This is a genomic window from Nocardioides iriomotensis (assembly GCF_004168035.1).
GTDB lineage: Bacteria > Actinomycetota > Actinomycetes > Propionibacteriales > Nocardioidaceae > Nocardioides_B > Nocardioides_B iriomotensis.
On the sequence record NZ_SDPU01000025.1, the window covers coordinates 1 to 56,152 of the forward strand.

The following is a 56,152-nucleotide window of genomic DNA, read 5'->3' on the forward strand; positions in this document are numbered from 1 at the left end:
CCCGGACACACCGGCGCCGATGATCACGACCTTCGCGTTCGCGACCCCACCGACGCCGCCCATCAGCACCCCACGACCGCCCTGCGCCTTCATCAACGAGTAGGCGCCGACCTGCGGGGCCAGACATCCGGCCACCTCGGACATCGGGTACAACAGCGGCAGCCCACCCGAGGGCAGCTGCACGGTCTCGTAGGCGATCCCGGTGACCTGACGCTTCATCAGCTCCTCGGTCAACGGCTGGTCCGCGGCCAGGTGCAGGTAGGTGAACAGGGTCTGCCCCTCCCGCATCCGGTGGTACTCCTCGGCCACCGGCTCCTTCACCTTCAGCACCATGTCCGCGCTGCCCCACACGTCGTCGGCGCTGCCGAGCATGGTGGCGCCCGCGGCGACGTACTCCTCGTCGGGGATCTGGGAACCGCTACCGGCGCCGGCCTCGATGACGACCTCGTGGCCGTGCTGGACGAGCTCGTGGACGCCGACCGGGGTCAGCGCGACGCGGTACTCGTGGTTCTTGACTTCCTTGGGAACGCCGACCTTCACGGCTATCTGTGTCCTCTCGGTGTGGAGCCGCCACGTCGTCGGGGCGACGCCGTGAGCATAGTGAACGTCAGCGCCCTCGCCGCAGGGCCCAGGCCATCAGGGCGTGCCCCGTCGGACCGTTGGTGATGCGGCGCTCGAGGAACGCGGCCAGGAGATCGTCGAGGGGCACCCACGACGAGGTCATGTCGGCCTCCTCGTGAGCCGGGGTGAAGCCGCCGCGGTCGGGTGCGGCCCGGAGCCCGGTCGCCGCGAAGATCTCGATGCGCTCGCTGGTGATGCCGGGCGAGGTGTACGTCGAGAGCAGGTGCTCCCAGTGGTCGGCCTCGAGCAGCCCCTCCTCGCGCAGCTCGCGCCGGGCGGCCTCCTCGGGGTCCTCGCCGGGCTCGTCGAGCAGCCCGGCCGGCAGCTCCAGCATCCGGCGGCCGACCGGGTGGCGGTACTGGTGCAGCACCAGCACCCGCTCCCGGTCGTCGACGGCGAGGACGACGACCGCGCCGGGGTGCTCCAGGACGACCCGGCCGAACGTCTCCTCCGGGTCGGCCGGCGCCGAGATGGTGTCCTTGCGCACCGAGAACGGCGCGCCGCCGTCCCAGACCGTCTCGGTCGCGTGGACCGGCCAGTGCTCCTCGGGGTCGCCGAGCGTCTCGCTCATCCGCGCGCGCCGTCAGGCGGGGTCGGCGACGGAGGCCTTCTCCTCCGACGCCGCCGCGTCGGTGCGTCGGCGCAGCGCGGCCTCGTCGATCGGGAAGCGCAGCTCCTTCTGCCGCTCGATCGCCGCGCCGACCAGGCCCGCGAACAGCGGGTGCGGGCGGGTCGGGCGGGAGCGCAGCTCGGGGTGGGCCTGCGTCGCGACGTAGTAGGGGTGCACGTCGCGGGGCAGCTCGACGAACTCGACCAGGTTGTTGTCGGGCGACGTGCCCGAGAACACCAGGCCGGCCTGCTCCAGGCGGTCGCGGTAGGCGTTGTTGACCTCGTAGCGGTGGCGGTGCCGCTCCTCGATCTTCGACTCGCCGTACACCTCCGCCACGATCGAGCCGTCCTTGAGCTCGGCCGGGTAGAGACCGAGGCGCATGGTGCCGCCCATGTCGCCGCTGCCGCCCTCGACGAACTCGTGCTGCTCGGCCATGGTCGCGATGACCGGCTCGTCGCAGCCCGGGTGGAACTCGGTGGAGTCGGCGTGCCGGATGCCGGCCTCGTGGCGGGCGTACTCGATCACCATGCACTGCAGGCCGAGGCACAGCCCGAGCGTGGGGATGCCGTGGGTGCGGGTGTACTGCAGGGCGCCGACCTTGCCCTCGATGCCGCGGATGCCGAACCCGCCGGGGACGCAGACGGCGTCCACCTCGGCGAGGTGGCGGGCGGCGCCCTCGGGCGTCTGGCACTCGTCGGACGGCACCCACTGGAGCTTGACCTTGGCGGCGTGGGCGAAGCCGCCCGCGCGCAGAGCCTCGGCCACGGAGAGGTAGGCGTCGGGCAGGTCGATGTACTTGCCGACCAGCGCGACCGTGACCTCCTCGTTGGGGTGGTGCACGCGGCGCAGCAGGTCGTCCCAGGTCGTCCAGTCGACGTCGCGGAACGGCAGGTTGAGCCGGCGTACGACGTAGGCGTCGAGACCCTCGGAGTGCAGCACCTTGGGGATGTCGTAGATCGACGGGGCGTCGACGGCGTTGACCACCGCCTCGTCGTCGACGTCGCACATCAGCGAGATCTTGCGCTTCATCGACTCGGGGATCTCGCGGTCGGAGCGGCAGACCAGCGCGTCGGGCTGGATACCGATCGAGCGGAGCGCGGCGACGGAGTGCTGGGTCGGCTTCGTCTTCAGCTCCCCCGAGGGGCCGATGTAGGGCACCAGCGAGACGTGCAGGAAGAAGCAGTTGTCACGACCGACGTCGTGCCGGACCTGGCGGGCGGCCTCGAGGAACGGCAGCGACTCGATGTCGCCGACGGTGCCGCCGATCTCGGTGATCACCACGTCGACGTCGGGGCCGGCCATCGCGCGGACCCGCTCCTTGATCTCGTTGGTGATGTGCGGGATGACCTGGACGGTCTCGCCGAGGTAGTCGCCGCGCCGCTCCTTGGCGATCACCTGGGAGTAGACCTGCCCGGTGGTCACGTTGGCGATGCCCTGCAGGTCGGTGTCGAGGAACCGCTCGTAGTGACCGATGTCGAGGTCGGTCTCGGCGCCGTCGTTGGTCACGAAGACCTCGCCGTGCTGGAACGGGTTCATCGTCCCGGGGTCGACGTTGAGGTACGGGTCGAGCTTCTGCATCGTGACCCGCAGCCCGCGCGACTTGAGCAGCGAGCCGAGCGACGAGGCGGTGAGGCCCTTGCCGAGCGAGGAGGCGACGCCTCCGGTGACGAAAACGTGCTTGGTCGGCTGCGATGCGGCCAAGTGAATCTCCCGTGGCGTCGAGGTTGGCGCGGTATGAAGGGCGCTGGTCGATCAGTCCTCCACGGGGTTCCACCCTATCAAGGACGGCGACCGGGTGGAGCGTCGACACCCGCTACTCGCTGGCGCCGGCTCCCGGCATCGGGCCGTCGGCGGCGTCGACCCCACCGAAGTGCCCGGTCTGGTCCTGCGCCTGCCCGGCCAGCGCCATCACCGACACGACCCGGGCGGCCGCACGGCCGAGCGAGTCGACGGTCGAGACGTCGCGGGCGGCGACCACGTCGTCGCGGATCGCGCGGACCACGCCGTGCTCGCGTGCCGAGGCCATCGGCCCGGCCACCACGACGCCGTCGGTGTCGGCGTCGATCGCGGTGGCGAGGGTGGTCGTGATCGTGGAGGCCGCGGTCCTCTCCTCCTCGGTCCCGCTGCCGGGGCCGGCGACGACCAGGACCAGGCTGCCGCGCCGGTCGAGCGCGCCGTCGGCGGACATCAGGCCCGCGGTGCTGAGCCCGGCCAGGATGCTGTCGGAGGTCGCGTCGACGCCCTCGCCGCCGGGCTCCTTGTCGGTGCCGATCGCGCGCGCGATCAGCGCGCCCATGGTCTCGTAGCCGCTCGCGTCGGCCGGCACGTTGACGTCGCTCGCGCCGTCGAGCAGCTGGCTGCTGAGCTCGTCGACGAGCTCCTTGTTGGACACGTCGAGCAGGCCGTCGCCGACCCGGAGGGTGCCGCCGAGCGTGCCGCCCGCCGTACCGACCATGTCGCCGATCGCGGTGACCTCGGACTGCTGCGCGCCGGGGAGCGCGACGAGGGTGACCGTGCGGCCCTCGAGGGTCTGGTTGAGCAGCCCCGGGGCGACCGTGTCGGCGAACCCGTCGACGAACCCGTTGCCGCTGCGCGCCTCGGCGATCTGGGCGCGCAGGTCGGCTTTGACGGCCCGGTCGGCCTGGACCTGGTCGACCAGGGTGTTGTCCACCTCGCCCTTGAGCGGCCCGCCGCCCAGCGCGATGCCGACCGCCAGGGCCAGGAAGACCGAGACGATCGAGACGATGTGGTAGCGGAACGAGATCACGAGAACAGTCCTTGGATCCAGTCGATCAGGTCGGAGAACGCCCCCTGCAGCCAGCCCCACCACTCCTCGCCGACCGGCGTGGCGCCGATGGCGACGCCGAGCGCGAGCAGCCCGGTGAGCAGCACGAGCGCGAGGTGCCAGAGGCGGACCCGGCCGGCGTACAGCTGCGGCACTCCCTTCGCGTCGACGAGCTTGGGCCCGACCCGGAGCCGGGTGAGGAAGGTGCTGGCCAGCCCGGCGCGCTGCCGGTCGAGGAACTCGTCGAGGGTCGCGTGCGTGCCGACGGTGACGATCAGCGAGGCGCCGGCGGCATCGGCGAGCAGCAGGGCGACGTCCTCGGTGGTGCCGGAGGCCGCGAGCTGGTGGGCGCGGACCCCGAGGCGTTCGAGCCGGTCGCTGCCGATCGCGCGGCCGCCGCGGTCGGTGTGCAGCACGACCTCGCGGGAGTGCCGCAGGGCCCCGTCGGTGACGGTCTGGCCCTGCTCGGTGGCGTGGGTGCCCTGGCCGAGACCCTGCTCCCCCACCACGACCACGTCGGCGCGGTGGCCGGCCATCTGCAGCGCGTCGGCGCCGGCGTCGACGCCGATCAGCACCGGGCGCTGCTCGCGGATGAACCGCCGGAGCTTGCGGAGGTCCTGCTTGTAGTCGTAGCCGCGGACGACCACGACCACCGGACGGCCCCGCACCTGGGTGTTCAGGGTGGGCGCGCCCTGCCCGTGGAGCAGGAGGTCCTGCTCGCGGCGGAGGAACTCGGTGGTGTTGTGCGTGAACGACTGGAGCTGGGTGGCCAGGCCCCCGCGGGCCTCCTCCATCCGCTCGGCGATCTCGTCGGCCCCGAGCCGGTGCCCCTCGGCGATCAGCTCCTGCTCGTGGCGGCCGCCGCTCTTGTCGGTGCGGACCAGCCGGTCGCCGTCGACGCGGACGTGGGCGCCGTCGGAGATCCGCTTGAACACGTCGGCGCCGACGTCGTCGAGCAGGATGACGCCCGCCTTGGCGAGCAGCTCGGGACCGAGGTTCGGGTAGCGGCCGGAGATGAACGGCGACGCGTTGACCACCGCCACGACGCCGGCGTCGACGAGCTGCTCGGCGTGCGCGCGGTCGAGGTCGAGGTGGTCGATGACCGCGATGTCGCCCGGCCGGAGCCGGCGCACCAGTCCGCTCGTGCGGCGGTCCACGCGGGCCGTGCCGGAGACTCCGGGCAGGCCGTCGACGGGCTGCTGTCGCGAGGAGAACTTCATGGCGCGGCCATGCTCTCATGCAGACCCAGCGCAATCCGGGACATCCGGGCGGGCGTGGGTCACAGTCGCGCGACCGCCGCGCGGACCTGCCGACCCGGCGCGTCTTGCCCTCGCGAGGGGGTCGAGTCGGCGCGTCTTGCCCTCGCGAGGGAGTCGAGTCGGCGCGTCTTGCCCTCGCGTGGGGGTCGAGTCGGCGCGTCCTGCCCCTCGGCGGGCGACGGGGCGGACGCCGTACCTGGTGCTCTTCCCTAGGCGCATGGACGCTTCCCCAGCGGTATGCGCCTTGTGGAGCGTCCATAACCCCGCGTTACAGCTGGTTCTGAGGGCTCAGCGGTCGCGGGTCTTGTGGCGGGGCTTCTTGTCGCGCCGGTCGGGGCGGCCAGCGGGCGGGCGGCGGCCGGGCGGGCCGTCGTCGAGGCGCAGCGCGATGAGCTTGCCGGAGATCCGGGTGCTCGCGAGCGCGGCCTCGGTGCCGGGCGGCAGGTCGGCGGGGAGCTCGACGAGGGAGAAGTCGGGGCGGATCTGGATGTGGCCGAAGTCGCGGCGGTTGAGGCCGCCCTCGTTGGCGAGCGCGCCGACGATCTGGCGGGGCTCGACCTTGTGCCGCTTCCCCACGTCGATCCGGTACGTCGCCAGCGGCGGCCCGTCCGTGCGGCGAGGCGCGCGCTCCGGACGTGGCTTCCCGCCCGCGGCCGCACCGGGGCGTTCCTCGCGCGGGGGCCGGAGGTCGTCCGCCTCGAGCAGCAGCGGCGTGTCGCCCTGGAGGACCACGGCGAGGGCGGCGGCGACGTCGACCTCGGGCACGTCGTGCTCGCGGACGTAGTGGCCGACGACGTCGCGGAAGAACGACACCCGGTCGGCGTCGGAGAGGGCCTCGGTGATCGCGTCGTCGAAGCGCGCGAGGCGGGTGGTGTTGACGTCGTCGACGCTCGGCAGCGACACCTGGGTGAGCGGCTGGCGGGTGGTCTTCTCGATCGCCTTGAGCAGGTAGCGCTCACGCGGCGTGACGAACGAGATCGCGTCGCCGCTGCGGCCGGCGCGGCCGGTGCGGCCGATCCGGTGCACGTAGGACTCCGGGTCGGTCGGGATGTCGTAGTTGACGACGTGGCTGATCCGCTCGACGTCCAGGCCGCGGGCGGCGACGTCGGTGGCGACCAGGATGTCGAGCTTGCCGTCGCGGAGCTGGTTGATCGTGCGCTCGCGCTGCTGCTGGGCGACGTCGCCGTTGATGGCGGCGGCGGAGAAGCCGCGGGCGCGGAGCCGCTCGGCGAGGGTCTCGGTCTCGTTCTTGGTGCGGACGAAGACGATCATCCCCTCGAAGTTCTCGACCTCGAGGAAGCGGGTGAGAGCGTCGACCTTCTGCGGGTACGAGACCGTCAGGTAGCGCTGGGTGATGTTGGTCGCGGTCGCCGTCTTGTTCTTGACGGTGATCTCGGCCGGGTCGTGCAGGTACTTCTTCGACATCCGGCGGATCTGCGCGGGCATCGTCGCCGAGAACAGCGCGACCTGCTTGGTGTCCGGCGTGTCCTTGAGGATCGTCTCGACGTCCTCGGCGAAGCCCATGTTGAGCATCTCGTCGGCCTCGTCGAGGACGAGGTAGCGCAGCTCGGTCAGGTCGAGGGTGCCCTTGTCGAGGTGGTCCATGATCCGTCCGGGCGTGCCGACCACGACGTGCACGCCCCGCCGCAGCGCGCTGAGCTGGACGCCGTACCCCTGGCCGCCGTAGACGGGCAGCACGTGCACGCCCGGGACATGCGCGGCGTAGCGCTCGAACGCCTCGCAGACCTGGAGCGCCAGCTCCCGGGTCGGGGCGAGCACGAGCGCCTGCGGCGTCTTCTGCTTCAGGTCGAGCCGGGACAGGATCGGCAGCGCGAACGCCGCGGTCTTGCCGGTGCCGGTCTGGGCGAGCCCGACGACGTCACGCCCCTCGAGCAGGGTCGGGATGGTGGCGGCCTGGATCGGGGACGGCGTCTCGTAGCCCACCTCCTGCACCGCCTTGAGCACGCGCGGGTCCAGCTCGAGGTCGGCGAAGGTCGTCATGGCACCACCGTATTGGTCCGGTCAGCCCTGGGGCGCCCGCGGGCTCCTCTTGTACGCCGACACGGACGGGTCGCCCTTCACCCAGAAGCGCCACGGCACGTCGTGCGCGAGGGTGACGCCGACCCGCGGGCCGGACGCGATGTGCTCCGGCGGGACCGGTGAGACGGCCAGCGTGACGCGCCGGGAGAGGTCGAGACCGTCCTGGTGGCGCTGGATGCCGAGCGCCTGGGTGAGGTTCGCGGGACCACGTGCCAGCTCGACGTCGGCCCGGCCGCCGCGCCGCTCACGAGCGACCCGCAGTCCGTCGACGACCTCCCCGGCGCGCAGCAGCACCGCCGAGGCGCGGCCGTCCGGGCCGCAGACCACGTTGGCGCACCAGTGCATGCCGTAGGAGAAGTACACGTAGAGCCGGCCGGGCGGACCGAACATCACCGCGTTGCGGGCGGTCAGGCCGCGGTAGGCGTGCGAGGCCGGGTCGTCCGGGCCGTCGTACGCCTCGACCTCGGTGAGCCGGACGGTGACGCCGCCGTGCGTGAGGTGGGCCCCGAGCAGCGCGGGCGCCACCTCGGCGACCGGCTGCAGCAGGACGTCAGGCCAGCCAGGCACGGTGGTCGGCGACGACGTCCCGCAGCTCGGTGAGCTGCTCGCGGACCCGGCCCGGTGCGGTGCCGCCCCGGCCGTTGCGGGAGGCGACCGAGCCCTCGACGGTGAGCACGGAGCGCACCTCGGGGGTCAGGTGCGGCGAGATCGCGGCGAACTGCTCGTCGGTGAGGCCGTCGAGCTCGACCCCGAGCTCCTCGCAGCGCTGCACGCACTCCCCCGCGACCTCGTGGGCGACCCGGAACGGCACGCCCTGGCGGACCAGCCACTCCGCCACGTCGGTGGCGAGCGAGAAGCCCTGCGGGGCGAGGTCGGCCATCCGGGCGGTGTTGAAGGTCAGCGTCGCGACCATCCCGGTGAACGCCGGCAGCAGCACCTCGAGGGTGTCGACGGAGTCGAAGACCGGCTCCTTGTCCTCCTGCAGGTCGCGGTTGTAGGCCAGCGGCAGCGCCTTCAGCGTCGCGAGCAGACCGGTGAGGTTGCCGATCACACGGCCGGCCTTGCCGCGGGCGAGCTCGGCGATGTCCGGGTTCTTCTTCTGCGGCATGATGCTCGACCCGGTGGAGTAGCCGTCGTGCAGCCGCACGAAGTCGAACTCCTTGGTCGCCCAGAGGATGACCTCCTCCGCGAGCCGGGAGACGTCGACGCCGACCATCGCCGTGACGAAGGCGAACTCCGCGACGAAGTCCCGCGCCGCCGTGCCGTCGATCGAGTTGGCGCTGGACCCCGTGAAGCCGAGGTCGCGTGCGACCTCCTCGGGGTCGAGGCCGAGGCTGGACCCGGCCAGGGCCCCACTGCCGTACGGAGAGTCGGCGGCGACCCGCGCGTCCCAGTCCCGGAGCCGCGCGAGGTCACGCACCAGCGGCCAGGCGTGCGCCATCAGGTGGTGGCTGAGCAGCACCGGCTGGGCGTGCTGGAGGTGGGTGCGGCCGGGCATCACCGCGCCGAGGTGGGCCTCGGCCTGGTCGGTCAGCGCGTCGACGAGGTCGAGCACGTGCCCGGCGACGACCCGGGCGTGGTCGCGCAGGAACACCTTGAACAGCGTCGCGATCTGGTCGTTGCGCGACCGGCCCGCGCGCAGCCGCCCGCCCAGCTCGGCACCGACCTCGTCGAGCAGCAGCCGCTCCAGCGCGCCGTGCACGTCCTCGTCGGACTCGTCGGCGACCACCTCCCCGGAGGCGACCTTCGCGGTCAGCGCGTCGAGGCCGGCCAGCAGCCCGGCGACGTCGTCGTCGGTGAGGAGGCCGGCCCGGTGCAGCACGCGGGCGTGCGCCTTCGACCCGGCGAGGTCGTACGGCGCCAGCCGCCAGTCGAAGTGCGTCGACCGCGACAGCGCGGCCAGCGCCGGACTCGGCCCGTCCGCGAAGCGGCCGCCCCACAGGGCCCCGGTGTTGGTGGCCATCAGTCGGTGCCCACCTCCATCGCGGCGTGGTCCAGCGCCTCGTCGTCCAGCCGGTCGTCGCCGTTGCGGCGCGCGATCCGGTCGTAGCCGCCGGCCTCGATCGCGCCCAGCAGGTTGCCGTGCTCGACCAGCACGTGACCCTGGTCGTCCGGCTGCAGGGCGTAGAGCTCCAGCTTGGCCCGCGAGTCCGCGATGTCGAGGTTGCGCATGGTGAGCTGGCCGATCCGGTCGGTCGGCCCGAACACCGCGTTGTCGGTGCGCTCCATCGAGAGCCGGTCCGGGTGGTAGGAGAACGCCGGGCCCTCGGTGCGCAGGATCGTGTAGTCCTCGCCGCGCCGCAGCCGCAGCGTCACCTCACCGGTGACCAGCGACGCGATCCACCGCTGGATCGCCTCGCGCAGCATCAGCGCCTGCGGGTCGAGCCAGCGGCCCTCGTAGAGCAGCCGGCCGAGGCGACGGCCCTCCAGGTGGTAGTTGGCGATGGTGTCCTCGTTGTGGACCGCGTTGAGCAGCCGCTCGTACGCCGCCCACAGCAGCGCCATGCCGGGCGCCTCGTAGATGCCGCGCGACTTGGCCTCGATGATCCGGTTCTCGATCTGGTCGGACATGCCCAGGCCGTGCCGGCCACCGATCGTGTTCGCCTCGTGCACCAGCTCCACCGGGTCGTCGTAGTCCTTGCCGTTGATCGCGACCGGGCGGCCGGCCTCGAACCGGACGGTGACGTCCTCCGGCTCGATGTCGACGGTCGGGTCCCAGAACTTCACGCCCATGATCGGCTCGACCGACTCCAGGGACACGTCGAGGTGCTCGAGGGTCTTGGCCTCGTGGGTGGCGCCCCAGATGTTGGCATCGGTGGAGTACGCCTTCTCCTGGCTGTCGCGGTAGGGCAGGTCACGCTCGGTGAGCCAGGCGCTCATCTCGTGCCGGCCGCCGAGCTCCTCGACGAACTGCGCGTCGAGCCACGGCTTGTAGATGCGCAGCGACGGGTTGGCGAGCAGGCCGTAGCGGTAGAACCGCTCGATGTCGTTGCCCTTGAACGTCGAGCCGTCGCCCCAGATGTCGACACCATCCTCGTGCATGGCGCGGACCAGCATCGTGCCGGTCACCGCGCGGCCGAGCGGCGTGGTGTTGAAGTAGGCGCGGCCGCCGGAGCGGATGTGGAAGGCGCCGCACGCCATCGCGGCCAGCCCCTCCTCCACGAGCATCCCGCGGCAGTCGACGGCGCGGGAGAGCTCGGCGCCGTACTGCAGCGCGCGGTCGGGCACGCCGGAGATGTCGGGCTCGTCGTACTGGCCGATGTCGGCGGTGTAGGTGCAGGGCACGGCGCCCTTCTCCCGCATCCAGGCGACGGCGACCGAGGTGTCCAGGCCGCCGGAGAACGCGATGCCGACCCGCTCGCCGGTGGGCAGGCTGGTGAGGACCTTGCTCAAGGTGATTCCTTCGAGGTGGGGGTTCGGGGGGTCAGCTGGTCCCGTGCGCGCCGCTGGCGAGCGCGAGGAACCGGGCGGCCAGCGCGTGGCCGCCGTCGGGTCGTCGGCTGATCACCAGCACGGTGTCGTCGCCGGCGACGGTGCCGAGGATGTCGTCGTTCTCGGCCTTGTCGAACGCCGACGCGAGGTACTGCGCGGCCCCGGGGGGCGTGCGCAGCAGCGCCAGGTTGGCCGAGGCGTCGGCGGAGACGAGCAGCTCGCCGAGGAGCCGGGTGAGCCGTGCCTCGGCGGCCGCGGTGTCGGCGACCATGGGCGTGCGGTCGCCGCCCTCCGCGGGTACGGCGTACACGAGCTGCCCGGAGGGGATCCGCACCTTGACCGCGTCGAGCTCGACGAGGTCGCGCGACAGGGTGGCCTGCGTGACCTGCACGCCGGCCTCCTTGAGCAGCTCGGACAGCTCGGTCTGCGAGCGCACGGACTGCCGGCCGAGGAGGTCGACGATCTTCTGCTGCCGGGCGCTCTTGGTGAGCGGGATGGTCGCGGTCATGGTCATGCCTCCCTCACGGTCGGTCCCTGGTGGGCGAGGAGCCAGGTGAGCAGGGCCTTCTGGGCGTGCAGCCGGTTCTCGGCCTCGTCCCACACGACGCTCTGCGGGCCGTCGATGACGTCCGCGGCGATCTCCTTGCCGCGGTAGGCGGGCAGGCAGTGCAGGACGATCGCGTCGTCCGCGGCCTTCGCGAGCAGGTCGGCGGTGAGGGCGTAGGGCACGAACGGCCTCGACCGCTCGTCGGCCTCACCCTCCTTGCCCATCGACACCCAGGTGTCGGTCGCGACCACGTCCGCGCCGGCGACCGCCGCGGCCGGGTCGACCACGAACGCCACGGACCCACCGGTCCCGGCGGCGATCTCCTCCGCCCTCGTGAGGATCGCGGCGTCGGGCGCGAACTCCTCCGGGCCGCTGACGCGCACGTGCATGCCGGCGGTGGCGCCGGCGAGCAGGTAGGAGTGGCTCATGTTGCTGGCCGTGTCGCCCAGGAACACCATCGTCCGGCCCGCCGGGCTGCCCTTGTGCTCCTCGACCGTCTGCAGGTCGGCGAGCAGCTGGCAGGGGTGGAACTGGTCGGTGAGCGCGTTGACGACCGGGACACCGGCGTGCTCCGCCATCTCGTCGATGCGGGACTGGTCGAAGGTCCGCCAGACGATCGCGGCGGTCTGGGGACCGAGCACGCGCGCGACGTCGGCGACGGACTCGCGGGTGCCGATCTTGGCGAGGTTGCCGTCGACCACCATCGGGTAGCCGCCGAGCTCGCTGATCCCGGTCGCGAACGACAGCTGCGTGCGCAGCGTCGGCTTGTCGAAGACGACGGCCACGGTGCGCGGACCGGCGAGCGGCCGCTCGGCGAAGCGCTCCTTCTTGAGCCGCTTGGCCAGCGCGAGCACCTCGGCCTGCTCGGCCGGGGTGAGGTCGTCGTCGCGGAGGAAGTGCCGGGTCACGACGCCGCTGCCTTCGCGAGGATCGCCGGCCACGCCTCGACGAGCTCGGCGGCCTGCTCGCGGGTGAGCACGAGCGGCGGGGCGAGCCGGATGGTGCGGGGGCCGGTGGCGTTGAGGATGAAGCCGGCCTCCTGGGCGGCCTCGACGACCTGCGGGGCGATCTCGGCGTCGAGGTCGATCCCGATCAGCAGGCCGCTCCCCCGGACCGCCGTGACGTGCTCGTGGGCGAGACCGGTGCGCAGCTGCTCGCCGACGCGGGTGGCGTTGCCGAGCAGGTCGTCCTTCTCGATGGTCTCGATGACGGCGAGCGCGGCCGCGGTGGCGACGGGGTTGCCGCCGAAGGTGGTGCCGTGGTGGCCGGGCTGGAGCAGGTCGGAGGCGTCCCCGAGCGCGATGCAGGCGCCGATCGGGATGCCGCCGCCCAGGCCCTTGGCCACGGTGACGACGTCCGGGGTCACGCCCTCCGGCAGCTGCGCGGTGTGCGCGAACCAAGTGCCGGTGCGGCCCATGCCGGTCTGCACCTCGTCGACCCACATCAGTGCGCCGTGCTCGGCGGTGATCCGGCGCACCGCCTCGAGGTAGCCCGCGGGCGGCTCGACCACGCCGGCCTCGCCCTGGACCGGCTCGACCACGACGGCCGCGGTCTCGTCGGTGACCGCCGCGGCCAGGGCGTCGACGTCGCCGTACGGCACGAACTGGACGCCACCGGGCAGCGGCTCGAACGGCTCCCGGTAGGCGGCCTTGGAGGTGAGCGCGAGCGCGCCCATGGTGCGGCCGTGGAAGCCGCCCTCCATCGCGACGACGTGGGTGCGACCGGTGCGGCGGGTCAGCTTGAGCGCGGCCTCGTTGGCCTCGGTGCCGGAGTTGGCGAAGAAGACCTTGCCGCCGGTGCCGGCCGCGACGAGGTCGAGCAGCCGCTCGGCGAGCGCGACCTGGGGCTCGGTGGCGAAGAAGTTCGAGACGTGGCCGAGCGTCGAGAGCTGCTGGGTCACCGCGCTCACCAGGGCCGGGTGGCCGTGGCCGAGAGCGTTGACGGCGATGCCGCCGAGGAAGTCGAGGTAGCGGTTGCCGTCGGTGTCCCAGACCTCCGAGCCCTCGCCGCGCACGAGCGCGAGCTTCGGCGGGCCGAAGGTGTTCATGAGGGAGGCGGCGTACCGCTTCTTCAGGACGTCGTTCATGCAAGGTCCTCGCTCTTGGTGCGGGCCGGCCGGATCTTGGTCTCGGCGCCGGGAAGCACCTGGGTGCCGATGCCGTCGTCGGTGAAGATCTCCAGCAGCACGGAGTGCGGCTCGCGGCCGTCGACGACGGTGGCGCGGGGCACGCCGCCGCGGACGGCGTTGAGGCAGGCCTTCATCTTCGGGACCATGCCGCTGGCCAGCGTCGGCATCAGCTCCTCGAGCCCCTCGGGGCTGATGTGACCGATCACGTCGTCGCTGTCGGGCCAGTCGCGGTAGAGGCCCTCCACGTCGGTGAGCACGAGCAGCTTCTCGGCGTCGAGCGCGACGGCCAGCGCGGCCGCGGCGGTGTCGGCGTTGACGTTGTGCACGCGGCCCAGCTCGTCGGGGGCGACCGAGGAGATCACCGGGATGCGGCCGGCCTCGACCAGGTCGCGCACCGCCTCCGGGCGGACCTTGGCGACCTCGCCGACGAGGCCGAGGTCGACCTCCTCGCCGTCGACGATGGTGTTGGTCGGCTCGGCGGTGAACAGCCCGGCGTCCTCGCCGCTGAGACCGACGGCGAGCGGGCCGTGGGAGTTGATCAGGCCGACGAGCTCGCGGCCGACCTGGCCCACGAGCACCATCCGGACGACGTCCATCGCCTCGGGCGTGGTGACGCGCAGCCCGCCGCGGAACTCCGACTCGATCTGCAGCCGGTCGAGCATCGTGCTGATCTGCGGGCCGCCGCCGTGCACGACGACCGGGTGGAAGCCGGCGTAGCGCAGGAACACGATGTCCTCGGCGAACGCCCGCTTGAGGGTGTCGTCGGTCATCGCGTTGCCGCCGTACTTCACCACGATCGTCTTGCCGTGGTACGCCTTCAGCCAGGGCAGCGCCTCGGCCAGCGTGGCGGCCTTGGCGGTGGCCTTCTTCCACTCCTCGGGGCTCTTGGCGTGGGTGAGCTCGAGGTCCTGGTCGCTCAGGTCGGTCATGGGTGTGATCACTCTTCAGCTCGAGTAGGCGGAGTTCTCGTGCACGTAGGCGTGCGTGAGGTCGTTGGTCCAGACGGTCGCGCGGGCGTCGCCGGCCTTGAGGTCGATGGTCACGTTCACCTCGCGGGCGGTCAGGTCGACCTTCGCCGGGTCCTCGGAGGGCTCGGAGCCGCGGCAGACCCACACGCCGTTCATCGCGACGTCGAGGTCCGCGGGGTCGAACGCCGCGTCGGTGGTGCCGATCGAGGCGAGCACGCGGCCCCAGTTGGGGTCCTTGCCGAACACCGCCGCCTTGAACAGGTTGCTCCGGGCCACGGAGCGGCCGACCTGCACCGCCTCGTCCTCGGACGCGGCGTTGAGCACGGTGATCGCGATCTCGTGGTCGGCGCCCTCGGCGTCGGCGAGCAGCTGCATCGCGAGGTCGGTGCAGACCCGGGTGAGCGCCTCGGTGAAGTCCTGCTCGGTCGGCGTGATGCCGGATGCGCCGTTGGCGAGCACGGTGACCGTGTCGTTGGTCGACATGCAGCCGTCGGAGTCGAGCCGGTCGAAGCTGACCCTGGTGGCGGCCCGCAGCGCCCGGTCGGCCGTTGCGGCGTCGACCTTGGCGTCGGTGGTGATCACGACCAGCATCGTGGCGAGCTGCGGGGCGAGCATGCCGGCGCCCTTGGCCATCCCGCCGATGCTCCAGCCGCTGGCCTCGACCACCACCTGCTTGCTGACCGAGTCGGTGGTCATGATCGCGTGGGCGGCGTCGTCGCCGCCGTCGGCCGCGAGCGCGCCGACCGCCTCGTCGACGCCGGCGAGGAGCTTGTCGCGGGGGTTCTTCAGGCCGATGAGGCCGGTCGAGCAGACCACCACGTCGACGGCGCCGATGCCGAGACCCTGGGCGACCTGCTCGGCGACGGCGTGCGTGGTCTGGAAGCCCTCGGCGCCGGTGTAGCAGTTGGCGCCGCCCGAGTTGAGCACGACTGCGCGGACGACGCCGTCCTTGACGACCTCCTGGCTCCACAGGACGGGGTTGGCCTTGCAGCGGTTGGCGGTGAAGACGGTGGCCGAGGCGTACTCCGGGCCGTCGCTCACGACCAGGGCGAGGTCCTTGCCGCCGGAGTCCTTGAGACCGGCGGTGACGCCGGAGGCGCGGAAGCCCTTCGGGGCGGTGATGCTCATGCGTCGGCGCCTTCCTGCGCGTCGGGGGTGGTGACCGTGTGGCCGGCCGCCGTCCAGGCCTGGACCGCCGCCTCGGCGGCGTCGGCCTTGATGAGGATCCAGTCGGTGTCGTACGTCGAGATCGTGAACACGCTGACCCCGGCGTCGGCGAGCGGCACGACGAGCGCGCTGAGCACGCCGGTCAACGCGAAGTCGAGCGGACCGGCGACCTCGAAGGCCACGAACGGCCCCTCGCGCCGGGCCTTGGCCGGCACGGTGCTGGCGTGGCACACGATCGAGGTCTCGGTCTTGGTCGCGGTGACGGAGAACAGCGTCGAGGCGGTGGCCCAGGACGGGATGTCGGAGCCGGGCCCGAGCCGCACGACCGCCAGGGCGTCGTCGTACTGCGTGAGCGTGTGGCTCACGGGGCGATCCCGACGGTGGAGAGGCCGGCGGTCTCGTCGAGGCCGAGCGCGAGGTTCATGCACTGCACGGCCGCGCCGCCGGTCCCCTTGGCGAGGTTGTCGACGGCGGCGACGGCGACCAGGCGGCCGGCGTCCTCGTCGACGGTGACCTGCACGTGGATCGCGTTGGAGCCGATGACGGACTTGGTCTGCGGCCACACGCCGGCGGGCAGCAGGTGCACGAACGGCTCGTCGGCGAACGCCTTCTCGTACGTGGCGTAGGCCTCCTCGGCGGTGACCGTGGTCGGCGCCGAGCAGGTGGCCAGGATGCCGCGGGGCATCGGCACGAGCAGCGGAGTGAACGACAGCCGCACCTCGGCGTCGGTGAGGCCGGAGAGGTTCTGCACGATCTCGGGGGTGTGCCGGTGGGTGCCGCCGACGCCGTACGCGCTGGCGGAGCCCATCACCTCGGAGCCGAGCAGGTGCGGCTTGGGCGCCTTGCCGGCGCCGGACGTGCCGGACGCCGCGACGACGACGATGCCGGTCGCGTCGATGATCCCGGCCGCGACCGCGGGCGCGAGGGCGAGCGTCGAGACGGTCGGGTAGCAGCCGGGCACGGCGATCCGGGTGGCGTGCGCGAGCTTGTCGCGCTGGCCGTCGAGCTCGGGCAGGCCGTAGGGCCAGGACCCGGCGTGCTCGCCGCCGTAGAACTTCTCCCAGGCGGCCGAGTCGGTGAGCCGGAAGTCGGCGCCGCAGTCGATGACCACGGTCTCCTCGGGCAGCGCGTTGGCGATGACGGCGGACTGGCCGTGCGGGAGGCCGAGGAAGACCACGTCGTGGCCGGCCAGGGTCTCCGGGGTGGTGTCCTCCAGGACTCGGTCGGCCAGCGGCACGAGGTGGGGCTGGAGCACGCCCAGCCGCTCGCCGGCGTTGGAGCCGGCGGTCACCGCGCCGATCTCGACGTCGGGGTGGCTGAGCAGCAGGCGCAGCACCTCACCCCCGGCGTACCCACTGGCTCCGGCGACGGCGGCTCTGCGCTTCGACATGTGCATGACCATACAGAGGACTGCATGGATCCGCGAACCTCATCCCACGGAGGGAGACGTGAGGTCCGTCTCTTCCCGGGCGCCGGAGTCCCAGAGACGGCCGCCGGTGAAGCGCACGAAGGTGCCTTCGTCGTCGGCGAGCACCCCGAGAGCCTTCCCCACCTCGGCGTCGGTCAACCGCCGGGCCAGGCTCAGGTGCGGCACCCAGCGGCCGGTGGCGTAGCGGCTGTCCGCCGGTACGCCGAGGACGAGCGCCGCCTCGGCGTGCAGGGCGAGCAGCGAGCCGTCGGGCACGAGCGACCGGGCGAGCACGCGCGGCCGCGGGCCTGGGCCGAGCACGAGGGGCGGGCCGAGCCGGACCTCGACGGGCAGCGACCTCGCGAGGAGCGAGGCGAGCCGTGGTTCGGCGCCGTCGGGCAGGCGCACGACGGACGCGACCGTGACGTGCGGCCGGTTGCTCGGTGACTGGTGGCGTGAGAGCGCCTCCAGCCCGGCGGCGTCGAGGGCGGCCCACTGCGCTCGGATCAGCCGGTCGGACGCTTCGTCCGGCAGCAGCTCCAGGCTGTGGCTCACCTTCGTCCGGCCGTCAGGCGCGCTGGACCGCGCCGTGCCGCTCGGCGGCGAGCTTGACCGCGGCGTCGCGCGCGGCGCCGGTCTCGGCCTCGGTCAGCGTGCGGTCGGCGGCGCGGAAGCGCAGCGCGAACGCGAGCGACTTCTTGCCGGCGGGGACCTGGTCGCCGGTGTAGACGTCGAAGAGCCGGACCGACTCGCACAGCACCCCGGCGCCCTCGCGGAGGGTCTCCGCCAGGTCGCCGGCCGGGAGGTCGGCGTCGACGACGAGGGCGACGTCCTCCTTGGCCACCGGGTAGGTCGAGAACCGCGGCGCCGGCACGATCAGCGTCGCCCGCTGCAGCAGCTGGTCGAGGTCGACCTCGGCGACGGCCGTGCGGGCCGGGACGCCGTACGCCGTGCAGACCCGGGGGTGCAGCTCGCCGGCGAACCCGATCGACACGTCGCCGACGAGCAGCTCGGCGCAGCGGCCGGGGTGCCACGGGGCGCGCGTCGCGGAGCGGACGGTGAGTTCGACGCCCAGGGCGGTGGCGACCACGCGGACGGCCTCGATGGCGTCGGCCCAGCTCGCGGCGCGGCCGTCGCCCCACCACCCGGAGGGCTCGCGGTTGCCGGAGACGCCGAGGGCGAGGTGGAGCGGCTGGTCGGGAAGCGCCTTCTGCAGGTCGTCCCACTCCCCCTCGGTGGGGCGGCGGTCGACGGGCAGGATCGGCGCGGCGACCGTGCCGCGCGGCAGCGTGACGGTGGCGGTCTCGAACAGCGCGGCGTCGCCGATGCCGCGGCCGGCGTTGCGGGCCAGCGCCTTGAGCAGGCCCGGCAGCAGCGTCGTGGTCATCAGCGGCTCTTCGGAGCTGATCGGGTTGGCGATCCGCATCGTCTGCCGGCGCTCGTCGTCGGCCTCGAGACCCAGCCGATCGAGGTCGGCGCCGCCGACGAACGGGAAGTTCACCACCTCGACGTAGCCGGCGCCGGCGAGCGTGCGGCCGACCCGGCGGCGCAGCGACTGGGCCGGGCTGAGCCCCCGGCCGGCCGGCGCGTCGGGCAGCACGGACGGGATGTCCTCGTAGCCGACGACGCGGGCGACCTCCTCGACCAGGTCGAACGGGTCGGTGAGGTCCGGACGCCACGGGGGCACCACCGCCGTGAGGCGGTCGCCGTCGACGGTGACCTCGCAGCCGACCGCCCGCAGGTGGGCGACGCTGGTGTCGGCCGGGATGTCCATGCCCATGATGTCCGCGGGCAGGGTCGCCGGAATGGTGATCGTGGCGGGCTCGGGCGGCGTGCCGACGACGGTGACGGACGGCGACGCCGTGCCCCCGCCGTACCGGACGAGCAGCTCGGCGACCCGGTCGGCCGCGGCCTCGCAGATCGTCGGGTCGACGCCGCGCTCGTTGCGCCGGCCCGCCTCGGAGGTGATCTTGTGCCGCTTGCCGGTGCGGAACATCGACACGGCGTCCCAGTGCGCCGACTCGATCAGCACGCGGGTGGTGGTCTCCGACATCTCGGTGGCCTCGCCGCCCATCACGCCGCCGAGGCCGATGATGCCCGAGTCGTCGGTGACGACGAGGTCCTCGGCCGAGAGCGCGCGGTCGGTGCCGTCGAGCGTGGTGAGCCGCTCCCCCGCGCGGGCGCGGCGCACGCCGACGGTGCCCTGCAGCTTGTCGGCGTCGTAGCCGTGGATCGGCCGGCCGAGCTCGAGCATCACGTAGTTGGTCACGTCGACGGCCAGCGAGATCGGACGCATGCCGGCGAGCTGGATGCGGCGGGCCAGCCAGTCCGGCGTCGGCGCGGTGGGGTCGAAGCCGCTGACCTCGCGGGCGACGAACACCGGGCAGCCGACCGGGTCGTCGATCGCGATCGGGTAGCCGTGGCCGTCGGGCGCGGGAGTCTCGCGCTGCGCCGGGTCGTGGTACGGCGCGTCGAAGGCGAGCGCGGCCTCGCGTGCGACGCCGCGCAGGGAGAGGGCGTAGGCGCGGTCGGGGTTGATCTCGAACTCGATCACCTCGTCGCGCAGCGGCAGCACGGCGAACGCGTCGTCGCCCGGCTGACCGGCGTCGGGCGGCAGCACGATGATCCCGGCGTGGTCCTCGCCGAGGCCGAGCTCCTTGGCGGAGCAGATCATGCCGGCGGACACGTGGCCATAGGTCTTCCGCGCGCTGATCTCGAAGCCTCCCGGCAGCACGCCGCCGGGCAGCACGACCACGACGAGGTCGCCGGGCCGGAAGTTGTGCGCGCCGCAGACTATGCCCTGGGGGTCGCCGCTGCCGTTGGCGCCGCCGACGTCGACGGTGCACCAGTTGATCGTCTTGCCGTTCTTCTGCGGCTCCGGCTCGACCGTGAGCACGCGGCCGACGACCAACGGGCCGGTGACGTCGTGGCCGGGCTTGTCCAGCGCCTCGAGCTTCAGGCCGAGCGCGGTGAGCCGCGCCGCGATCTCCTCGGTCGTGAGGTCCTCGGGCAGGTCGACGTACTCCCGGATCCAGGAGACGGGGGCCTTCATCTGGTCAGATCTCCGATCCGAATGCGGTGGTGAAGCGGACGTCGCCCTCGAACATGTCGCGCATGTCCTCGGCGCCGTGGCGGAACATGAGCGTGCGGTCGATGCCCATGCCGAACGCGAAGCCGGTGTAGCGGTCGGGGTCCACGCCGCACGCGACCAGCACGCGCGGGTTCACCACGCCGCAGCCGCCCCACTCGATCCAGCCCTCGCCGCGGCAGGTCCGGCAGGACTGCACGGCGGGCTCCTGCCCCCGGCACACGAAGCAGCGCAGGTCGACCTCGGCGCTCGGCTCGGTGAACGGGAAGTACGACGGGCGGAACCGGGTGGTGATCCCGTCGCCGAACATCGACGCGGCGAAGTGGTCGAGGGTGCCCTTGAGGTGGGCCATCGTGATGCCCTCGTCGATGACCAGCCCCTCCACCTGGTGGAAGACCGGGCTGTGCGTGGCGTCGAACTCGTCGGTGCGGAAGACCCGGCCCGGGCAGACCACGTAGATCGGGGGCTCGCGGGTGAGCATGGTGCGCGCCTGGACGGGCGAGGTGTGGGTGCGCAGCACGATCGCGTTGTCGGCCGGTTCCATCCAGAACGTGTCCTGCATGGTGCGCGCCGGGTGGTCCGGGCCCAGGTTGAGCGCGTCGAAGTTCAGCCACTCGGCCTCGACGACCGGGCCCTCGGCGACCTCCCAGCCCATCCCGACGAACACGTCGCCGATCCGCTCGGACAGCGTCGTGAGCGGGTGCCGGGCGCCGACCGGGGTGCGGTCCCACGGCAGCGTGACGTCGACGGTCTCCTCGACGAGCATCCGCTCCTCGTGCTCGGCCTCGAGCACCTCCTGCCGGGCCGCCAGCGCCTGGTTGACCGCGCTGCGGGCCTGGCCGATCCGCATGCCGGCCTCCTTGCGCGCCTGCGGTGGCAGCGCCCCGATCTCGCGGTTGGCCAGGGCGAGCGGGGACCGGTCCCCGGCGTGCTCGGTGCGCGCGTGCTTGAGCGCGTCGAGGTCGGGAGCCGTGGCGATCGCCGCGAGGGCGGCCTCGCGCATGGCGTCGACCTCCTCCGCCTTGAGCGGGGTCACCTCGACGGGGTCGTAGTCGGAGTTGGGGCCGGACATGGGGTGAAGTCTAGGAACCGCGGCGCTGGGTCCTCGACCGGGTTTCACCGCCGAGGCGTCGGTCGTGCCGCGACAGGCCACCTACGAGGCCGAAGAACTGACTCCTCACGCCCTTCACACGTGGTTGGCGGCGGGCCAGAGGATCGTGATGCGGGCGCCGCCGCTGGGGGCGTCGTCGATCTCCACCGTGCCGCCGTGGGCGCGGACGAGGCCGTGGATGATGTACATGCCCAGGCCGGAGCCGCCGCGGGTGCCGTGCTTCCAGAACTTCGTGAACACCCGGCTGCGGATGTCGGGGCTGATCCCGCCGCCCTCGTCGTCCACGTGCAGCACGACGCCGGAGAACGGCTCCTCGACCGGCGCCATCGTGAGCGCGACCTTGCCGTCGCCGTGGCGGATGGCGTTGTCGACGAGGTTGTGCACGACCTGGGCGAGCTTGTCGGGGTCGGCCTGCACCTGCGGCAGCTCGCCGTCGACGTCCAGGCTGATCTCCCGCCCGGTGCCGGCCCGGACGGACTCGAGCACCCGCTCGATGCCGGTCTGGAAGTCCATCGGGCGCGGGTACAGCGACAGCCGGCCGGTGTCGATCCGGGCGACGTCGAGCAGCTCGGCGATGAGCCGGGTGAGCCGGTCGGCGTCGACGTTCACCGTCTCGAGCATCATCTGCTTCTGCGCGTCGTTGAGCTTGTCCCACTTGGACAGCAGCGTGGCGACGAAGCCCTTGACGCCGGTGAGCGGCGAGCGGAGCTCGTGGGCGACGGTGGCGACCAGGTCGGAGCGTTCGCGGTCGAGCCGGGCGCGGGCCTTCGCCGAACGCAGCGACAGCGCCACCTGTCGCACCGCCTCGCTGGCCGACGGCCGGATGATCCGGACGGTGACGAGCAGCTCGGTGCCGTCGGAGAGGAACCAGGCCTGCTCGGAGAGGCTGGTGCGGGTGTTCAGGCCGTCGTACGGCGCGGCGTTGGCGAACCAGTCGTTGCCGTCCTGGTCCTGCAGCGCGACCACGTCGGCGAGGTGCTTGCCGATTCCGTCGGACCTGCCGAGCAGGTCCGCGGCGGCGGCGTTCATCACCGTGACGGTGCCGGACCCGTCGGCGATCACCACACCGTCGGGCAGCGCGTCCAGCAGCATCTGGTCGGCGTCCCCGGCGGTCGACATGGCAGCAACCTATCCCCTATCGGCGCGCCGGTGGACCCTCGCGGACGAGTAGAGACAGACCGCGGCGGCCGTCGCCAGGTTGAGGCTCTCCGCGCGACCGTGGATGGGGATCGAGACCCTGTGGTCCGCAAGTGCCGCCAGGTCGTCGGGCAGGCCCCACGCCTCGTTGCCGAACAGCCACGCCGTCGGGCGCTGGAGCAGGCCCCGCTCCTCGGCCGCGTCGAGGTCGGTCTCCCCCACGCCGTCGGCGGCCAGGACGGTGAGCCCGGCCTCCTTCAGGCGTCGTACGGCGTCCCGCGGGTCGCCCCCGAGGGCGAGCGGCAGGTGGAACAGCGAGCCGACGGTCGCGCGGACGGTCTTGCCGTTGTAGGGGTCGACCGAGCTGCCGGCGAGCACGACGCCGTCGGCCCCGGCCGCATCGGCGCAGCGGATCACCGTGCCGGCGTTGCCCGGGTCGCGCACGTCGGCGCAGACCGCCAGGAGCCTCGGGGCCGTGCCGGCCGGCGAGAGCAGCTCGTCGAGGGGGCGGTCGACGAAGCGGCAGACCGCGACGAGGCCCTGGGGGTGCACGGTCTCGGCCAGCGAGGCGAGCGCGCCGTCGTCGACCAGGTGCCACGGGAGGTCGGCGGCCGCGGCCCGGATGTCGGGGTGCTCGTCGGCGGCACCGGCCACGGCGAACACCTCGCGGACGCAGCCGGGGACGGTGAGGGCCTCGCGGACCGCCTGGGGTCCCTCGGCCAGGAACAGGCCGAGCTCGGCCCGGGACGCACGACGGGCGAGCCTCCGGGCGGCTTTCACGCGGCCACTGCTCTTGCCGAGCAGCGGCGCGTCCGCCGGGAGACCCGCCACGTGCGTGGTGGTGCTTCGGTTCTTCGAGGGCGAGTCGCCGGTCAGGCGGTCGCCTCGGCCTGCTCGCGAGGCGCGTTGACGTCCTCGGGCAGGGCGGCCTTGGCGGTCGCGACGAGCGACGCGAACGTCGCGGCGTCGTTGACGGCCAGGTCGGCCAGGATCTTGCGGTCGACCTCGACACCGGCGGCCTTGAGGCCCTGGATGAACCGGTTGTAGGTCATCCCCTCGGCGCGGGCCGCGGCGTTGATCCGCTGGATCCAGAGCTTGCGGAAGTCGCCCTTCTTCGCCTTGCGGTCCCGGTAGCTGTAGACCAGCGAGTGGGTGACCTGCTCCTTGGCCTTGCGGTAGAGCCGCGAACGCTGACCCCGGTAGCCGGACGCCCGCTCGAGGGTCACCCGACGCTTCTTGGCGGCGTTGACCGCCCGCTTCACGCGTGCCACGTGTTACTCCTAAGTGCTTGGTGCTGCTGGTGGATCGTTGTCAGGGGTTCGGCGCTCAGCGACCGAGGAGCTTCTTGACGCGCTTCACGTCGGCAGCGTCGACATCGACCATGCCGGCGTTGCGGCGGTGCTTCTTGCGGCTCCCGGTGGTGGGGGCGGACGCGAACGCAGCGCCGGACTTGCGGCCGGCCTGCATCCGGCGAACCTTGCCGGATCCGGTCAGCTTGAAGCGCTTGCTCGTGCCCGAGTGGGTCTTGTTCTTCGGCATCGTCGTTCCTTCGTCGTTCTGTGCGGGCGGCCTGCTGTCGCGGGCCGTCGTGTCTGTCCTGGTCTCAGGCGTCCATGTCCGGGTCGAGGCTCTCCGACCGGCGTCGGGGCTTCTTGTCCTCGGCGGGCGTCGCGGCGGCGCGCTGCGCCACCCGCTCCGCGTGCTCGGCGTCCTGCTCGGCCTGCCGCTCGGCGGCGCGCTCGGCCTTGGCAGCCTGCACCTCCGCCTTGGCCTCGGCCTTCTTCTTGTGCGGGCCGAGAACCATGATCATGTTGCGGCCGTCCTGCTTGGGGGCCGACTCGACGAAGCCCAGCTCGTCGACGTCCTCGGCCAGCCGCTGCAGGAGACGGAAGCCCAGCTCCGGGCGGTGCTGCTCACGACCACGGAACATGATCGTGATCTTCACCTTGTCGCCCTGCTTCAGGAACCGCACGACGTGACCCTTCTTGGTCTCGTAGTCGTGCGCGTCGATCTTCGGCCGGAGCTTCATCTCCTTGATGATCACGTTGGTCTGGTTACGGCGAGCCTCGCGCGCCTTCTGGGCGGCTTCGTACTTGAACTTGCCGTAGTCCATGAGCTTGCAGACCGGCGGGCGTGCGGTCGGAGCCACCTCGACGAGGTCGAGGTCGGCTTCCTGCGCGAGCCGCAGGGCGTCGTCGATGCGGACGATGCCGACGGTCTCGCCGTTGGGGCCAACGAGACGGACCTCGGGTACCCGGATCCGGTCGTTGATTCGCAGCTCAGTGCTGATGGGTCCTCCTGGGTCGAGTGCTGTGGTGGTGACCCGTCGGCGGCGACCCGGTCGAACCCCCTCGGGAACGACGAAGGCCTCCGCTGACTGACAAGCGGAGGCCGGAAACCCACGGAGCAGGTGCTCCATGACGCGACGCGGGCTGCTGCACCCCCACCTTGTGACTGCGGTGGTGCGTCGGCTCGCGCCTCGTGACCGGACCCGACGACCTGGTGCGGTCGTGCGGGTGGGGACGTGTGCCGTGGCGCCAGATCCCGCTTGTCGGATCTGCTGGACTCAACCGGCGGCACGCTCGGGATATTCCACCCCGGGCGCACTGACGGCCGACCCATCAGATCGGTCCCGCACAGGATAGCCCGACGGACCCTCCGGATGCACATCGGCGGCGCCGTGACACGCTGGCGCCATGCCCGACCAGCCCACCGAGAACCAGGTCGCCGACCTGCCCGACCTGGGGACCGCGTCCGCGCGCGACATCGCCGACGTGCCGGCCCTCGAGATCGTCTCGACCGCCGCCTTGCACCTGATGAGCGCCGCGGCGGTGAACCTCGGCCTCGCCGAGGACCTGCCCGAGCACAAGGATCTCGACGAGGCCCGCACGCTGATCGAGGCGCTGGCCGGCCTGGTCACCGCCGGCGCCCCGCGCCTCGGTCACCACCACGCCGCGCCGCTGCGCGACGGGCTGCGCAGCCTCCAGCTGGCGTTCCGCGAGGCCTCGGAGATCCCGGACGCACCGGGCGACGGCCCGGGCGAGAAGCTCACTGGTCCGGTCTCACCCACCCCCACGCGCCGGTCCTGACCTCCGCGAGGGTCCAGCCCTCCGCCAGCGCCTCGAGGTCCTCGCCCTCGACGACGAACATCACGGGCCCCGCGACGTCGACCAGCAGCGCCTCGGCGCCGTCCTGACGTGCCGCCCGGGCCGCGTCACGCGCGCTCACCGGGACCGGACGGGCCTGCGGGTCCCAGCGCGCCATCGCCTGCGAGCCGGTGAACGCCAGCAGGGCGTTCCGGCCGTCGCGACCCCGCATCAGCACCGCGGCCATGTCGGAGGTCTTGTCGTGGGCCAGTCCCTGCTCGTCCACCTCGACCTCCCCCAGCACCGCGACGACCGGCACCAGCAGGCGGGCCCCCTGCAGCACGGCGAGCGTGGCCGAGTGCCGGGCGTCGGGATCTGCGTCGTACGACGCCAGGGCGGACGCGACGTCGGGCGAGACCGCACCGTCGTCGCCGGCGAAGCCGGGGTCGGGCAGCGAGCGCATGCCTCGATCCTCGCAAATCCCAATAGTCGAGTGTCATGATCGACTAACAGCAGCATCGTGGCATCATGGGCGGATGCTCCTCGACACCCTCCTGGCGGCCGCGGCCCACGTCTCCGGCCGGCTGCTGCCCGGCCTGGCCCTGGGCGTCGCGGTCGGCGCGGCGCTCGCCGTGCTCGCCGCCCGGACCCGGCCGGGGCTGACCTGGCTCGCGGTCGTGCCCGAGATCGTGCTGGTGACCGCCTGGTTCGCGCCCGGCGTGGCGCTGGCCGCCGTCTGCGCCGGCGTGCCGGTGCTCGTGCTGACCTCCACCGCACTCCGGCACCCGGACGTGGCGCTGGCCGAGGCGATGGGCACGCTGCCCCTCTCCCGGCGGCAGGTGCTGCGGCACGTCGTGCTGCCGGCCGCCCTGCCCCGGCTCTTCCTCGGTGTGCGGATCGGGGCGGCCGCCGCCGTGCTCGGTCTGCTGGCCGTCGAGACGTTCGGTGCCGCAGACGCGCTCGTCCTCGCGACCGTGGCGCTGCTCGGCGCGCTGACCCTGGTCCTCGTGCGCGGCCTGGAGAAGCGGGTGCTGGCGTGGCGATGAGCGTGCCGACGACCCTCGAGCCACGCCGGGCCCACCGCGGGCGGCGGCGCGGCAAGCGGCGGCTGCGCCGGCGTCCGGTCTGGCACCCGGAGATCCCCGAGGGGTCGGTCGCGGTCGTCACCGACGTCACCCGCCGGTTCGGCACCGACCTGACGGTGGGCCACGGCGAGCTCGTCGTGCTGCTCGGACGGTCCGGCACCGCCGGCACGGACCTGCTCCGCTGCCTCGGCGGCCTCGACCGTCCGGTCCCCGGCACGGTGCAGGTCACGGGCAGCGTGGCCACGGTCTTCCGCGAGCCCCGCCTGCTCCCCTGGCGCAGCGTGCAGGACAACGTCGCCCTGGCCCTGCTGGGCACCCGCCTGCAGGCCGTCCGGCGGGAGAAGGCGCGCCGCGTCCTCGAGGACGTCGGCCTCGGCGACCGCCGCGCCGCGTGGCCGGCCGGGCTCACCCCGGACGAGGCCGCCCGCGCCGCGCTCGCCCGCGGCCTCGTGTCCCGGCCCGACCTGCTGTTGGTCGACGACCCGTTCGCCCCGCTCGCCGCCGGGGACCGTCGCCGCCTCGCTCGCACCGTCCGCCGGCTCTGGGAGCGCGAGCGGCCGGCCGTCCTCGTCACCACCGACGACCCCGCCGTGGCCCGGGCCCTCGGAGGCCGGGTCGTCCCGCTGGACCCCACGCTCGCCCCCACACCCGAAGCGCCCGAAGCACCCGCACCCGACGCACCCGAGAAGGAGCACCCTGCATGTCCCTGAAGCTGCACTGGTTCCTGCCCACCACCGGCGACTCCCGCGGCCTGGGCGCCGGCGGTCACGGCGTCAGCAAGGGCCTCGGCAGCGACGGCCGGCCCGGCCTGCGTGAGCCCTCCATCGACAACCTCGCCGCCGTCGCGCGGGCGGCCGACCAGCTCGGCTTCGAGGGCGCGCTGACGCCGACCGGCACCTGGTGCGAGGACGCCTGGCTGGTCACGTCGGCGCTGATCCGCGAGACGCGGCGGCTGAAGTTCCTGGTCGCGTTCCGGCCCGGGCTCACCAGCCCGACGCTGGCCGCGCAGATGGCGGCGACCTTCCAGCGCATCTCCGGCGGCCGACTGATGCTCAACGTCGTCACCGGCGGCGACCCCGTCGAGCAGCGGCGGTTCGGCGACCACCTCTCGCACGACCAGCGCTACGCGCGCACCGACGAGTTCCTCGACGTCGTGCGCGGGGCGTGGACGCGGGCGCCGTACGACTTCACCGGCGAGCACTACCAGGTCGAGAACGCCGAGGTGCGCCGGCCGCTCGACCCGGTCCCGCCGATCTACTTCGGCGGCTCGTCCGACGCCGCGCTGCCCGTCGCCGCCCGGCACGCCGACGTCTACCTCACCTGGGGCGAGCCGCCCGCCCAGGTCGCGGAGAAGATCGCCCGGGTCCGCGCGCTCGCCGAGGACCAGGGCCGCGACCTCCGCTTCGGGCTGCGGGTGCACACGCTCAGCCGCGACACCAGTGCGGCGGCGTGGGAGCACGCCCAGTGGATGCTCGACGGGCTGTCCGCCTCGGACATCGAGAACGCCCAGGCCGTGCTGGCCCGGATGGACTCGGTCGGGCAGTCCCGGATGCGCACGCTGCACGGCGGCCGGACGACGTTCGCCTCGGCCCACGAGCTGGAGATCCACCCCGGGCTCTGGGCCGGCGTCGGGCTGGTGCGCGGCGGGGCCGGCACCTCGCTCGTCGGGTCGCACGAGGAGGTGGCCGACCTGATCGAGGAGTACGTCGCCGCCGGCGTCGACGAGCTCGTGCTGTCCGGCTACCCGCACGTGGAGGAGGCGTACTGGTTCGCCGAGGGCGTCATGCCCGTCCTCCGCTCCCGCGGACTTCTCGGCGAGGAGTCGCTTCTTCAGGCTCCTCGGCGGCGTGTCGTCGCATAAGTGACACCTGGGTCGGCTCCGCGGGGCCCGTAGGCTGGGCGCGTGGGCGAGTACGACGCGACGACCTGGCAGGCAATCGGCATCACGCTGACCGTGGTCGGGGTGGTGCTGAGCTTCCTGGCCTGGCGCTCCCGCGGAGCCGCTGCCGGCCTGCGCGGCCTGGCCTGGTCGCTGATCCCCCTGGCGGCGGCGATGACCGGGCTGCTGCGCGTCGTCTTCGAGGTCACCGAGTCGGTGTCGTCGTGGGCGGTCCGGCTGGTGTTCAGCCCGGTCGTCTGGAGCGGCATCGTCGTCGGCGGCGTCTCGGTGGCGTTGTTCGTGGTGTCCGGCCTGCTCCGTCGCCGCGGCGGCGGGCGGCCCACCCGCAAGGAGCGCAAGGCGCAGAAGGCCGCGGCCGCCGGCTCCTCCCCCGCCGCCGTCACGTCGACCGGGACGACGCCGGCCCGGCAGCAGGGCACGCCGGCCACGCAGGACGACGACATGGCCGACATCGAGGCGATCCTGAAGAAGCACGGCATCTCGTGACCGCCGAGCTGGACGGGCTCGTCGCCCGGCACCGGCTCGCGACCCGCCTCACTGCGGCGGTGGCCGCGCTCGACCCGGCTCCGTCGACCCCGACGTACGTCGTGGACCTCGACGCGTTCGACGCCAACGCCGCGGACCTCGCCCGCCGGGCCGCCGGCACGCCGGTCCGGGTCGCCACCAAGTCGCTGCGCGTCCCCGCACTGGTGAGCCGGGCTCTGGAGCAGCCCGGCTTCCACGGCGTCCTCGCCTACGCGTTGCGCGAGGCGCTGTGGCTGCACGAGCAGGGGCTCGGCGACGACATCGTGCTGGGCTACCCGACCGTCGACCGGGCGGCCCTGGGCCGGTTGACCGGCGACGCGGCCGCGGCCGCCGCGGTCACGCTGATGGTCGACGACGTGGCGCAGCTCGATGCCGTCGACGCCGCCCGCACCTCCGACGTCCCGGTGCGGGTCGCCCTGGACGTCGACGCCGGGCTGCGCGTCGGCTCGACCCACGTCGGCCCCAAGCGGTCCCCGCTGCACGACGTGGGCCAGGTGCTCGACGTCGCCCGCGCCGTGGTCGAGCGGCCGGGCTTCGCGCTGGTCGGCGCGATGACCTACGAGGGGCAGGTCGCCGGTGTCCCGGACGACGTCCCCGACCAGCGCGCGCGGTCCCTCGTCGTACGGCGGATCAAGCACGCGTCGGTCTCCCAGCTCGCCCGCCGCCGCGCCGAGGTGGTCGCCGCCCTGCGCGACCTCGCGGACCTGGAGTTCCTCAACGCCGGCGGCTCCGGCAGCATCGAGACGTCGACGGGCGACCCCTCCGTCACCGAGGTGACCGCCGGGTCGGGCCTGCTCGTGCCGGCCTTGTTCGACCACTACCGCAGCTTCACCCCGCGTCCCGCGGCGTACTTCGCCGTCCCCGTCGTACGGCGTCCCGCGGAGGACTGCGTGACGGTAGCCGGCGGCGGGCTGGTCGCCTCGGGCCCGAGCGGCAGGGACCGGTCGCCGCTGCCCTGGGCGCCGCCCGGGCTGCACCTGACCGGCCTCGAGGGCGCCGGCGAGGTGCAGACCCCGCTCGTCGGCCCGGGCGCGGGGACGCTGCGCATCGGCGACCTGGTGTGGTTCCGGCACGCGAAGTCCGGCGAGGTCGCGGAGCACGTCCGGCACGCCCACCTGGTGCGCGGGGACGAGGTCGTCGACGTGGTGCCGACCTACCGCGGCACCGGCCACGCCTGGTGAACGACGACGACCCGGCGGCCGAGGTCGTCCGGCGCACGCTGGCCGCGCCACCCTCGCTGGGAACGCGTCGGCTGGTGTGCCTGGACGGCCCCGCCGGCTCGGGCAAGACCACGCTCGCGGCCCGGGTCCGCCGGGCGGTGCCGGCCGAGGTCCCGTGCCGCGTCGTGCACCTCGACGACCTGTACCCGGGCTGGGACGGCCTGCGCGCCGGGGTCGAGCACGTCGTGGAGACCGTCGTGCGGCCGTTCGCCGAGGGACGGCCCGGCCGCTACCGGCGCTGGGACTGGCACGCCTCGGCGCCGGGCCCCTGGGTGGACGTGCCGCTCGTCGACCTGCTCGTGCTGGAGGGCGTCGGCGCCGGCTCGCTGCTCGTTGACGACCTGGTCACGACGCTGGTGTGGGTCGAGGCGGACCACGACGTCCGGCTGGCCCGCGGCGTGCAGCGCGAGGGGGTCGCCTCGCGCGACGACTTCGTGGCGTGGATGGCGAGCGAGGCGCCGTACCTCGACGAGCAGCGCACCCGCGCCCGCGCGGACCTCGTCGTGCGCACCTGACCGACCTACCCTGGGATGGTGCCCATGGTCGCCCTGGGGCGGGTGCGGCTCCACTACGAGGAGCGGGGCGCCGGGACGCCGGTCCTCGGCGTCCACGGCAGCCCGGGCTCGGCTGCCCTGTGGCAGGACGCCGCCCGCGACCTGGGCCGGCACGGGCGCTGCATCACGTACGACCGGCGCGGGTTCGGCCGCAGCCCGCTGCCCGACGGCACCTCGGCGCTCGACCTCGACGACCACGTCGACGACGCCCTGGCCCTGCTGGACGCGCTGGCCGCGCGGCCCGCTGTGGTCGTCGGCCGGAGCACCGGCGGGCTCGTCGCCCTCGCGCTCGCCCTGCGTGAACCGGAGGCGGTGCTGGGCCTGGCGCTGCTGGAGCCCACGGTCGTCACGCTCGACCGGGTCGCGAGCGCCTGGACGACCAGGCAGCGCGAGCGCGTCTTCGCCGCCGAGGCCGCCGAGCCCGGCTCGGCCGCTCGGGCCGTCGTGGTCGACGCGCTGGGTGAGGGGGTGTGGGAGGCCTGGCCGTCGCAGGTGCGCGACGTGCTGACGCGAAGCTCGGCGGCGGTGCTCGCCGAGGCCCGTGGTGAGGGGCTGGACCTGAGCCCGAAGCCGCTGGTCGTCGACCCTGACGCCCTCGCCGCGCTCCCGATGCCGGTGCTCCTGGTGTCCGGTGAGGACTCCCCCACCCCGCTGCGGGCGGTCGTGGCCCGACTGGCGACGGCGATGCCCGACGCGATGTCCTTCGTCGTCCCGGGCGGGCACCTGATCGACCCGGCGCACCCCGAGATCCTGGCTTTCGTGGACCGGCTGACGGTGTAGCCGGTCTACCGCAGCCGGCGCAGCGCCCGGCGCCACAGGCTGGGCGGCGGGGCCGGCCGGCGCGGCCGCCTCTTGCGGCGACGGCGCTCCCGGCGCGGCTGCACGAGCATCGTCGCCATCGCCTTCGCGGCGGCCGCCGCGACGTCGGCGTCGGTGACCGTCTGCGCGTCGTCGGTGTACGACGCCGGCACCGGCACGAGGTCGTCGAGCGTGCCGACCACGTCGTACCCGCCCGAGCGGAGCGCGGCGAGGTGCTCGTCGGTAACGCCGCGGGCCCAGCCGTCGAGCCGGCGCGGCATCAGTGCCGGAGTGCCGCCCTGCGCGGAGAGGATCCGCTTTCCGAGGTACATCTTCCCGGCGGCGCGGTAGGCCTGCCGCTTGCGCAGCCGGCCGCCGAGCTCGACGTTCACCCGGCGCAGCAGCTCGGTCTGCACCAGCCCGAGCGAGACGTTCCGCCGCGGCACGCGGGTGTCGAGCGCGGCCGGGTCGACCTCCAGCACCTGGCAGAACCGCGACAGCAGCACCGCCGGGTCGGTGCCGGACGGCGGGACGGTGACCACGTGCACCCGCTCCGGGGGTACGGCGGCCGTCCAGCGCTCGAGCACGGCGGGGACGTCCTGGGACGCCCAGAAGTCGCGCGAGCGGCGGCGCCGCCCGACGACGACGTCGAGGTACTGCTCGTAGGTGTAGCGGCGTCGCGCGGTCACCTTCTGCTGCCACACCGACGGCACCTGGCGGGCGAGGTCGCGAACCGTGAGCACCACGTGCACCTCGGTGCCGGCGAGGTGCTCGACCAGCCGCCGTACCTGCTCCCCGGTCGCCGGCGCCAGCGACTCCTCGGTGAGCAGGTAGCGGGTCGGCGCGCCCGGTTGACCCGCGGCGGCGAGCAGGCTCGCGAGGCGGGTGTCCAGGGCGGCCAGGCCCCCGGCCTCCCGCTCGCGCACGTCAAGCATCACCCGGAAGGTCGCTCGTTTGCTGCCGGGGAGCATCGCCAGGCCCTGCGAGGCGAGCGCGTCGCGGGACTTCCAGAAGACCGACTGGAGGTAGGACGTGCCCGTCTTCTGCAGGCCGATGTGGACGTACGTGCGGGGCAAGGGGTGCTCGGGCACCCGGTCATCCAAGCACGGGGTCCCGGTGCAGCGCGTAGTTGGTCCAGCGGCTCTCGACCTCGAACCCGGAGCGCTCGTAGATGCCCAGCGCGCCGGTCGGGTTCTCGGAGTCCACGTCGAGCGAGGACTCGTCGAAGCCGGCCTCGCGGTAGCGGACCAGCGCGTGCCGGAGCATGGTGCCGGCCACGCCGCGACCGCGGTGCTCGCGGCGGGTGCCGACCTTCGCGACGTACGCCTCCCTCCGGCCGGTGGCCTCGAAGTAGGCGTCGAACTCGTTGGACTGGATGTAGGCGACGACCACGTCGGGCGCGGACTCCTCGACCACCAGCAGGCTCAGCTCGGGGCGGAAGTTGCGGCTGTCGCTGACCCACTGCTTCCACATCACGTCGGTCCACGGCGTGAAGTTGGGGTGGTCGACGAAGGCCGCGTTGTGCGCCTCGAGCATGGCCCGGTCCAGCTCCGGCGTGTAGGTCCGCATCCGGAGACCCGCGGGCAGCTCCGGCAGGTCGGCGCCCGCGTCGAGCCGGGACAGGTCGGCGCGCATCACGAAGTTCCAGCGCTCCGCCTCGAAGCCGTGCGCGGCGAGCAGCGCGGCCTGGGCCTCGTTGCTGGTGAGGCCGGAGAGGGAGTACTTCGCGGGCAGGTCGGGGTGCTTCTCGTGGTGCACCTCGTCGGCCCGGGCGACCATCGCCCCGACGAGCCGGTCCCCGATCCCCTCGCCGCGCCGGGCCGGGTTGACCGAGCCCTCGACGTGCACCTTCTGGTGGGTGTCGTCGGTGGAGCGGGGGTAGATCGCGAAGTAGCCGACGAGGTCGCCGGCGTCGTACGCGCCGACGATGTCCTTGCCGACCTCGATGTCGGGGTTGGCGAACTCCTCCTCGAGGTCGGCCTCGTTGTAGTGCTCACCGGTCGCGTCGACCGCCTCCACGGCGGCCAGGTGCCGGGCGAGGGCCGGGATGTCGTCGGTGAGCAGCGGGCGCAGGGTGAGGTCCACGCCAGGAGACTAGGAGCCGGGCCGCGGGTCCGCACCCGACTTTCGAGGCCTGGCTAGGTTGCCTGGATGGACTCCCCTTCGGTGTCGGAGCCGGTGCTGCGGGTGCGCGGCCTGACCCAGCGGTACGGCGACCTCACGGTGATCGACGGCCTCGACCTCGACGTGCCGCCCGGCACCGCGGTGGCGCTGGTCGGGCCGAACGGCTCGGGCAAGTCGACCCTGCTGCGCTGCCTCACCGGGCTCGACTCGGCCGCCGCCGGCACGGTCGAGCTGGACGGGCGGCCGCTCGACGAGCGCGCCGTCGCCACCCGCCGCGCCCTGGCGGTGGTCACCGACGACCTGGACTTCTTCCCCGACCTCAGCGTCGTGGAGCACCTCGACCTGGTCGCGTCGGCGCACGGTGTCGACGACGTGCACGCCGCGGTCGACGAGGTGCTCTCCGCGATCGGGCTCTCCGCGCAGGCGGGCCAGCTACCCGGGACGCTGTCGTCCGGCCAGCGGCGGCGGCTCGCCCTGGCCACGGTGTTCGTGCGGCCGCGCCGGCTGATGGTGCTCGACGAGCCGGAGCAGCGGCTCGACACCGACGGCGTCGCCTGGCTCGGCGACCGGCTGCGCGCCGACGTGGACGCGGGCGCGGCCCTCGTGTTCGCCAGCCACGACCCGGACCTCGTCGAGCGGGTCGCCGACACGGTGCTCGACCTGGGTGCCTCGTGACCGCCGTCCCCGACCTCGTCGGACCAGTCGCGGGCGACCCGGCCGGAGCGCGCGAGCTGCGCGCGGACATCCGGCACTGGCGGCGGGGGCGTGTGAGCACCTCGTGGCTCGAGGCGGCGCAGGACGCGTACGTCGCGGTGTTCGCGACCCTGATGATCGGCGCGATGGCCGGGAACGTCGTGCTCCACCTGCGACGGATGGCCGTGGACGAGTGCGTCGCGGCCGCCTGCCGGACGGGGCGGGCGACGGCGCCGTGGCTGGCGGTCCCGGTCGTGCTGGCGCTCGTCGTGGCGGCGGCGCGGCTCGTCGGCCCGGTGTCGGTGACGCCGGCCGTCGCGTCCTGGGTGCTCCCGGCACCCACCGACCGGGCGGCCGTGCTTCGCCCGCGACTCGTCACGGCGGTCGCCGCCGCGACGGTCTCCGCCGCGCTCGTCTCCGGGCTGGCCGCGGCCGTCGCGGGGGTGCCTGTGGCGGTGACCGCCTCCCTCGCCGTGGGGACGGCCGCGCTCGCGGGCGGCGCGGTCGGGTTCTGCGCGTGGGCGCAGGCGCGGCATGAAGGCGTCTCCCGAGCGGCGGGGGGCTCGCTGGCCGGTCTCGCCTGGCTCGTGCTGGTCTTCCTCGCGGTCGGGCGGGTCCCGCCGCCGCCGTCGCCCTCGACCGGCGTGTGGACCGCCGCCCTCGTGGCGGTCACGGCCGCGTCGATCCTGGCTCTGGTCGGGGGCTGGCGGGCGCTCGCCGTGGTGCCCGGGCGCAGCGTCGCCACCGCCGGCGCGCTGGCGCCGAGCCTCTCCGGCGCGCTCGCGGCGATGGACCTGGCGCTGATCTGGGACGTGCTGCACGCCCGGCGCTGGCGCTCGCGCGGCTGGGTGCGCCCGCTGCGCGGCCGGTGGCGCGGCCCGCTCGCCCTCGCCGAGCGCGACCTCGCCCGGCTGCGCCGCAAGCCCTCCCTGCTCGTCACGCCGGCCGCCGCGCTGGTGGTCCCGTACGTCGGCGCGACGCTCGGCGGCCAGCGCGTCGTGGTGTTCCTGGCCGCCATGACGGGCTTCGTCGCCTGCCTCGGGCTGTTCTCGGGCATCCGGGTGCTCCGCCGTACCTCCATCCTGGAGCGGTGCCTGCCGCTCCAGCCCGCGGAGGCGGGGCTGGCCGCGATCGCCGTACCGATGCTGGTCGTGCTGGCCTGGGGCCTCGCCGTCGCGCCGGCGCTGCACGGCGTCCCGTCCGGGTTGGCGGGACTGGTGGCGGGCCTGGCGGCGACGACGGCGTGCGTGCGGTGGATGGTGGCGCGGCCGCCGGACTACCGGATGCCGCTGGTGTCGTCGCCGGGCGGCGCGATCCCGCCGGCGCTGATCGGTGCGCTCTTCCGCGGGCTCGACGTCATCCTGCTGACCACCGGTCCGCTGCTGCTGGTGCCGACGGAGAACGGTGCGCTGGTGTCGCTCCTCGTCGGCGGGCTCACGTTGTCGGTGCTGCTGTCGCGGCGGCCTTAGGCTGACGAGCATGGCGGACGTGTTCCCGAGTGGCGACCAGCACGAGATCAGCGCGGCCGGCTACCGGGCCGTCGTCACCGAGTGCGGTGCCGGGCTGCGTGAGCTGTCGCACGACGGTCATCCGCTCCTGGTCGGCTTCGCCGAGGACGAGCAGTGCTCGTGGGGGCGCGGCCAGCTCCTGCTGCCGTGGCCGAACCGGATCCGCGACGGGCGCTACGCGTTCGACGGCGCCGAGCACCAGCTGCCGCTGACCGAGGTGGCGCGCGGGCACGCGAGCCACGGGCTGACCCGCTGGGAGTCGTGGACGCTGCGCGAGCGCGCGGCCGGGTCGGTCACGCTCGGCTACCGGCTGATGAGCCGGGGCGGCTACCCGTGGACGCTCGACCTCATGGCGGCGTACTCCCTCTCGGAGGCGGGCCTGGCGGTCGCGGTCACCGCCGTGAACCACGGCACCACCCCGGCGCCGTACGCCGCCGGCGCGCACCCGTACTTCACCGCCGGCCCCGGCGACCTCGACACGTGGGAGCTGTGGCTGCCCGGCGCGACGGCGCTGGTCACCGACGAGCGGCTGATCCCGACCGGCGAGGTCGAGGTCGCCGGGACGGACCTGGACTTCGGGACCGGGCGGGTGATCGGCGAGCAGGCGCTCGACACGGCGTTCGGCGGGCTGACCCGCGACGACGATGGCTGGGCCGAGGTGCGGTTGCGCGGCGACCGCGAGGTCGTGCTGCGGATGGACGGCCACCACAAGTGGGTGCAGGCCTTCACCGGCCCGCCCGGGCGGCGCGACGGTCTCGCGCTGGAGCCGATGACCTCGCCGCCCAACGCCTTCGCGAGCGGCGACGACCTGCTGGTGCTGCAGCCCGGCGTGCCGCTGACCGTGCGCTGGACCGTCGGCATCGGCTGACGTCAGGCGATCCCGCCGCCCGACCGATCGAGGGCAACGGACTCGGTTGCTGTAACGCGGGGTTATGGACGCTCAACACGGGGAATGCGCCTAGGGAACCGTCCACCTGCCTAGGGAAGTCGCGGTCTCGCCCGCCCCTCGCACGATCGCGCGGTACGACGGCCGCCGGTGCCGATCGCGAACGAAGCCCGGCCGGCGCCACGAGCCACTTCCCCAGGGCTGTGGACGCTTCCCCAGCGGTATGCGCCTTGTGAAGCGTCCATAACCCCGCGTTACAGCTGGCCGCCGGCCTCAGCTGGCCGCCGGCCTCAGCCCGCCGGCGGGACGTACCCGGTCGGGTCGTCGCCGAGGTCGACGATCGCGGCGACCGGGCCGCCGCCGTCGGGGCCCTGGTGAGCGGCCGAGACGGACACGAACACCGCGGGGTCGCCGGTCACGGCCGCGGTCACGCCCCCGACGGCGGACTTGATCTGGCGGTGCCAGTGCACGTCGGAGTCGTCGAGCATCGCGTTGCGGCGGCCGGCGACCTGGCCGTCCTGGCTGGCCTCGCACTTGAGGAACACGTTCACCAGACGCCCGCCCAGGTCGTCGCGGTGCGGCCGCTCGGGCAGGTCCAGCCCGGCGTCGCGGATGGCGGCCCAGATGCCGTCCTGGTCGAGCGCGTCCTTCATGACCGAGTGGCCGATCCGGAACCGGCCGCCGACGCCGCGGGCGTTGCCGACCACGACGACCTGCGCCTGGTCGAGCTCGACGCCGCTGGAGCAGGAGGCGACCGAGGAGAACAGCGACCGGTCGTGCATGACGTCGGCGTCGGTCGGCATCTCGATCTCGCCGAGGGCGACGGCGATGCCGAGCGCCGTGCAGCCGTTGGAGAGGTCCATCGACTCATGCGTGTGCTCGGTCCACACGGTCTTGCCGCGGCTCTTGGCGTCGCGGATCGTGTGGATCGTCAGCAGCGGGGTCTTGGTCTGCACGTAGTGCACGTCGGCGGGGTCGGTGATGCCGGCGCGCTCCATGGCGACCTTCACGGCGTCGGCCACCTTCGACACCATGGCGACGCGGCCGATGTCCTCGGGCGCCAGCACCTCGCTCATCGCGAACCCGACGGTCAGCCGCGGCTCGTCGGTCTGCTCCGCCTTGTCCGCGGGCATCGTAGCGAAGATCGTGGCGTGCGGGCTGATGATGCCGTCGGTGCCGCCCGACCAGACGATCGGGACCTGCTTGACCTCCTCGGCGCTGCGGCTGCCCTTCGCGACGAGCACCTCGCGGAAGGCACGGTCGGCGATGATCCGGGTGTAGTCGTTGACGCCGCCGTTGCCCTCGGTCTTCCCGATCACGGCGATCACCCGGTCGGCGTCGAGCGTCCCGTCGTCGATCAGGTCGGCGAGGCCGCTCGCGTCGGACACGGTCAGGATCGGCACCTTGCGCACGTCGATGGGCTCAGGCATCGGGATCTCCCTCAGGGTTGTTGTCGGGTACGACGACGGTGCCGGAGCGACCGTCGGGCTCGGTGACGGCGGCGACGATGGAGTCGAGGTCGGTGATCACGGCACACCGGCCGCCCTGCTCGACGAACCGGCAGGCGGCGTCGACCTTCGGCCCCATCGACCCGCTGGCGAAGTGGCCCTCCCCGGCCAGCTCGCGCATCCGGCTCACGGTGACGCGGCCGACGTCCTCGGCGTCGGGCTCGCCGTACCGCAGCACCGCGTGGGGTACGTCGGTCGCCACCACGAGCACGTCGGCGGCGACGGTCCGGGCGAGGAGGGCCGCGCCGAGGTCCTTGTCGATGACCGCCTCGACGCCGCGGTGGGACTCGCCCTCGCGCACGACCGGGATGCCGCCGCCGCCGTTGGCGACCACGACGAACCCGGCGTCGACGAGCGCGAGGGTCGCGGCGGCGTCGAGGATCTCGCGCGGCTCCGGCGAGGCGACCATGCGCCGCCAGCCCTTGGCGCCGCGGTCCTCCCAGGTCTCGCCGTGCTCCACGAGCAGGGCGGCCTCGTCGGCGGGCAGGAACCGGCCGATCGGCTTGGTGGGCCGCTCGAAGCCCGGGTCGTCGGCGTCGACCAGGGTCCGCGTCACGACGGTCGCGCTCGGCCGGCGGACGCCGCGACGGGCGAGCGCGTCGTCCAGGGCGTTCATCAGGATCAGGCCGAGGGTGGCCTGGGTCTGGGCACCGCACCAGTCGAGCGGCACGGGCGGCACGACGGCCGCTGCGAGCTCGTTCTTGACCAGCAGGTTGCCGACTTGCGGCCCGTTGCCGTGGGTGAGGACGACGTCGACGCCCTCGGCCACGAGGTCGGCCACCGACTCCATCGCGACCTTGGCGGCGGCGACCTGGTCCTCCGGCCGGGCCCGACCGTCGGGACCGGTCATCGCGTTGCCACCCAGGGCGAGCAGGACCCTCATCAGCGACCTCCTGCCACGCGCAGCACGGCGCCGGTGGCGTACGGGCAGGCGTCGCCCAGCAGCCACACGATCGCCTCGGCGACCTCCTCGGGCTCGCCGACGCGGCCCAACGGCACGTGCGGGGCGACGCGCTCCATCCGGCCCGGCTCGCCGGCGGCCTCGTGGATGCCGGTGCGCACGATGCCGGGGGCGACGGCGTTGACCCGGACTCCGTATGGCGCCGCCTCGACGGCGAGGCCCTGGGTGAGCGCGTCGACGCCGGCCTTGGCGGCGGCGTAGTGGACGTACTCCCCCGGTGCCCCGAGCGTCGCGGCGCTGGATGAGACGTTGACGATCGTGCCGCCGTCGTTGGCGGCCAGGTCCCGCAGCGCGCGCCGCGCGCAGTAGACGGCGGCGGTGAGGTTGACGTCGATGACCCGCTGGATCACGTCCGTCGGGGTGTCGACCATGGGGCCGATGTGCAGGGTCGCGCCGGCGTTGTTGACCAGCCCGGTCAGCGTCCCGGCCTCGGCGGCGGCGTCGAACAGCGCGTCGACCTGGTCGGGGTCGGTGACGTCGGCCTTGACCGTGCGGCAGGTGGCACCGGCCTCCTCGACGTGCTTGCGCGTCGTCTTCGCCGCGGTGTCGTCGCCGGCGTAGCCGAGCACCAGGTCGTGGCCGTCGCGCGCCAGGCGTCGGGCGGTCGCGGCCCCGATGCCCCGGGTGCCGCCGGTGATCACGGTGAGCGGTCTGGTCATCGCAGGAAGTCCACCTCCGCCGACGTCGCACCGGCCGCGAGGGTGGCGTAGCCGGGGCCGCGGTCGAAGAACGGCTCGTCGCCGGTGCGCGCGCCGCGCAGCTCCTCGCGCAGGGCGTCGCTGGCGGGCTCGTCGGCGACAGGCGCGTCGGCCGACCCGGTCACGACCACGCCGTAGTCGTCGCGGGCGCCGTCGCGCGACACCTTGCCCCACAGCACGTCGCGGAGGACCTCGTCGTACGGACGCTCGAGGGGGTCTCCCCAGCCCCCGCCGCCGGTGGTCCGGATCCGGATCACCTCGCCGGCGGCGACCGGCTCGGCGTCGGCCAGCGCGTCGACCTCGCGCTCGCGCGGCCCGCCGGGGTCGATCGTGACCTGGAACGGCCGTCCCGCCTTGCCGCCCTTGACGCCCCAGCAGGCCAGGATCGAGCGGTCGGCGATCGACATGAAGTGCGCGTCCTTCAGCATCCGGATGTGCTTCTCGTAGCCGAGGCCGCCGCGGTACCGCCCGGCGCCGCCACTGTCGACGGCCAGCCCGAGCCGCTCGACGACGAACGGGAAGCGTGCCTCGGAGAACTCGCTCGGCAGGTTCCGGGAGTCGGGCACGACGTGGATGGTGTCCTCGCCGTCGGCGTAGTAGCGGCCGCCGGAGCCGCCGCCGAGCACTTCGCGCATGAGGTACGGCGCGCCCTCGAGGTCGGTGCCGTAGACGCCGGTGTAGCGGATCGTCTCCTGGTCGGCGGGCATCCGGCCGTCGACCGCCTTGGCCAGCACGCCGGCGAGCACGCCGAGCAGCCGCAGGATCACGAACGTGCGCGCGTTGGTCGGCGCCGGGAACTCCGGGGTCAGCAGCGTGCCCTTGGGCGGGAAGCGCATCTCGATCAGGGGTACGACGCCCTCGTTGACGTCGAGCTCGGCCATCCGCTCCGGGGTGTCGGCGAGGTTGCGCAGGATCGGCGCCAGCCACTTCTTGAGGAAGTTGCCGTCGGCGTAGTCGCCGCAGTGGTTGATCGGGCCCTTCGCCTGCGGGCTGGTGCCGTGGAAGTCGAAGACCAGCCGCTCGCCGTCCGGGTCGTCGGCCGGCGTCCGGGTCAGCGTGATCCGCTGGGTGTGCAGCCTGGGCTCGTCGACGCCGTCGTGCTCGGCGTAGTCCTCCCACACGTACGTGCCGACCGGGATCTTGGCGAGGATCTCGCGGCGGAACGTCGCCGTGGTCTTGTCGAGCACCGCGTCGAAGCAGGCCTCGACCGTCGTACGGCCGTAGCGCGCGAACAGCTCGGCCATCCGGCGCGCGCCCATCAGGCACGCGGAGCACTCGGCGTCGAGGTCGGCGGCCAGCGACTCGGGCATCCGGGAGTTGCGGGTCATGATCTTCAGCGCCGCCTCGTTGGGCACGCCCTGGTCCCACAGCCGGATCGGCGGGACCATCAGGCCCTCCTCGAAGACCGAGGTGGCCTGGCTGGGCATCGACCCCGGTACGGCGCCGCCGATGTCGTCGTGGTGGCCGAACGCCTGCACGAACGCCACCACCTGCGGCCCCTGCCCGTCGCCCTCGTCGTGGAAGACCGGGGCGGTGACGCAGAGGTCGGGGAGGTGGCCGATGCCGCCCTCGGAGAGGTAGACGTCGTTGTGGAAGAACACGTCACCCGGCCTCATCGTCTCGAGCGGGTAGTCCCGGACGACCGGGTGCACGAGCGCGGAGTACGACCGACCGGTGAGCTTGCGCAGCCGGCGGTCGTGGATGCCGGCACGGTAGTCGTGGGCGTCGCGGATCATCGGGCTGCGCGACGTCCGGCCGATGGCGGTCTCCACCTCCATCTCGACCGAGGCCAGGTAGCCCTCGACGATCTCGACGAGCACGGGATCCACCCCCGGGTGGTCGAGGGTGCGCCGTCCTGAGCCTGTCGAAGGGTCGAGGCCACTCATGTCGCCCTCCCGATCACCAGGTTGCCGTAGCCGTCCACCCGCGCGGAGAAACCGGGGTGCAGCGGGACCGTCGAGCTGAACTCCTCGAACACCGCCGGACCGGTCACCTCGTCGCCGGCGCCGAGCCGCGCGCGGTCGTAGGTCGGCGTCTCGACCCAGTCGTCGTCGAACCAGACCTTGCGGCTGCCGGTGCGGGCGGCCTCGGCACCCTTGCCGGCGGTGATCTCGCGCAGCTCGGGCTTGCGGATCGGGCCGATGCCGGTGACCCGGAGGTTCACCCACTCGACCTCCTGGCGTGCGTCTCCGCGGAAGTCGTAGTCGTAGAGCGCCTTGTGCTCGTCGTGGAACCGGTCGGCGACGGCGGCGACGAGCTCGTCGGTGACCGGACCGTCCGGCACGTCGACCCGCACCTCGTAGGCCTGGCCGTAGTAGCGCAGGTCGGCGGTGCGGACGAACTGCCGGTCGGCCGGGTCGAACCCCTCGCGGGCCAGCGCGGCGTCGGCCTTGGCGGTCAGGTCGTCGAGCACGCACTGGACTTGAGCCGGGTCGAGCGCGGACTGCCGGCTGACGGCGGTCTGCACGTAGTCGTTGCGCACGTCGACGGTGAGCAGGCCGTACGCCGACAGGTTGCCGGGGTTGAGCGGCACCAGCACGCCCTGGAGACCGAGGATGTCGACCAGCCGGCAGGCCAGCAGCGAGCCGGAGCCGCCGAACGTGACGAGCGTGAAGTCGCGGACGTCGAGGCCGCGGTTGACGGTGACCTGCCGGAGCGCGTTGGCCTGGTTCCACGCGGAGATCTCGAGCACGCCGGTCGCGCAGGCCTCGAAGCCGAGCCCGAGCCGGCCGGCCAGGTCGCGGATGCCGCGGTCGGCCAGGTCGACCTCGAGCGGAACCTCACCGCCGAGCAGGTGCGGCGGGATCCGACCGAGCACGGCGTGCGCGTCGGTGATCGTCGGATCCTCGCCCCCCTTGCCGTAGCAGATCGGGCCGGGGTCGGCGCCGGCCGACTGCGGGCCGACCTTCAACGTCCCCTCGGGCGAGATCCAGGCGATGGAGCCGCCGCCGGCGCCGACGGTGACGACGTCGATCATCGGGATCTTGCTCGGGTAGGCACCGACGTGGCCCTCGGTCGTCAGCGCGGGATGGCCGTCGATCACGACGGTCACGTCGGTCGACGTACCGCCGCCGTCGCACGTGACCACCTGGGCGAAGCCGGCCCTCTCGGCGACCACCGCGGCACCGAGCGCGCCGGCCGCCGGTCCGGACAGCACGGTGGTGATCGGCTGGTGCACGACCTCGTCGGCCGAGAGCACGCCGCCGTTGGACTTCATCACGTAGAACGGGACCGCCCGGGCCGCGTCGAGCGTGCGGAGGTGCCCGGCGATGTTCTCGACGTACCGGCGGATGTTCGGCTTCACCGCGGCGTCGACGAGGGTGGTGACGGAGCGTTCGTACTCGCGGTACTCGCGCAGCACCTCGCTGCTGATCGACACGATCGCCGCGGGGTGCTCGCGGGCGAGCACGTCGCGCATCCGGAGCTCGTGGGAGTCGTCGGTGTAGGAGTGCAGGAAGCAGACACCCAGCGTGTTGATTCCCTGGTCGCGGAACCAGCGCGCGACGGCGACGGCGGCGTCCTCGTCGAACGGCCGGATCTCGCTGCCGTCGACGGCGAGCCGTCCGGGGACGGTCTTCACCCGGTGGGCGGGGACGATCCGGTCGGGCTTCACCCAGAAGTAGGAGTTGCCGTAGCCGTCGGGCACGGACTGCCGGGCGATCTCGAGCATGAACTCGTAGCCCTCGGTGGTGACGAAGCCGAGGTTCTCGACCTTGCCCTCGAGCAGCTTGTTGGTCGCGACGGTCGTGCCGTGGCTGACCGCGGTGACCGCGTCGCCGGCCAGCCCGAGGTCGCCGAGCACCTTGTGCACGCCGGTCATGAACCCGACCGCGGGGTCGTGCGGCGTCGACGGCGTCTTGGTGACGGCGAGCTCGCCGGTCTGCTCGTCGACGGCGACCACGTCGGTGAACGTGCCGCCGGTGTCGATGCCGATCCGGATCCGGCTCATGAGGACGGCTCCTGGTCGAGGTCCGGGCGCCGCTCGCCGACGCGGGTGAGCTGCTCGAAGGCGTGCGCGACCTCCAGCAGCCGGCGCTCGGCCTTGGGCGGGGCGACGATCTGGACGCCGACCGGCCAGCCCTCGCTGGTGAACCCGGCCGGCACGCTGATCGAGGGGCAGCCGGTGACGGTGATGAGGAAGTTGGAGCGCATCCAGTCGAGGTAGGTCTCCTGGGCGCGTCCGTTGATGGCGTGCGGGTACTCCTCGTCGGCGTCGAACGGCGGCACCTGGCTGACCGGCAGCAGGAGCACGTCGTACCGCTCGAAGAACCGCCGCGCCCGTTCGCCGAGGCTGGTCATCCGCTGCTGGGCGGTCCAGACGTCGGCGCCGGTCAGGTGCTCACCGGCCCGGATGTTGTCGGCGAGGGAGGCCTTGAACCCGTCGGGTCGCTTGGCCAGCATCTGGCCGTACGTCGCCTGGAACAGCCACGCCCGCAGCGTGCGGAACGCCTGCTCGGCACCGGTCACGTCGAGGTGGGCGTGCTCGACGTGGGCGCCGGCGGACTCGAAGACCGCGGCCTGCTGCTCGACGACGTGCGCCACCTGGCGGTCCACCTCGAAGGCGCCGCCGAGGTCCGTCGACAGCGCCACGCGCAGCCCGGCCAGCCGGCCCTCCAGCGGGGGCGCGAACGTCGCGCCCGGGTCGTCGAGCGACATCACGTTGCGCCGGGACGGGCCGGCGACCACCGACAGCAGCAGGGCGAGGTCCTCCACCGTGCGCGCCATCGGGCCGCTGACCGAGGTGAGCTCCCAGTAGTTGGTGGCCGGCCACTTCGGCACCCGTCCGACGCTGGGCCGCAGCCCGACGACGTTGCAGAAGGAGGCGGGGTTGCGGAGCGAGCCGCCCATGTCGCTGCCGTCGGCGAGCGGCACCATGCCGGAGGCGAGCGCGGCCGCCGCTCCCCCGCTGGACCCGCCCGCGGACCGGGTCAGGTCGTAGGGGTTGCGGGTGGTGCCGAAGATCGGGTTGAACGTGTGCGACCCGGCGGCCCACTCGGGCACGTTGGTCTTGCCGATGGTGACGGCCCCGGCCCGCCGGATCCGCTCGACGACCAGGTCGTCCCGGCGGGAGACGTAGTCGTGCCGCAGCGGCGACCCGAACGTGGTCGGCCAGCCTGCGGCCTCGTGGGTGTCCTTGAAGGCGTGCGGCAGACCGTGCAGCGGTCCGACGCGCTCCCCCTGTGCGAGCGCCTCGTCGGCCGCGGCCGCGCCGTCGCGGGCCCGCTCCTCGTCGAGCGACACGATCGCGTTGACCCGCGGGTTGACCGCGCGGATCCGGTCGAGGTGCAGGTCGAGCAGCTCGCGGGCGGAGATCTGCTTGGTCGCGACCGCCGCGGCCATCGCCCGGGCGGACGACCAGATGGTCAGGTCGGTGGTGGTGGGGGTCAACGGCGACGCCCCGCGATCCAGCCCCCGACGACCGCGCCGGCCAGCGCGATCGCGCCGCCGACGAGCAGTCCCTTGACGAAGTCGTTGCTGGCCGACGGTGCGGCGGCCGGTGCGGTGAACACCGCGCCACGGGTGGTCGAGCCCGTCGAGACCGCAGCCTCGGGCTCGGCCGCCCGCTCGCCGGCGAGGTAGCGGTCGATGTTGCCGAAGAACTCGGTCGCCATCTTCTTCGAGACGCCGGTGAGCATCCGCTGGCCCACACCGCCGATCATCCCGCCGACGACCGCGTCGGCGTCGTAGCTGAGCAGGGTGCCGCCGTTGTCGTCCTCGGCCTCCTGCAGGCGTACGGCGACCGTGGCGTCGATCGTGCCGGCGGCGCCGGAGCCGCGGGCCCGCATCAGGTAGGTGCCGGGCTCGGCCTGGTCGGCGATGGAGTACTGCCCGTCGTACACGCCCTTGATCGAGCCGACGCCGGCGGCGACGGTCATCGCGAACGTGTCGCCGCCGAGCGCCTCGAGCCGCTGGCAGCCGGGGATCGTCGCGACCAGCACGGCGGGGTCGTTGAGCGCCTTCCAGAGCGTGTCGGGATCGGCCTTGAGGGTGCTGGTGCCGCTGACCTTCATGACCCTGCCTCCTGGTTCTCGAGCCTCAGGTGGAACAGCTCGCTCGGCGAGATCGGCATCCGCCGGATGGTGATGCCCTCAGCATCCTCGATCGCGGCCGCGATGGCAGCCGCCCCGGGGATGACCCCGGCCTCACCGGCGCCCTTGACGCCGAGCGGGTTGAGCGGCGACGGGGTGACGAGGTGGTCGATCTCGACCTCCGGCACCTCCGATGCGTAGGGCATCAGGAAGTCCATGAACGACGCGTTGAGGAGCTGCCCGTCGGGGGCGTACTCCATCCGCTCGTAGAGCGCTCCCCCGACGCCCTGCGCCACGCCGCCGTGGATCTGGCCCTCGACGATCATCGGGTTGATCAGGGTGCCGCAGTCGTGGACCACGCAGTAGCGCAGGACCTTGATGTCGGCGGTGTCCGGGTCGGTCTCGACGACGACGGCGTGCATGCCGTTGGCGAACGTCGACCGTGGCGGCGAGTAGAACTGCGACGCCTCCAGGCCAGGCGACTCGCCCTCGGCGACGGGCGGTTTGTCCGGGTCTGCCGGTGCGGCGAACTGGGTGGCGCGCTTGGCGGCCTCGTCGAAGGCGTAGCGCAGCGGGTTGGACAGCACGGCCACCGCGCCGAGGTCGACCGACGCGCCGTTCTCACCGGTGCCCTTGACCCGGACGTTCCCGTCGACGATCTCGAGGTCCTCCACGGCGGCCTCGAGCGCGTCGGAGGCGATCCGCAGCGCCTTCTCGCGTACGGCGCGCGCGGTGACGGCGACGGCGGAGCCGGACATGACGGCGGTGCGCGAGGCGAACGTGCCGACGGCGTACTTGAAGCGGCGGGTGTCGCCGGTGGTCACCCGGATCCGCTCGAACGGCACGCCGAGCTCGTCGGCGACGATCTGCGCGAGCATCGTCTGGTGGCCCTGGCCCTGGGTGGTGAGACCGGTCGACACGACGACGGTGCCGTCGGTCTCGACCCGGATGTGGCCGCCCTCGTAGGGACCGACGCCGGTGCCCTCGACGTAGCAGGCCATCCCGATCCCGACCCGGCGTCCCTCGGCGCGCGCCTGCTCGCGGTAGGCCGCGAAGTCGTCCCAGCCGACGAGCTCCTTGAGCTTGGCGAGCGAGCCCGGGAAGTCGCCGGAGTCGTAGAGCAGCTGGCGGCCGTCCTGGAAGATCAGCCCCTGGTCGTAGGGCATCTCGTCGGGCTGGATGAAGTTGCGCTCCCGCACCAGCGCCCGGTCGAGGCCGAGGTCGGCGGCGATCGCGTCCATCGTGCGCTCCATGACGAAGCAGCCCTGCGGCCGGCCGGCGCCGCGGTACGGCGTGACGATGACGGTGTTGGTGTAGAGGCTCTCGAACTCGACGCGGTAGGCGCCGGGCTTGTACGGCCCGAGCAGCTGCGTCGAGGTGATGATCGGGACGATCAGGCCGTACGGGATGTACGCGCCGTGGTCGTGCCAGAACTTCACCGACAGGCCGAGCAACCGGCCCTCGTCGTCGTACCCGACGCGCACGTGGTGGAGCTGGCCGCGCTCGTGGGCGGAGGAGACGAAGTGCTCGCGGCGATCCTCGGTCCACTTGACCGGGCGGCCGAGCCGGAGCGCCGCCCACGGGACGAGCACCTCCTCGGGCCAGGGGTGCACGATCTTGACGCCGAAGCCGCCGCCGACGTCGGGCGTGACCACCTCCACCCGGTCGACCGGCAGGTTGAGCTTGGCCGCGACCGCCTGCCGGACGCTCGTGGAGGTCTGGGTGCTGGTGTGCACGGTGAGCGACTCGTCGTCGGCGTCCCAGCGGGCGTGGACGCCCTTGCCCTCCATCGGCATCGACGCGCTGCGCTCGATGGCGAGGTCGAGCTCGAGCCGGTGGGGTGCGGCGTCGATGGCGGCGTCGGCGTCGCCGGTCTCCTGGACCATCCGGGCCGCGACGTTGCCGGGTACGTCGTCGTGCACGAGGTGCTCGGCGGCCCGGGCGGCCTCGACGCCGACGATGGGGGTCAGGAACTCGTAGTCGACCCGGATCCGTTCGACGGCGTCCTCGGCGGCGTACCGGTCGCTGGCCACGACCATGACGATCGCCTCGCCGACGTGGTTCACCTCGCCGTTCGCCAGGGCGTGCTGGGTGCGGCCGTGGGTCAGCGTGGGGTGCGGGATGAGCAGCGGCAGCGCCTGCGCGACGCGGGTGCCGTGCTCCTCCTCGTCGGCGACGAGGTCCTCGTAGGTGTAGATCGCCACCAGTCCCTCGACGTCGAGCGCGTCGGTCACGTCGACGTCGACCACCCGGGCGTGCGCGTGCGGGCTGCGCACGAACGCGACCTCGAAAGCGTCGTGGCCGAGGTCGTCGAGGTACCGGCCGTTACCGGTGACCAGGCGTGGGTCCTCGACCCGCTTGACGGGCTCGCCGACCATGCGCGTCGTCATGGCGTCGGCTCCCGTCGGAGCTCGGCCGCGCGCTCGACGGCGGAGACGATGTTGACGTAGCCGGTGCAGCGGCACAGGTTGCCGCTCACCGCCTCGCGCGCCTCGTCCCGCGTCGGCGCGGGGTTGTCGTCGAGGAACGCCGTGATCGTGGTGATGAACCCGGGCGTGCAGAAGCCGCACTGCAGCGCGTGGCACTCGTGGAACGCCTGCTGGACCGGTCCCATCCCGCCGTCGGCGGACCGGCAGCCCTCAACGGTGGTGATCTCGGCGCCGTCGAGGCTCACCGCGAACAGCAGGCAGGAGCGCATCGGTGCGCCGTCGACCAGGACGGTGCAGGCGCCGCAGACGCCGTGCTCGCAGCCGACGTGGGTGCCGGTGAGCCGCAGGTCGTGGCGCAGCGCGTCGGACAGCAGCCGTCGGGCCGGGAGGTCGAGGTCGTGGCGGACGCCGTTGACCGTGAGCGAGACCCGGGTGGTCGAGCCGGTCGAGACCACGTCACTCATGCCGCGCTCCTCCGGGTGCCACGCGCCGCTTCGTGCGCCTGGGCGACGGCGCGCTCGGTGAGGACGTGGGCGAGGTGCCGCCGGTACGTCGCGGTGGCGTGGATGTCGTCCTCGGGATCGATGGCGGCGTCGACGAGCTCGCGGGCGCGGGGCGTGTCGACGCCGCCGCCGGAGCCGCTCACCGCGGGACCGAGGTCGACGACGACGGGGCCGGCGCCGACGGAGATGAGCCCGACGCGCGCGCCGGTGACGGCCAGGTCGGCGTCGACGGTGACGAGGGCGGCGACGCCGCACATGGCGTAGTCGCCGTGCCGGCGGGCGAGCTCGACGAAGGCGGAGCCGGTGCCGGCGGGCGGCCGGCGGAAGGTGGCGGCCACCGCGACCTCGGCGTCGGCGTGCTCGGTCTCCATCGGACCGACGAAGAAGTCGGCGGCCCCGACGGAACGGCTGCCGTGCGGGCCGACCAGTTCGACCTCGCCGTCGAGGACCGCGAGCACGGCGGTCATCTCCGCGGCCGGGTCGCCGTGGACCAGGCTGCCGACCGTCGTACCGCGGTTGCGGATGGTGGGGTGTGCGACCTGGCCGAGGGCCTGGCGCAGCAGCGGCAGCGCGGCGAAGGCCGCGGCGTCGTGCTCGACCCGGGAGTGCCGGGCCAGGGCGCCGACCCGGACACCGGTGGAGGTGACCTCCACGGTGTCCAGGCCGGCCACATGGTTGATGTCGACCAGGTGCCCGGGTGCGGCCAGCCGCATCGACATCAGTGGGACGAGGCTCTGACCGCCCGCGAGCACCTTCGCACCCTCGCCGGCGTGCGCGTCGAGGAGCTGCACGGCCTCCTGGACGGTGGCCGGTCGGTGGTAGGTGAACGCGGGCGGTTTCACGAGCCTCCTTCGCCCTGGACGGGCCTGCTCACGGCATGGTCCGAGCACGAGACGGGCAGGCTACGCCTTCAGTGGGCGCGGTGCGACCCGTCTTCGTGACCCGGCACGTCCTCGTCGTGGTGAACCCCCGTGTGACCCACCGCGAGCATCGTGCCGTCGTCCTTGAGCTCGGCCGGGGCGACCGCGCGGGCCAGGTGGTACATGACGAGGCAGACGATGGTGCCGAGCGCGATGCCGGCGAGGGAGAAGTCGTTCGTGATCTTGAGCGTGGTGTCGCCGATCGCGATGATGATGCCGGCGGCGACGGGGACGAGGTTCACGGGGTTGGCGAAGTCGACCCCGTTCTCCTTCCAGATCTTCGCGCCGAGCAGGCCGATCATGCCGTAGAGGACGACCGTGATGCCGCCGAGCACGCCGCCGGGGGTGGCGGAGACGATCGCGCCGAACTTGGGGCTGAGGCCGAACAGGATCGCGACCAGCGCCGCCACGTAGTACGCCGCGGTCGAGTAGACGCGGGTCGCGGCCATGACGCCGATGTTCTCGGCGTACGTCGTCGTCGGCGAGCCACCGACCGACGAGGTGAGCACGGTGGCGAAGCCGTCGGCGGCGATGGCGCGGCCCATGACCGGGTCGAGGTCGCGCTTGGTCATCTCCGCGACGGCCTTGACGTGGCCGGTGTTCTCGGCGACGAGGGCGATCACGGCCGGCAGCATCAGCAGGATGAACGCGACGTTGAAGGCCGGCGCGTGGATGCCGACGACGCCGTTGGCGAGGTCGCTCACCGGCGGGAAGCCGACCCAGTCAGCCGCCTTCACACCGTCCCAGTTGACCCGCCAGTGGGTGGTGACCTTGCCGGCGGCGGGGTCGAACGAGGTGATCGGGCCGAAGATCCGGTCGAAGAGCCACGACAGCACGTAGCCGAAGATCAGGCCGAGGAAGACTGCGATGCGGCCGAGGAACCCCCGGAACCCGACCGCCATCAGGATGACCGCGGTCATCGTGAGCAGCGCGACCCACTGGTCCTGCGGCCAGTAGATGTCGGCGACGACGGGAGCGAGGTTGAAGCCGATCAGCATGACCACGGCACCGGTGACCACCGGGGGCAGCACCCGGTGCAGGACGGCGGACCCGAGGAAGTGGATCAGCACACCGATGATCCCGAGCACGATGCCGGCGACGAGGACCGAGCCGGTGACGTCCGCGGCGTTGCCGCCTTGGGCGTAGATCGCCGCCGCACCACCGACGAACGACGCCGACGTGCCGAGGTAGCTCGGGACCTTGCCCTGCACGATCAGCAGGAAGCAGATCGTGGCGATGCCGCTCATCATGATCGCGAGCTGGGCGTTCAGGCCCATGATCAGCGGGAACACGAACGTGGCGCCGAACATCGCGACCACGTGCTGGGCGCCGAGCCCGACCGTCCGTCCCCAGGACAGCCGCTCGTCCGGTGCCACTGCCGCACCGAGAGGCGGCGTCTTTCCGTCGTAGACGACCTTCCAACCAAACGCCATGGCAGGCCTCCCTGCTCACAAGCTCCGGCCCGAGACCCGACCTCACGTCGAGGTCGGCCGCCGGCGCACCCGTCACCCGGGTCGGTCGACCCGGTTCAGGGTCACTGTGCACCCGGGCCCGTGGTTCGGCCAGCACCGAAAGGATCGACACGCTGCGTAATCTGGCGCCATGGGAGCGTTCCTGCCCTGCGCCGCGTCGTCGCTCGTGTCCGGTGTGCTGGGTTCCGCCGACCGGTGGGTCGAGGCGGCGCGCACCCGGGTGAGCGTGCATCTCGAGACCGGTTCCCCGGATGTCCCGATTGTCTGTGTCGGACTGCCCGAGGCGATCCGGCTGCCGTACGGCGTGGTGGTGGAGGCGCTCCCCGACGGGCCGGTGTCGCTGGCTCCCCGCCGCTGGTGGCGGCCCGACCGGCCGGCCGGCCTGGCTCCCCCGGCGCCGGCGCGGATCGCCCGCTGGACGCGCCCGCTGCCGCCGCCGGACCCCGCGCGGCTGCTCGGCCGGGGCGCCGGCCTGACCCCGGACGGTGACGACGTGCTCGCCGGTCTCCTGGTCGCGGCGGCGGCGGTCGACGACCCCCGGCTGGGCGAGTGGCGCGCCGCGACCCGGTCGGCGCTGGCGGCCCGCCGTACGACGGCTGTGTCGGTGGGCATGCTGCACGCCGCCCTCGACGGGTGGTCCGCTCCACCGCTGGCCGGCGCCGTCCGGGCGCTGTGCGGACCGGACGACCCGACGCCGGCCGTCGACGCCCTGCTCGCCGTCGGGCAGTCGTCGGGCCGGTCGCTGCTCGACGGGGTGCTGTACGTTCTCGCGTCCCAGCCCTGGGAAGGAGCCGCATGAAGCAGGTGGACGTCCGGAAGGCGTACGTCGACTCCGTGACCCTGATGCAGGTGAGCCGGCGGGTCGCGGACCTCGACGGGGTCGCCGCCGCGCTGGTCGCGATGGCGACCGACCTCAACCTCGAGCTGGCCGCCGGGATGGGCTTCGACGTCCCGGCGACGGTCTCGGGCAACGACATGCTGGTCGCGCTCGACGTCGCCTCCGACGACGTGCTGGCCGCGGCACGGACCGAGGTCGACGCCGCGCTCGCCGCGGCGTCCCGGCCGGCCGCGGGCGGCTTCGGGGACGCGCCGCCCCCGCCGACGATGCGGGCCGCGACCCGTGACGCCGACCCCGAGACGGCCGTGGCGCTGGTGTCGACGCCCGGGCAGTACGCCTTCGCCGACGCGCTCGACGCGGTCGACGCCGGACTGCTGACGATGGTGTTCAGCGACAACGTGTCCGTCGCCCAGGAGGTCGCGCTCAAGCGGCGCGCGGGCGAGACGGGCGCCCTGGTGATGGGCCCCGACTGCGGTACGGCGGTCGTCGGAGGCGTCGGGCTCGGGTTCGCCAACGTCGTCCGGCCGGGACCCGTCGGGATCGTCGCCGCCTCGGGCACGGGCGCCCAGCACCTGCTCGCCCTGCTCGACGGGGCCGGCGTCGGGGTGTCGCACTGCCTCGGGGTCGGCGGGCGCGACCTGTCGGCCGACGTCGGCGGGCTGTCGACGCTGCGCGCGCTCGACCTGCTCGACGCCGACGAGGCCACCGAGCTGGTCGTGGTGATCTCCAAGCCACCGGCGCCGGAGGTCGCCGAGAAGGTGCGCGCGCACGCCGCCTCGCTGGGCACTCCCGTCGTGTTCGGGCTGCTCGGCCCCGGGCAGCCCGACCTGACCGCCACGGCCGCGGCCGTCGTGGAGGCGGCCGGCGGCACCTGGACCGCGCCGGAGAGCTGGGGCGGAGCCGTGTCCTCACGGCGCGGTCAGGGCGTGCTCAAGGGTCTGTTCGTCGGCGGCACCATGCGCGACGAGGCCCGGCTGGTCGCGGCCTCCGCCTTGGGGCTGGAGCCCGCGTCTCTGGAGATGGTCGACTTCGGCGACGACGAGTACACCCGCGGTCGGCCGCACCCCATGATCGACGGCTCGCTGCGGCTCGACCGGATCGCGCACGAGACCGATGACCCGACCTGCGGCGTGCTGCTGCTCGACGTGGTGCTCGGTCTCGGCTCCGACCCCGACCCGGCCGCGGCGCTCGTCGAGCCGGTGCGGCGCGCGACGGCGGCCGGCCTGCCCGTCGTGGTCAGCGTCATCGGGACGCGCGACGACCCGCAGGACCTGCGCCGTACCGCCGGAGCGCTCACCGACGCCGGCGCCGCCGTCTTCCTGTCCAACGCCGCGGCCGCCCGGGCCGCCGCCGACCTCGCGGGAGCCTCGTGATGCGCCTCGGCACGCCCACCACCGTCCTGACCGCCGGCGCCGAGCTGCTCGCCGACGCGGTCGCGCAGCAGGCCGTCGACACCCGCCGCGTCGCGTGGCAGCCACCCGAGGGCGACGCCGACGCGCTGGCCGCGGTGATGGCCGACCCGCGCCGGGCCTCGGCCAACGAGACCGCACTGTCCCGGATGCTCGCGGCCGAGGCGTCGCTCGTCGACGTGAGGCCGGCGTCGGAGGCGCTCGGCCTCGGGCCGGGCGAGTTCCTGCACGCCGGTCCCCCGGTCACCTGGGAGCGCGCCTCCGGCCCGATGAAGGGCGCGCTGATCGGCGCGATGCTGCTCGAGGGGCTCGCCGAGACGCCGGAGGCGGCCGAGGCCGCGCTCGCCGCCGGCGACGGCGTGGCCTGGGAGCCGTGCCACCACCGTGGCGCGGTCGGCCCGATGGCGGGCGTGGTGACCCCGTCGATGTGGGTGTTCGAGCTGCGTGACGACGTGCACGGGAACGCGTCGTGGTGCTCGCTGAACGAGGGGCTCGGCAAGGTGCTCCGGTACGGCGCCTACGGCCCCGAGGTGGTCGACCGGCTGCGCTGGATGGGCGACGTCCTCGGGCCGCTGCTGCAGACCGCCGTCCGCCGTACCGGCGCGGTCGACGTGAAGGCGATCGTCGCGCAGATGATCCAGATGGGCGACGAGGGCCACAACCGCAACCGGGCCGGGACGCTGATGTTCCTGCGCGAGGTGCTGCCCGCACTCGTCGACTCGGGCGCGCCGTCGGACGACGTCGCGGAGGCGGTGCGGTTCGTGGCCGGCAACGACCACTTCTTCCTCAACCTCGTGATGCCCGCGTGCAAGCTGCAGACCCGCGCCGCGGCCGGGATCGACGGGTCGTCCGTGGTGACCGTGATGGCCCGCAACGGCACCGACTTCGGCATCCAGGTGTCCGGCACCGGCGACGCGTGGTTCACGGCGCCGGCCAACACGCCGGAGGGGCTCTACCTCGGGGCCTACGGTCCCGACGACGCCAACCCCGACATCGGCGACTCCGCGATCACCGAGACGGCCGGCATCGGCGGCATGTCGATGGCGACCGCGCCCGCGATCGTCCGGTTCGTCGGCGGCTCGGTGCCCGACGCGCTGGCCACGACGCAGCGGATGTACGGCATCACCGTCGGCGAGAACCCCGCCTTCGGCATCCCGATCCTCGAGTTCCGCGGCGCCCCGACGGGCATCGACGTCACCTCCGTCGTCCGGTCGGGCGTGCTCCCGCAGATCAACACGGGGATGGCCGGCCGGGTCGCCGGGACGGGCCAGGTCGGCGCCGGCCTGGTCACGCCCCCGATGGCCTGCTTCACCCAGGCCCTCGACGCGCTCGCGGCGCGGGCGCAGCAGCCGTAACGCGAGGTGGCAAAGCAGCTGTAACGCGGGGTTATGGACGCTTCACAAGGCGCATGCCGCTTGGGATGCGTCCGTATTCCTAGGGAAGTTGCGGCTCGTCAGTCCAGCCACCACGCGTAGAGCGCGCCGCCGACCGGCGACAGCCCGAGGCCCAGCATGGCCGCTGCGCTCGTCGCACCGACGATCCAGAGCGTCTTGCGCGCCGCCCCCGAGGTCCGCCACTCGGCGACCAGCCCGTGCAGGCTCGCGAACACGCCCAGGGCGGCGATGACCGCCCCGAACATCACCGTGAGCATGCCGCCCAGGTCGAAGAACCTGGCCAGGCCCGGCTCGTTGCGCGGCCAGAGGTCCTTGGGGTCGTGCAGACCGGACGCGACCTCCGACAGCGGCAGCCGGTCGAGGTCGTTGACGTAGTACGGCACCAGCAGGAACACCACGAAGCCGATCAGCGGCAGCACGCCCGCGGCCAGCGCGAGCCACGGCGGCACGGTGCGCGGGGGCTCGCGCAGCGCGGTCGCCTGGCTCGTCGGCATGCGCTCAGTGTGCGTGTGCCGCGGCCCGCCGTACAGCCTCCGCCCCGGGACCACTTCCCCAGGCGTATGGACGCTTCCCCAGCGGCATACGCCCTGTGAAGCGTCCATAACCCCGCGTTACAGCTGGTCCCGGCCGCTCTCAGTCGTCGCGCTCGGTCCGGGTCAGCACCTCGACCAGCCCGCGCAGCTCCCGGACCTGCCGGGTGGCGCGGGCGCCGTCGGACGACTGGATGCCGAGGGTCTGGGCGGTGGTGCCGTCGGCGAGGTCGAGCGTCGCCCAGGGGCTGCCGGGGCGCATCGAGACCCGGACGACCTCGTTCCACTCCAGCGAGCGGGAGCGGTAGCCGTTCACGATCCGCAGGCCCTCGGCCCTCGCCTCGACGCGGCTGCGGGCCAGCCCCCAGCCGAGCGCGAGGAAGCCGAGTCCGAGCACGATGATCGTGCCGCGCTGGAACGTCGTGAACTTCGCCTGGATCTCCGGCGGGAACGTGAACCACACGACCGCGGCGACCAGGACCAGGAGGCCGCCGAAGACGAACACCGCTATCCGGACGCCGAGCGGTCGGAACGTGTGCGGCAGGCGCACGGGCAGCGCCGGCCCCGTCGACTCAGAGTCGTGCGGCATGGATGTCCGTGGACAGGATGCCCCGCGCGCCGAGGTCGTACAGCTCGTCCATCACCCGGTGGGCGGTGTCGCGGCGCACCATGGAGCGCACGGCGACCCACCCTTCCCGATGAAGCGGCGACACGGTCGGGCTCTCGATGCCGGGCGTCAGGGCAACGGCCCGCTCGACGTGCTCGACGGGGATGTCGTAGT

The 56,152-nt window shown here is 73.3% G+C and carries 55 protein-coding genes (1 of these 55 cut by a window edge); 14 read left to right on the forward strand and 41 right to left on the reverse strand.

Translation table 11 applies throughout. The features are described 5' to 3' along the window. The 24 genes from ETU37_RS13910 to infC form a co-directional block, all read right to left on the reverse strand. Positions 1-540: alanine dehydrogenase (locus ETU37_RS13910; protein ID WP_420819110.1), on the reverse strand; the 540-nt coding region annotated here is incomplete at its 3' end. Between the two features lie 67 nt (positions 541-607). Beyond that, on the reverse strand, positions 608-1,192 hold the full coding sequence (locus tag ETU37_RS13915; protein ID WP_129987952.1) for an NUDIX domain-containing protein: 585 nt from the start codon (positions 1,190-1,192) through the stop codon (positions 608-610). 12 nt (positions 1,193-1,204) lie between these two features. Continuing rightward, positions 1,205-2,932: a CTP synthase gene (locus ETU37_RS13920; protein ID WP_129987953.1), complete on the reverse strand. Its 1,728-nt coding sequence runs from the start codon at positions 2,930-2,932 to the stop codon at positions 1,205-1,207. A gap of 112 nt (positions 2,933-3,044) precedes the next feature. Continuing rightward, the gene (locus ETU37_RS13925) at positions 3,045-3,998 is read right to left on the reverse strand and encodes a copper transporter (protein ID WP_165372525.1); all 954 of its coding nucleotides are present in this window, start codon (positions 3,996-3,998) and stop codon (positions 3,045-3,047) included. Continuing rightward, positions 3,995-5,236 carry a putative cytokinetic ring protein SteA gene (steA, locus tag ETU37_RS13930; RefSeq protein ID WP_129987955.1) on the reverse strand — a complete coding sequence of 414 codons (1,242 nt, stop codon included), beginning with the start codon at positions 5,234-5,236 and terminating at the stop codon, positions 3,995-3,997. Before steA ends, ETU37_RS13925 begins: the two co-directional genes overlap by 4 nt. A 327-nt stretch (positions 5,237-5,563) precedes the next feature. Further along, complete coding sequence (locus ETU37_RS13935) at positions 5,564-7,276, reverse strand: DEAD/DEAH box helicase (protein WP_129987956.1); 1,713 nt, start codon at positions 7,274-7,276, stop codon at positions 5,564-5,566. Between the two features lie 21 nt (positions 7,277-7,297). Beyond that, positions 7,298-7,882, reverse strand: a complete 585-nt coding sequence (locus ETU37_RS13940) for a DNA-3-methyladenine glycosylase (RefSeq protein ID WP_129987957.1) — start codon at positions 7,880-7,882, stop codon at positions 7,298-7,300. Beyond that, positions 7,866-9,278 carry an argininosuccinate lyase gene (argH, locus tag ETU37_RS13945; RefSeq protein WP_129987958.1) on the reverse strand — a complete coding sequence of 471 codons (1,413 nt, stop codon included), beginning with the start codon at positions 9,276-9,278 and terminating at the stop codon, positions 7,866-7,868. Before argH ends, ETU37_RS13940 begins: the two co-directional genes overlap by 17 nt. Next, positions 9,278-10,708 carry an argininosuccinate synthase gene (gene argG / locus ETU37_RS13950; protein WP_129987959.1) on the reverse strand — a complete coding sequence of 477 codons (1,431 nt, stop codon included), beginning with the start codon at positions 10,706-10,708 and terminating at the stop codon, positions 9,278-9,280. Before argG ends, argH begins: the two co-directional genes overlap by 1 nt. Positions 10,709-10,739: 31 nt before the next feature. After that, positions 10,740-11,261 carry an arginine repressor gene (locus tag ETU37_RS13955; protein ID WP_129987960.1) on the reverse strand — a complete coding sequence of 174 codons (522 nt, stop codon included), beginning with the start codon at positions 11,259-11,261 and terminating at the stop codon, positions 10,740-10,742. Further along, positions 11,258-12,202, reverse strand: a complete 945-nt coding sequence (argF, locus tag ETU37_RS13960; RefSeq protein ID WP_129987961.1) for an ornithine carbamoyltransferase — start codon at positions 12,200-12,202, stop codon at positions 11,258-11,260. Before argF ends, ETU37_RS13955 begins: the two co-directional genes overlap by 4 nt. Continuing rightward, entirely contained in the window at positions 12,199-13,380 is a 1,182-nt protein-coding gene (locus ETU37_RS13965; RefSeq protein WP_129987962.1) for an acetylornithine transaminase, read from the reverse strand. Before ETU37_RS13965 ends, argF begins: the two co-directional genes overlap by 4 nt. After that, complete coding sequence (argB, locus tag ETU37_RS13970) at positions 13,377-14,351, reverse strand: acetylglutamate kinase (protein ID WP_129987963.1); 975 nt, start codon at positions 14,349-14,351, stop codon at positions 13,377-13,379. Before argB ends, ETU37_RS13965 begins: the two co-directional genes overlap by 4 nt. A 15-nt stretch (positions 14,352-14,366) precedes the next feature. Further along, the gene (argJ, locus tag ETU37_RS13975) at positions 14,367-15,518 is read right to left on the reverse strand and encodes a bifunctional glutamate N-acetyltransferase/amino-acid acetyltransferase ArgJ (protein WP_129987964.1); all 1,152 of its coding nucleotides are present in this window, start codon (positions 15,516-15,518) and stop codon (positions 14,367-14,369) included. Beyond that, positions 15,515-15,922 (reverse strand): ACT domain-containing protein, encoded by a 408-nt coding sequence (locus ETU37_RS13980; RefSeq protein WP_129987965.1) that lies wholly within the window; start codon positions 15,920-15,922, stop codon positions 15,515-15,517. The genes argJ and ETU37_RS13980 overlap by 4 nt, the downstream gene beginning before the upstream one ends. Beyond that, entirely contained in the window at positions 15,919-16,953 is a 1,035-nt protein-coding gene (gene argC / locus ETU37_RS13985; RefSeq protein ID WP_129988055.1) for an N-acetyl-gamma-glutamyl-phosphate reductase, read from the reverse strand. Before argC ends, ETU37_RS13980 begins: the two co-directional genes overlap by 4 nt. A gap of 33 nt (positions 16,954-16,986) precedes the next feature. Further along, a complete protein-coding gene (locus ETU37_RS13990) occupies positions 16,987-17,520 on the reverse strand; it encodes a 2'-5' RNA ligase family protein (protein ID WP_129987966.1) in 534 nt (177 codons plus the stop codon). Between the two features lie 13 nt (positions 17,521-17,533). Further along, on the reverse strand, positions 17,534-20,017 hold the full coding sequence (gene pheT / locus ETU37_RS13995) for a phenylalanine--tRNA ligase subunit beta (protein ID WP_129987967.1): 2,484 nt from the start codon (positions 20,015-20,017) through the stop codon (positions 17,534-17,536). Positions 20,018-20,021: 4 nt separating this feature from the next. Further along, on the reverse strand, positions 20,022-21,125 hold the full coding sequence (gene pheS / locus ETU37_RS14000; protein WP_129987968.1) for a phenylalanine--tRNA ligase subunit alpha: 1,104 nt from the start codon (positions 21,123-21,125) through the stop codon (positions 20,022-20,024). Between the two features lie 114 nt (positions 21,126-21,239). After that, complete coding sequence (locus tag ETU37_RS14005) at positions 21,240-22,283, reverse strand: sensor histidine kinase (RefSeq protein WP_129987969.1); 1,044 nt, start codon at positions 22,281-22,283, stop codon at positions 21,240-21,242. A gap of 9 nt (positions 22,284-22,292) precedes the next feature. Further along, complete coding sequence (locus ETU37_RS14010; RefSeq protein ID WP_206053941.1) at positions 22,293-23,132, reverse strand: TrmH family RNA methyltransferase; 840 nt, start codon at positions 23,130-23,132, stop codon at positions 22,293-22,295. Positions 23,133-23,173: 41 nt separating this feature from the next. Further along, positions 23,174-23,572, reverse strand: coding sequence for a 50S ribosomal protein L20 (gene rplT / locus ETU37_RS14015; protein ID WP_129987970.1), 399 nt, complete (start codon positions 23,570-23,572; stop codon positions 23,174-23,176). Between the two features lie 55 nt (positions 23,573-23,627). Beyond that, positions 23,628-23,840 (reverse strand): large ribosomal subunit protein bL35, encoded by a 213-nt coding sequence (locus ETU37_RS14020; protein WP_129987971.1) that lies wholly within the window; start codon positions 23,838-23,840, stop codon positions 23,628-23,630. A 64-nt stretch (positions 23,841-23,904) separates the two neighbouring features. Further along, entirely contained in the window at positions 23,905-24,720 is an 816-nt protein-coding gene (infC, locus tag ETU37_RS14025; protein WP_129987972.1) for a translation initiation factor IF-3, read from the reverse strand. Between the two features lie 277 nt (positions 24,721-24,997). Between infC and ETU37_RS14030 the strand changes: the two genes are divergently transcribed. Then, positions 24,998-25,390, forward strand: a complete 393-nt coding sequence (locus ETU37_RS14030; protein WP_129987973.1) for a DUF1844 domain-containing protein — start codon at positions 24,998-25,000, stop codon at positions 25,388-25,390. Here the strand turns inward: ETU37_RS14030 and ETU37_RS14035 are convergent. Beyond that, a complete protein-coding gene (locus ETU37_RS14035; RefSeq protein WP_129987974.1) occupies positions 25,350-25,850 on the reverse strand; it encodes an SseB family protein in 501 nt (166 codons plus the stop codon). The genes ETU37_RS14030 and ETU37_RS14035 overlap by 41 nt on opposite strands. A gap of 73 nt (positions 25,851-25,923) precedes the next feature. Between ETU37_RS14035 and ETU37_RS14040 the strand changes: the two genes are divergently transcribed. From ETU37_RS14040 to ETU37_RS14070, 7 genes are read left to right on the forward strand one after another with little or no spacing between them, the layout of a single operon-like run. Beyond that, on the forward strand, positions 25,924-26,433 hold the full coding sequence (locus tag ETU37_RS14040) for an ABC transporter permease subunit (protein ID WP_165372526.1): 510 nt from the start codon (positions 25,924-25,926) through the stop codon (positions 26,431-26,433). Between the two features lie 2 nt (positions 26,434-26,435). Then, a complete protein-coding gene (locus tag ETU37_RS14045; protein ID WP_165372527.1) occupies positions 26,436-27,182 on the forward strand; it encodes an ATP-binding cassette domain-containing protein in 747 nt (248 codons plus the stop codon). Then, on the forward strand, positions 27,173-28,333 hold the full coding sequence (locus tag ETU37_RS14050; protein WP_129987977.1) for an LLM class flavin-dependent oxidoreductase: 1,161 nt from the start codon (positions 27,173-27,175) through the stop codon (positions 28,331-28,333). Before ETU37_RS14045 ends, ETU37_RS14050 begins: the two co-directional genes overlap by 10 nt. A 42-nt stretch (positions 28,334-28,375) precedes the next feature. Next, complete coding sequence (locus ETU37_RS14055; protein WP_206053942.1) at positions 28,376-28,858, forward strand: hypothetical protein; 483 nt, start codon at positions 28,376-28,378, stop codon at positions 28,856-28,858. Next, positions 28,855-30,078, forward strand: coding sequence for an amino acid deaminase/aldolase (locus tag ETU37_RS14060; RefSeq protein ID WP_129987978.1), 1,224 nt, complete (start codon positions 28,855-28,857; stop codon positions 30,076-30,078). Before ETU37_RS14055 ends, ETU37_RS14060 begins: the two co-directional genes overlap by 4 nt. Then, positions 30,075-30,632, forward strand: a complete 558-nt coding sequence (locus tag ETU37_RS14065; RefSeq protein ID WP_240755740.1) for a uridine kinase family protein — start codon at positions 30,075-30,077, stop codon at positions 30,630-30,632. The genes ETU37_RS14060 and ETU37_RS14065 overlap by 4 nt, the downstream gene beginning before the upstream one ends. 24 nt (positions 30,633-30,656) lie before the next feature. Further along, positions 30,657-31,451, forward strand: coding sequence for an alpha/beta fold hydrolase (locus ETU37_RS14070; RefSeq protein WP_165372528.1), 795 nt, complete (start codon positions 30,657-30,659; stop codon positions 31,449-31,451). 5 nt (positions 31,452-31,456) lie between these two features. On the opposite strand, the gene ETU37_RS14075 is transcribed toward ETU37_RS14070, so the two are convergent. Beyond that, on the reverse strand, positions 31,457-32,560 hold the full coding sequence (locus ETU37_RS14075) for a hypothetical protein (protein ID WP_129987980.1): 1,104 nt from the start codon (positions 32,558-32,560) through the stop codon (positions 31,457-31,459). 4 nt (positions 32,561-32,564) lie between these two features. Further along, on the reverse strand, positions 32,565-33,554 hold the full coding sequence (locus ETU37_RS14080) for a GNAT family N-acetyltransferase (protein WP_129987981.1): 990 nt from the start codon (positions 33,552-33,554) through the stop codon (positions 32,565-32,567). Positions 33,555-33,620: 66 nt separating this feature from the next. Between ETU37_RS14080 and ETU37_RS14085 the strand changes: the two genes are divergently transcribed. The 3 genes from ETU37_RS14085 to ETU37_RS14095 are packed head-to-tail and all read left to right on the forward strand — an operon-like array spanning position 33,621 to position 36,662. Continuing rightward, entirely contained in the window at positions 33,621-34,268 is a 648-nt protein-coding gene (locus ETU37_RS14085) for an ABC transporter ATP-binding protein (protein WP_129987982.1), read from the forward strand. Continuing rightward, positions 34,265-35,755, forward strand: a complete 1,491-nt coding sequence (locus tag ETU37_RS14090) for a DUF6297 family protein (RefSeq protein WP_129987983.1) — start codon at positions 34,265-34,267, stop codon at positions 35,753-35,755. Before ETU37_RS14085 ends, ETU37_RS14090 begins: the two co-directional genes overlap by 4 nt. A 10-nt stretch (positions 35,756-35,765) precedes the next feature. After that, on the forward strand, positions 35,766-36,662 hold the full coding sequence (locus tag ETU37_RS14095) for an aldose 1-epimerase family protein (protein ID WP_129987984.1): 897 nt from the start codon (positions 35,766-35,768) through the stop codon (positions 36,660-36,662). 308 nt (positions 36,663-36,970) lie between these two features. Here the strand turns inward: ETU37_RS14095 and bar are convergent, their stop codons facing one another. The 11 genes from bar to ETU37_RS14150 form a co-directional block, all read right to left on the reverse strand. Continuing rightward, the gene (gene bar, locus ETU37_RS14100; protein WP_129987985.1) at positions 36,971-38,110 is read right to left on the reverse strand and encodes a barbiturase; all 1,140 of its coding nucleotides are present in this window, start codon (positions 38,108-38,110) and stop codon (positions 36,971-36,973) included. After that, entirely contained in the window at positions 38,103-39,071 is a 969-nt protein-coding gene (locus ETU37_RS14105; protein WP_129987986.1) for a carbamate kinase, read from the reverse strand. The genes bar and ETU37_RS14105 overlap by 8 nt, the downstream gene beginning before the upstream one ends. Continuing rightward, positions 39,071-39,808 (reverse strand): SDR family NAD(P)-dependent oxidoreductase, encoded by a 738-nt coding sequence (locus ETU37_RS14110; RefSeq protein ID WP_129987987.1) that lies wholly within the window; start codon positions 39,806-39,808, stop codon positions 39,071-39,073. Before ETU37_RS14110 ends, ETU37_RS14105 begins: the two co-directional genes overlap by 1 nt. Next, on the reverse strand, positions 39,805-41,733 hold the full coding sequence (locus ETU37_RS14115) for a hydantoinase B/oxoprolinase family protein (RefSeq protein ID WP_129987988.1): 1,929 nt from the start codon (positions 41,731-41,733) through the stop codon (positions 39,805-39,807). Before ETU37_RS14115 ends, ETU37_RS14110 begins: the two co-directional genes overlap by 4 nt. Continuing rightward, positions 41,730-43,796, reverse strand: a complete 2,067-nt coding sequence (locus tag ETU37_RS14120) for a hydantoinase/oxoprolinase family protein (RefSeq protein WP_129987989.1) — start codon at positions 43,794-43,796, stop codon at positions 41,730-41,732. Before ETU37_RS14120 ends, ETU37_RS14115 begins: the two co-directional genes overlap by 4 nt. Then, on the reverse strand, positions 43,793-45,235 hold the full coding sequence (locus ETU37_RS14125) for an amidase (RefSeq protein ID WP_129987990.1): 1,443 nt from the start codon (positions 45,233-45,235) through the stop codon (positions 43,793-43,795). The genes ETU37_RS14120 and ETU37_RS14125 overlap by 4 nt, the downstream gene beginning before the upstream one ends. Next, on the reverse strand, positions 45,232-45,858 hold the full coding sequence (locus tag ETU37_RS14130) for an SRPBCC family protein (protein ID WP_129987991.1): 627 nt from the start codon (positions 45,856-45,858) through the stop codon (positions 45,232-45,234). The genes ETU37_RS14125 and ETU37_RS14130 overlap by 4 nt, the downstream gene beginning before the upstream one ends. Further along, on the reverse strand, positions 45,855-48,266 hold the full coding sequence (gene cutA / locus ETU37_RS14135) for an aerobic carbon-monoxide dehydrogenase large subunit (RefSeq protein ID WP_129987992.1): 2,412 nt from the start codon (positions 48,264-48,266) through the stop codon (positions 45,855-45,857). The genes ETU37_RS14130 and cutA overlap by 4 nt, the downstream gene beginning before the upstream one ends. Further along, positions 48,263-48,769 (reverse strand): (2Fe-2S)-binding protein, encoded by a 507-nt coding sequence (locus ETU37_RS14140; protein ID WP_129987993.1) that lies wholly within the window; start codon positions 48,767-48,769, stop codon positions 48,263-48,265. Before ETU37_RS14140 ends, cutA begins: the two co-directional genes overlap by 4 nt. Further along, positions 48,766-49,650 carry an FAD binding domain-containing protein gene (locus ETU37_RS14145; protein WP_129987994.1) on the reverse strand — a complete coding sequence of 295 codons (885 nt, stop codon included), beginning with the start codon at positions 49,648-49,650 and terminating at the stop codon, positions 48,766-48,768. Before ETU37_RS14145 ends, ETU37_RS14140 begins: the two co-directional genes overlap by 4 nt. A gap of 68 nt (positions 49,651-49,718) precedes the next feature. Next, complete coding sequence (locus ETU37_RS14150; RefSeq protein WP_129987995.1) at positions 49,719-51,161, reverse strand: uracil-xanthine permease family protein; 1,443 nt, start codon at positions 51,159-51,161, stop codon at positions 49,719-49,721. Positions 51,162-51,330: 169 nt separating this feature from the next. On the opposite strand from ETU37_RS14150, the gene ETU37_RS14155 reads away from it, so the two are divergent. From ETU37_RS14155 to ETU37_RS14165, 3 genes are read left to right on the forward strand one after another with little or no spacing between them, the layout of a single operon-like run. Then, on the forward strand, positions 51,331-51,999 hold the full coding sequence (locus ETU37_RS14155; RefSeq protein ID WP_129987996.1) for an oxamate carbamoyltransferase subunit AllH family protein: 669 nt from the start codon (positions 51,331-51,333) through the stop codon (positions 51,997-51,999). Then, the gene (locus ETU37_RS14160; RefSeq protein WP_129987997.1) at positions 51,996-53,411 is read left to right on the forward strand and encodes an FdrA family protein; all 1,416 of its coding nucleotides are present in this window, start codon (positions 51,996-51,998) and stop codon (positions 53,409-53,411) included. Before ETU37_RS14155 ends, ETU37_RS14160 begins: the two co-directional genes overlap by 4 nt. After that, positions 53,411-54,802 (forward strand): YlbE family protein, encoded by a 1,392-nt coding sequence (locus ETU37_RS14165; RefSeq protein WP_129987998.1) that lies wholly within the window; start codon positions 53,411-53,413, stop codon positions 54,800-54,802. Before ETU37_RS14160 ends, ETU37_RS14165 begins: the two co-directional genes overlap by 1 nt. A 98-nt stretch (positions 54,803-54,900) precedes the next feature. On the opposite strand, the gene ETU37_RS14170 is transcribed toward ETU37_RS14165, so the two are convergent. The 3 genes from ETU37_RS14170 to hisG all read right to left on the reverse strand — a co-directional run. Beyond that, a complete protein-coding gene (locus ETU37_RS14170; protein ID WP_129987999.1) occupies positions 54,901-55,335 on the reverse strand; it encodes a hypothetical protein in 435 nt (144 codons plus the stop codon). Between the two features lie 139 nt (positions 55,336-55,474). Continuing rightward, positions 55,475-55,960 (reverse strand): PH domain-containing protein, encoded by a 486-nt coding sequence (locus ETU37_RS14175; RefSeq protein ID WP_129988000.1) that lies wholly within the window; start codon positions 55,958-55,960, stop codon positions 55,475-55,477. Further along, a protein-coding gene (gene hisG / locus ETU37_RS14180) for an ATP phosphoribosyltransferase (protein WP_129988001.1) crosses the window boundary here: on the reverse strand, positions 55,944-56,152 show its 3' portion. 661 nt of this gene lie beyond the right edge of the window; only the last 209 of its 870 coding nucleotides appear in the window; its start codon lies beyond the right edge, outside the window; its stop codon occupies positions 55,944-55,946. Before hisG ends, ETU37_RS14175 begins: the two co-directional genes overlap by 17 nt.

Bases quoted from the DNA above. Each gene is read 5' to 3' on its own strand.
- ETU37_RS13915 (WP_129987952.1), bottom strand. From the start codon at position 1,192: ATGAGCGAGACGCTCGGCGACCCCGAGGAGCACTGGCCGGTCCACGCG.
- steA (WP_129987955.1), bottom strand. From the start codon at position 5,236: ATGAAGTTCTCCTCGCGACAGCAGCCCGTCGACGGCCTGCCCGGAGTC.
- ETU37_RS13935 (WP_129987956.1), bottom strand. From the start codon at position 7,276: ATGACGACCTTCGCCGACCTCGAGCTGGACCCGCGCGTGCTCAAGGCG.
- argH (WP_129987958.1), bottom strand. From the start codon at position 9,278: ATGGCCACCAACACCGGGGCCCTGTGGGGCGGCCGCTTCGCGGACGGG.
- ETU37_RS13955 (WP_129987960.1), bottom strand. From the start codon at position 11,261: ATGACCATGACCGCGACCATCCCGCTCACCAAGAGCGCCCGGCAGCAG.
- ETU37_RS13965 (WP_129987962.1), bottom strand. From the start codon at position 13,380: ATGAACGACGTCCTGAAGAAGCGGTACGCCGCCTCCCTCATGAACACC.
- argB (WP_129987963.1), bottom strand. From the start codon at position 14,351: ATGACCGACCTGAGCGACCAGGACCTCGAGCTCACCCACGCCAAGAGC.
- argJ (WP_129987964.1), bottom strand. From the start codon at position 15,518: ATGAGCATCACCGCCCCGAAGGGCTTCCGCGCCTCCGGCGTCACCGCC.
- argC (WP_129988055.1), bottom strand. From the start codon at position 16,953: ATGCACATGTCGAAGCGCAGAGCCGCCGTCGCCGGAGCCAGTGGGTAC.
- pheT (WP_129987967.1), bottom strand. From the start codon at position 20,017: ATGAAGGCCCCCGTCTCCTGGATCCGGGAGTACGTCGACCTGCCCGAG.
- pheS (WP_129987968.1), bottom strand. From the start codon at position 21,125: ATGTCCGGCCCCAACTCCGACTACGACCCCGTCGAGGTGACCCCGCTC.
- ETU37_RS14005 (WP_129987969.1), bottom strand. From the start codon at position 22,283: ATGTCGACCGCCGGGGACGCCGACCAGATGCTGCTGGACGCGCTGCCC.
- ETU37_RS14020 (WP_129987971.1), bottom strand. From the start codon at position 23,840: ATGCCGAAGAACAAGACCCACTCGGGCACGAGCAAGCGCTTCAAGCTG.
- infC (WP_129987972.1), bottom strand. From the start codon at position 24,720: ATGGAGCACCTGCTCCGTGGGTTTCCGGCCTCCGCTTGTCAGTCAGCG.
- ETU37_RS14030 (WP_129987973.1), top strand. From the start codon at position 24,998: ATGCCCGACCAGCCCACCGAGAACCAGGTCGCCGACCTGCCCGACCTG.
- ETU37_RS14035 (WP_129987974.1), bottom strand. From the start codon at position 25,850: ATGCGCTCGCTGCCCGACCCCGGCTTCGCCGGCGACGACGGTGCGGTC.
- ETU37_RS14040 (WP_165372526.1), top strand. From the start codon at position 25,924: ATGCTCCTCGACACCCTCCTGGCGGCCGCGGCCCACGTCTCCGGCCGG.
- ETU37_RS14050 (WP_129987977.1), top strand. From the start codon at position 27,173: ATGTCCCTGAAGCTGCACTGGTTCCTGCCCACCACCGGCGACTCCCGC.
- ETU37_RS14070 (WP_165372528.1), top strand. From the start codon at position 30,657: ATGGTCGCCCTGGGGCGGGTGCGGCTCCACTACGAGGAGCGGGGCGCC.
- ETU37_RS14085 (WP_129987982.1), top strand. From the start codon at position 33,621: ATGGACTCCCCTTCGGTGTCGGAGCCGGTGCTGCGGGTGCGCGGCCTG.
- ETU37_RS14095 (WP_129987984.1), top strand. From the start codon at position 35,766: ATGGCGGACGTGTTCCCGAGTGGCGACCAGCACGAGATCAGCGCGGCC.
- bar (WP_129987985.1), bottom strand. From the start codon at position 38,110: ATGCCTGAGCCCATCGACGTGCGCAAGGTGCCGATCCTGACCGTGTCC.
- ETU37_RS14105 (WP_129987986.1), bottom strand. From the start codon at position 39,071: ATGAGGGTCCTGCTCGCCCTGGGTGGCAACGCGATGACCGGTCCCGAC.
- ETU37_RS14110 (WP_129987987.1), bottom strand. From the start codon at position 39,808: ATGACCAGACCGCTCACCGTGATCACCGGCGGCACCCGGGGCATCGGG.
- ETU37_RS14115 (WP_129987988.1), bottom strand. From the start codon at position 41,733: ATGAGTGGCCTCGACCCTTCGACAGGCTCAGGACGGCGCACCCTCGAC.
- ETU37_RS14120 (WP_129987989.1), bottom strand. From the start codon at position 43,796: ATGAGCCGGATCCGGATCGGCATCGACACCGGCGGCACGTTCACCGAC.
- ETU37_RS14130 (WP_129987991.1), bottom strand. From the start codon at position 45,858: ATGAAGGTCAGCGGCACCAGCACCCTCAAGGCCGATCCCGACACGCTC.
- cutA (WP_129987992.1), bottom strand. From the start codon at position 48,266: ATGACGACGCGCATGGTCGGCGAGCCCGTCAAGCGGGTCGAGGACCCA.
- ETU37_RS14140 (WP_129987993.1), bottom strand. From the start codon at position 48,769: ATGAGTGACGTGGTCTCGACCGGCTCGACCACCCGGGTCTCGCTCACG.
- ETU37_RS14150 (WP_129987995.1), bottom strand. From the start codon at position 51,161: ATGGCGTTTGGTTGGAAGGTCGTCTACGACGGAAAGACGCCGCCTCTC.
- ETU37_RS14155 (WP_129987996.1), top strand. From the start codon at position 51,331: ATGGGAGCGTTCCTGCCCTGCGCCGCGTCGTCGCTCGTGTCCGGTGTG.
- ETU37_RS14160 (WP_129987997.1), top strand. From the start codon at position 51,996: ATGAAGCAGGTGGACGTCCGGAAGGCGTACGTCGACTCCGTGACCCTG.
- ETU37_RS14165 (WP_129987998.1), top strand. From the start codon at position 53,411: ATGCGCCTCGGCACGCCCACCACCGTCCTGACCGCCGGCGCCGAGCTG.
- ETU37_RS14170 (WP_129987999.1), bottom strand. From the start codon at position 55,335: ATGCCGACGAGCCAGGCGACCGCGCTGCGCGAGCCCCCGCGCACCGTG.
- ETU37_RS14175 (WP_129988000.1), bottom strand. From the start codon at position 55,960: ATGCCGCACGACTCTGAGTCGACGGGGCCGGCGCTGCCCGTGCGCCTG.